Genomic DNA, 55,042 nt, shown 5'->3' with positions numbered 1-55,042 from the left:
GCCAGCTCGACTTCCGACGGCAGGTTTTCCGGGCCCACCACCTCGGGCATCTGGCCCTGGTGCGCGAAGCCTTCCTCGTCGTACTGGAACGAGGCGCTGCAGGTGAAGATCGGGTGGCCCTTCTGGATCGCGGTGACGCGCCGGGTGCTGAAGCTGCCGCCGTCACGCACGCGGTCTACCGAGTAGACCACCGGCATGCTGGCATCGCCCGGACGCAGGAAGTAGCCATGCAGGGAATGCACGTGGCGCGCCTCCTCGACCGTCTGGCTCGCCGCCGAAAGCGACTGGCCGAGTACCTGGCCGCCATAGAGCTGGCGGAAGCCCAGGTCCTGGCTACGACCGCGGAAGAGGTTTTCCTCGATCGCTTCCAGACTCAACAGATCGACCAGATCGTCCAACACATGGCTCATTCGAGATTCTCCAAAGCAAGGCCCAGGCGGCAAATGATACAGGGTTTGTCCGAATATTCGCGGGTTCAGCCGCGCAAGGTGGCCTGCCATTGGGCCCGGTCGATGCGATACAGCACGTGGGGACGCAGCGGGTGGCCGGGTTCGAGTTTAGGGTGCTCAAAGTCGCCGGCGGGGTCTGCCTGCATGCCGATGGCCTGCATGACCTTCTGCGAAGCTAGGTTCTCGCGGGTGGTGAACGACACCACTTCCTCCAGGCCGAGCTGGGCGAAGGCACAGCGCAGGCAGGTCCAGGCCGCCTCGCTGGCGAAGCCCAGGCCCCAATGGCGACGGGCCAGGCGCCAGCCGATCTCCACCGCCGGGGTGAAAGCGGCGTCGAAGCCAACGTTGAGCAGGCCGGTCATGCCGATGAAGGCCCCGGTGTCCTTGCGCTCCAGCGCCCACAAGCCATAGCCGTATTCGGCGAAATGCCCGCGGATCTTGCCGATCAGCGCGGCGCTTTCCAGCCGGCTCAGGGGTGCGGGGAAATAGCGCATCACCTGCGGGTCGGCGCACAGCGCAGCGAATTCCTTAAGGTCGTCGTCCTGCCATTGGCGCAGCACCAGGCGCGCGCTTTCCAGCTCGAGAATCTGCGTCATCGATGGCTCCAGGGTCCATGGCCTCGCAGTCTACAGCGTAGGCAGGCAATGCTGGCTACGCCCGGCCCTCATCGGGCAAGATCACCCGGTACCCATCGCCGGACCCGCCATGCGCCTGCCTCTTGTTTACCACGATGACTACAGTCCGGAATTCCCCGCCGGGCACCGCTTCCCGATGGACAAGTTCCGCCTGCTGCACGACCACCTGATCGCCAGCGGCCTGACGACCGATGCCGAGCTGCATCGCCCGGACATCTGTCCCAACGACATCCTCGCCCTGGCCCATGATCGCGCCTATATCGAGCGCTACATGAACGGCGAACTGTCCCGCGAGGACCAGCGTCGCCTTGGCCTGCCCTGGAGCGAAGCGCTGGCCCGGCGCACCGTGCGCGCGGTGGGCGGTTCGCTGCTGGCCGCCGAACTGGCGCTGCAGCACGGCATCGCCTGCCACCTGGCCGGCGGTACCCACCATGCCCATTACGATCATCCGGCAGGCTTCTGCATCTTCAACGACCTGGCGGTGATCAGCCATTACCTGCTGGAAGCCGGACGGGTGCACCGCGTGCTGATCTTCGATTGCGACGTGCACCAGGGCGACGGCACGGCGCGGATCCTCGAACACACCGCGGACGCGATCACCGTATCCCTGCACTGCGAGCAGAATTTCCCGGTCCGCAAGGCCCGCAGCGACTGGGATATCCCGCTGCACCGGGGCATGGGCGATAGCGAATACCTGAAGATCGTCGATGACGCCCTGAACTACCTGCTGCCGCTGTACCAGCCAGACCTGGTGCTGTACGACGCCGGGGTCGATGTGCACAAGGACGACGCCCTCGGCTATTTGCAACTGACCGATGCCGGCGTCGCTGCCCGTGATACCTGCGTACTGCGTCACTGCCTGGGCCGGGATATCCCGGTGGTCGGGGTGATCGGCGGCGGCTACAGCAAGGACCGCGAGGCCCTGGCCCGACGCCACGGCATCCTCCATCACAGCGCGCAACGGGTGCTGGATTACCCACAATGACTGTGGAACCGCTTGTGGATAACCTGCGGGAAAGCCCTTCCGCCCCCGTGAAACCGGGGCTGCGCGGCGCTTGATCGTTTTTTGTACAGTGCCCTGCCCGCCTCGCCTCGGGTAGAATGCGCGGCCTACTTATCCCCAGCCTGCCGCCACCATGACCGATTCCCGCACCACCGTCCCTGCCCACGTCGCCATTATCGGCGGCGGCCCCGCCGGCCTGATGGCGGCCGAAGTCCTGGCCCTGGCCGGGGTCCGAGTCGATCTGTACGACGCCATGCCTTCGGTGGGGCGCAAGTTCCTTCTGGCCGGGGTGGGCGGGATGAATATCACCCACTCCGAAGCCTACGCGGATTTCGTCTCCCGTTACGCCGAGCGCAGCGGCGAGATCGGCGCGTTGCTGCAGGGCTTCGATGCCGATGCCTTGCGGAAGTGGATTCATGGGTTGGGGATAACGACCTTCGTCGGTACGTCGGGTCGGGTTTTTCCCACCGACATGAAGGCAGCACCGCTATTGCGTGCCTGGCTCAAGCGCCTGCGCGACGCCGGAGTAGTTATCCACACCCGGCACCGCTGGCTCGGATGGAACGACGAAGGCGCGCTGCGGATTGGTTATCCACAGGGTGAGCTGGCGATCCGGCCTGACGCCACGATCCTCGCCCTCGGCGGTGGCAGTTGGGCGCGCCTGGGCTCGGACGGCGCCTGGCTACCCTGGCTGACCGAACGGGGCGTGGACATCGCCCCATTGCAGGCGGCCAACAGCGGCTTCGAAGTCGCGGCCTGGAGCGAGCTGCTCAAGCAGAAATTCGCCGGGGCACCGTTGAAGAACATCGCCTTGAGCCTGCCGGGGCAGGCACCGCGACTGGGCGAGTTCGTCCTGACCGAAGGCGGGGTGGAAGGCAGCCTGGTCTATGCCTGGTCGTCGCAGATTCGCGAAACCATCAACCGTGACGGCCAGGCCACGCTATTGCTGGACCTGCTGCCGAACAAGGCTGTGGACAAGATTGCTGCTGCGTTGAGCAAGCCGCGTGGATCGCGGTCGATGGCGAAACATCTTCACGGGCAACTGGGGCTCGACGGGGTGAAGGCCTCGCTGCTGCGCGAGCTGACCGGCCCGGAGTTATTCGCCGATCCGCAGAAGCTGGCGGCGGCGATCAAGGCCCTGCCCATCGTACTGGTGCGTGCGCGACCGCTGGATGAGGCGATCAGTACCGCTGGCGGGGTGCGCTTCGAGGCGATGGACGAAGGGTTGATGCTCAAGCAGGTGCCCGGTGTGTTCTGTGCCGGGGAGATGCTGGACTGGGAGGCGCCCACCGGGGGATATCTGCTGACGGCCTGTTTTGCCAGTGGCATGAGGGCCGGGTTGGCGGTGCTGGAGTGGCTTGGCAGGGATTGATGGATTGGCTGTACCGGCCTCATCGCGGGTGAACCCGCTCCCACAAGGACGGCGCAGTCAGTGTGGGAGCGGGTTCACCCGCGATGAGGCCCTAAAGCACAGCCACAATCTCAGGGCTTGCGCTTTTTCGGCCCGGTATTGAACGACGGTACCTTGCGCACCGCCTTGGCCGGCGCCACCGGTGCGTCACCGCTGTCCATCCAGCGTCCCAGGCTGCCCTTGGCTCCGCCCGCCTTGGGCTTCTTCGGCTTTTTCGGCTTCTTCAGGATCTGCCCGCTGGCATCGGTCACCGGCACCCGGTGATCCGGCTCGAAGCCCGGCTCGTCATGGCGCGGCAGGGTCTTGCGGGTCAGGGTCTCGATCGCCGAGAGCAACTGCACTTCGTCGGCACATACCAGGGAAATCGCTTCACCGGTATTTCCCGCCCGGCCAGTACGACCGATACGGTGGACATAGTCCTCGGCCACGATCGGCAGGTCGAAGTTCACCACCAGCGGCAAATCATCGATATCCAGCCCCCGCGCCGCCACATCGGTGGCCACCAGGATCTGCACTTCCCGCGCCTTGAAGCTGTCCAGCGCACGCTGGCGGGTCGCCTGCGGACGGTCACCGTGGATGCCGTCGGCATTGATGCCCATGCCCAGCAGACGCTCGACCAGCTGGTCCACGCCGTTGCGGGTCTTGGCGAACACCAGCACCTGGCTCCAGCGCTGCTTGCGCAGCAGATGGCAGAACAGTTCGGCCTTGCGCTTTTTATCCACAGTGACGATCCACTGCTTCACCGTGCTCGCCGTGACGTTGCGCGGGCTGACTTCGACGCTCAGCGGGTTGGCGAGCATCTGCCCGGCCATCAGGCGGATCTCGTCGGAGAAGGTGGCGGAGAACAGCAGGGTCTGGCGCTTGACCGGCAAGGCGGCGTAGATCGAACGCAGTTCCTCGGCAAACCCGAGGTCGAGCATGCGGTCGGCTTCGTCCAGCACCAGGGCCTGGAGCTGATTGAACTTCACCGCGTTCTGGCGGAACAGGTCGAGCAGGCGGCCCGGGGTCGCCACCAGCAGGTCGATACCCTTGCGCAGCTTCATCATCTGCGGGTTGATGCTGACCCCGCCGTACACCGCGTAGGTGCGCAGCGGCAAGTGCTCGGCGTATTCGCGGATATTCGCGTGGACCTGCTCGGCCAGTTCGCGGGTCGGCACCAGCACCAGGGCGCGCACCGAGTTGGCGGCGACCTGGGCGCCTTCCAGGGTCAGGCGCTGCAGCAGCGGCAAGGCGAAACCGGCGGTCTTGCCGGTGCCGGTCTGGGCTGCGGCCATCAGGTCGCGGCCGGCCAGCACGGCCGGGATCGCCTGGGCCTGGACCGGCGTGGGGGTGTTGTAGTTGAGGCCGTCGAGGGCGCGCAGCAGCGGTTCGATCAGGCCGAGTTTGGCGAATGTCATGGAAATACCGTCAGGGGCTTCGTGCAATGGCGCGAAGTCTACCCTGTTCGGCCCCGGATCACCGAGTCCCGGACATCTCGCCCTCGACCACCGGCTCCTGCGGCGTCTTGCGCCACTGCGGAATACCGATCAGCACCACGGCACCGATGATCACCGCCATGGCCAGGCATTCCTCGGCGCCGATCTCTTCACCGGCGAACAGGATTCCCAGCAATACCGCCACCGCCGGGTTGACGTAGGCGTAACTGGTGGCAGCCGCCGGGCGCACATGCTTGAGCAGATACATGTAGGCGCTGAAGGCGATGATCGAACCGAACACCACCAGGTAGGCCAGCGCGCCCCAACCAGCGGCGCTGGGCATATGGGTCAAGCGCTCGCCGCTGAAAAAACTGCCGGCCAGCAGGACCACACCGCCCACCAGCATTTCCGCCGCACTGGCCATCGGCCCCTGGGGCAGCGGCAGGCTCTTGCTCCACACCGAACCGAAGGCCCAGGACGCAGCGGCGAACAGGATCAGCGCCGCGCCCATCGGGCTGGCCTGGAGGTTGGAACCCAGGTTGAGCAAGGCGATGCCGACCAGCCCCAGGAAGATCCCGGCCCATTCCAGACGGGTATTGCGATGGCCCCAGAACAGGCCGAAGAGCAAGGTGAACAGCGGCACGGTGGCCACCGCCAGCGCGGCCACACCCGAGGCGACCCCGGCATGCTCGGCCACCGTCACGCCGCCGTTGCCGCAACTGAGCAGGAGGAAACCGATCGCCCCTGCGGCCTTCCATTGCTGCCAGGTCGGCGCCGGCACCCCGCGCCAGCGCAGGAAGCCGTACATCAATCCGCCGGCAATGATGAAGCGCAATCCCGCCATCAGCATCGGCGGCCAGGACTCCACGCCGATGCGAATGGCCAGGTAGGTGGAGCCCCAGACCAGGTACAGGGCGAGGAAGGCACCGATCAACATCCAGGGAGAACGACGGGAGGCAGGCATGGAAAGCTCGTATTCGAGTAGTTGTGGCGCTATTTTAAAAAGCTTCACTGGCAAAATTAAGTTTCAAAAAACGCTTATCAAGCACCTGGACTTTCGAAAAAACGGATCTACCAGGCCTTTTCCTTCTTTTTCACAAGATGCCCATGGACAAATACGATCGCATGCTCCTCGCCGCCCTTCTCGACAACGGCCGCGCCTCCTTCGCCCAACTGGCGCGCACGGTCAACCTGTCTGCGCCGGCAGTCGCGGAGCGGGTGGCGAAACTCGAGGCCAGCGGGGTGATCACCGGCTACCAGGCGAAAGTAGACATGAGCAAGATCGGCCTGCCGATCCAGTGCGTGATCGAACTGCGCCTGGCCAGCCACGGCAACCAGCAGGCCTATGAAGCGCTGACGCAGATTCCCCAGCTCACCGAATGCCACCGGGTGACCGGTGATCCGTGCGTGATCATGCAGGCGGCGGTGGGCTCGATGCCGGAGCTGGAAGAGCTGATCAACCGGGTGGCGCAGTTCGGCTTCAGCAAGACTTCGATCATCCTCTCCAGCGCCGTGGAGCGGCGGGTGCCCCTGGCGCAGCTGGAGAAGAAGGCCTAGCGGTATTTGACCAGGGTTTCGCGGATCTTCGCGGCGGGGACTTTCTGCAGGCGGCACAGGAAGGCGTGGGACAGCTCCTGGATACCGTGGGTCTGGCGCAGTTCACCGACCAGGTGTTGCAGCAGGTTCGCGGCCATCTCGGCGTCGGCCATGGCCCGGTGCGCGGTGCCAGTGTCCGGCAGGCCGGCCCAGCGGGTCAGGGTGCCGAGCTTGTGGTTCGGTGCCGCCGGCAGCAGGCGCCGTGACAACAGCAAGGAACAGGCGAAGGATTGGCTGCGGTTGCGACCGATGCGGCTCAGTTCGTAGTCCCAGAATTTCTGGTCGAAGGCCGCATTGTGCGCCAGCAACGGGGTATCACCGACGAACTCGGCCACTTCGTTCATCACCCGGTCCACCGGTGGCGCGCTGCGCAGCATGGCGGTGGTGATGCCGGTCAGCCCGGCGACGAAGGCAGGCACCGGCACGCCGGCGTTCATCAGGCTCTGGTAGCGTTCGACGATGCGCCCGCGCTCGAGCATCACCACTGCCACCTCGGTGGCGCGGCAGCCGGCGCCAGGGGTGATGCCGGTGGTTTCAAAGTCGATGACAGCGATACGTTCCACGAAAAAACCTCAGTGTTTAAGCAGCAGCGCGCCTTCGATGGGGACATAGCGGGACGCGGCGCGGATCAGCGAATGGGCGGTCAGGCCGGGGACGCCATAGGCCACCGCCTCGACGCCATGGCGCTGGATCACCCGCTCCAGGAGCAGGTCGAAATCACCGTCGCCGGAAGCCAGCACCACCCGGTCGACCCGGGGCGCGGCGTCCACCACATCGAGGGTGATGCCCACGTCCCAGTCGCCCTTGGCCGAGCCATCGGCACGCTGGATATAGGGCTTGAGCTTCACGGTGAAACCGAGGTTGCGCAGGATCTGCTGGAACTGCTGCTGCTTGGCGTCGCCACGGTCGATGGCGTAGGCAAAGGCCTCGACGATCTCGCCGTCACGGCTCACGTCCTTCCAGAAAGCGGCGTAGTTGAAATGGCAGCCATAGGCCTGGCGCACGGTGTAGTAGAGGTTCTGGACATCGACGAACAACGCGATTTTCTTCACTGAACCCCTCCTTCGAGACCGGGCCTTGGGTGGCAAAGGGGGCCCAGTATGCCAGTGTGGAGGGGGTGAAAGCACACCGCGAACCCTGTGGGAGCGGGTTTACCCGCGATTACGGTGGTGAAGTCACCATTGCAATCGCGGGTGAACCCGCTCCCACAGGAGTTCTCAGTCAGACGTAATCGTCGTCCGAGAAGAACCCGCCACCATCGTCGCCATAGCTGCCGCTGTCATCCGCCACATAGCGCTGGCTGTCATCATTCCAGCCGCCGCCCTGGTCATTGACCTGGGCCGGCTCTTCCTTGATGACCTCGACGATCTCCTCCGGCTGCGAATTGTGATGGAACAGGCTGCTGATACCTTGCGCCAGCATCACGCCACCGGCCACGCCGGCTGCAGTCTGCAAGGCGCCGCCAAGGAAACTGCTGGCGCCACTGCGCGCCGGTGCGGCTTGGGGCGCAGGCGGTGCGCCCCAGTTGGATTGCGGCGCCACACCCGGGCCATCGCGCCAGCCACCACCACTCGACGGCGCAGGCGCAGGAGCCGGTGCAGCCGCCGGGCGCGGGCTGGACGACCCGAACAGGCTCGACAGGAACCCGCCGCCGCCCTGTTGCTGCGGGGCCGGTGCGCTAGCGGCTGCCTTGGCCTGCGCCAGCTCGGCCTGGAGCTGGCGATTCTGCTCGTCCATGCGCTTGAGCGCCGCTTCCTGGACCAGGATCGCCTGGGCCATGTAGTAAGGCGCCGCCGCATGCTGCTGAACCAGACTGGCGATATGCGCCTGGGCCTGGGCATCGCGCGGCGCGCCTTCGGCCTCGGCCTGACGCAGCCTGGCGAACAGGCCTTCGATCAGGGTTTGCTCTTCGTGGTTCATGTGGCGACCTCTCTGTAATACGGGTTGCAGTGAAGATTGGGACAAGCATGGCGCTTTCAACCGCAGCCGCCCATGAAACTTTGTTCAGGTTCGGCCCCTGAGCTAAAGTGACGCCTGCTTTGGACTTCGAAATCGACCCATGAATCCGCTCACTGTTCTGCGCGACTCCCTGTACTTCTTCCGCCGCCACCTGGTCAGCATCGCCGCGCTGTGCCTGCCGCTGGTGATCCTCGAGGCGCTGTGCGTCCAGTTGCTCTACGGCCAACTGGGCAAGGATGCGTCGATGACCTACGGCCTGCTGGTCGGGCTGCTGTTCTACCCGTTGTACAGCGCTGCGCTGATCCTCTACCTCGATGCCCGCAGCGACGGCCACGAGCCGCTCAAGCGCAACTTGCTGGCCCGCGCCCTGCAACTGTGGCCGTCGTTCGCCCTGCTGGTGGCGCTCAGCTCGCTGCTGATCATGTTCGGCATCTCGCTGTTCATCCTCCCGGGCATCTGGGTGATGACCAACCTGGTGTTCGCCGAATACCTGCTGGTGCTGCGCGGCATGGCCCCGGTCGCGGCCATGCGCGAGAGTTTCCAGATGGTCCGTGGCAACTTCTGGCGCATCCTGGTGTGCATGCTCGGCGTGATGGCGCCGCTGTACCTGTTCAACGGCATCACCCTGGGGCTGCTGCCCGAGGAAGTGAACCCGCTCCTGGAACTGATGGTCAGTGTGATCAACAGCTTCCTGCAACTGTTCAGCACCGTGGTCCTGTTCCGCCTGTACATGCTGATCAGCGAGGCACCAGCGGCACGTTCCTGAACCCGGCGACTATGCTCAACCGTCTACCCTGACCCGTGCGAGCCCGATGACCCGACTACTGCGCAACGTCCTGCTGTCCTTGCTGTCGATCACCGTCCTGCTCTGGCTGCTGGCCTTCCAGGCAAGCTGGCGGGCGGAGCCACTGGAAGATCTGCCGGTCGCCTGCACCGCCCCCGGCCAGGCGCTGCTGGCGGGGCAACCGTTGAAGGTGATGACCTGGAACGTGCAGTACCTGGCGGGCAAGCGCTACGTGTTCTGGTACGACGAAGCCCGCGGCGACGATACCCGCCCCACCGGGGAAGACCTCGCCTTCAGCCTCGATGAAGTCGCCCGGGTCATCCGTGCCGAACAGCCGGATATCGTCCTGCTCCAGGAACTGGACAAGGGCGCCAAGGCCAGCGACTACCAGGACCAGCTTGCCCTCCTGCGCGAACGCCTCGCCGATCTGTATCCCTGTGCCGTGCAGGCCTACGACTGGAAGGCCGAATTCGTGCCGGACGTGCACATCGCCGGAAGTGTCGGGCGAACCTTGGCGACCCTGAGCCGTTATCCGATACAGCGCGCGCAGCGGGTGCAATTGCCGATGGCCCAGGACAACCTCCTTAGCCGCCTGCTCAAGCCGCAACCGGCGGTGCTGGTAAGTTACCTGCCGATGGGCGACGGGCAACTGGCGGTGCTCAACACCCGGCTGTCGAAGCACGAAGCCGGCAGCGATGTACAACTGCGCCAGGTTCAGGCGCTGGAGAAGCTGGTCGATCAGTTCGAACGCCAGGGCACGCCGTGGCTGTTGGGCGGGGATTTCAACCTGCTGCCACTGGGGCAGCATCGCCGGCTCAAGCCCGAGCAACAGCCGCTGTATTCCGCTGATAGCGAACTGCACCTGTTGTGGGACAAGTACCCGATGATTCCGGCGAATGCCGAAGCGACGGGGGCGGATCGGGAGCAGTGGCTGACGCATTTCCCCAATGACCCGCGGCTGGAAGGGCCGGACCGGACGCTGGATTACCTGTTCCATAGCCCTAAACTGCGGCGGTTGGAGGCTGGGGTGTTGCAGCAGGATACCCTGGAGATCTCCGATCATTTGCCGGTGAGTGCAAGCTTGTTGTTGCCTGTACCACCAGGATCCTAAGGCGGAATTTGCAGGGTTCTCGAGGGCCTCATCGCCGGCAACGCCGGCTCCCACAGGGTTCGGCGGTGCACGCTATACCTGTGGGAGCCGGCGTTGCCGGCGATAGGGCCCTCAAGAACAACCTCACTATCGGATCAGTACTGCTGCCCCGGCACCCAACTGGTCCCGGCCAGCGGTACCCGGGCCATCGCCGCCGCTTCCACGGTCAGCGCCACCAGGTCTTCAGGATCGAGATTGTGCAGGTGCGACTTGCCACAGGCCCGGGCCATGGTCTGCGCTTCCAGCACCAGCACCCGCAGGTAGTTGGCCAGGCGCCGCCCCGCCTCCACCGGATCGAGACGCTTGGACAGCTCCGGATCCTGGGTGGTGATGCCCGCCGGGTCACGTCCGTTCTGCCAGTCGTCGTAGTAACCCGCCGCCGAACCGATCTTCTTCAATTCCTCGTCCAGGCGCGGATGGTTATCGCCCAGCGCCACCAGTGCCGCCGTACCGATCGCTACCGCATCCGCGCCCAGGGCCATGGCCTTGGCCACGTCCGCACCATTGCGAATACCACCGGAAACGATCAGCTGGACCTTGCGGTGCATGCCCATTTCCTGCAGCGCCTGCACCGCTTGCGGAATGGCCGGCAGGATCGGAATGCCGACATGCTCGATGAACACCTCCTGGGTCGCTGCGGTACCGCCTTGCATGCCATCGAGCACGATCACATCGGCCCCGGCCTTCACCGCCAGCTTGACGTCGTAGTACGGGCGGCTGGCGCCGATCTTGACGTAGATCGGCTTTTCCCAATCGGTGATTTCGCGCAGTTCGGCGATCTTGATCGCCAGGTCGTCCGGGCCGGTCCAGTCCGGGTGACGGCAGGCGCTGCGCTGGTCCACGCCGATCGGCAGGGTGCGCATGCCGGCCACGCGCTCGGTGACCTTCATGCCCAGCAGCATGCCGCCGCCGCCCGGCTTGGCGCCCTGGCCGAGGACGATCTCGATGGCATCGGCCTTGCGCAGGTCATCCGGGTTCATGCCGTAGCGCGACGGCAGGTACTGGTACACCAGATGCTGCGACTGGCCACGCTCTTCCGGGGTCATGCCGCCGTCGCCGGTGGTGGTGCTGGTACCGGCGATGCTGGCGCCACGACCCAGGGCTTCCTTGGCGTTGGCCGACAGCGCGCCGAAGCTCATGCCGGCGATGGTCACCGGGATCTTCAGGTGGATCGGCTTCTTCGCGAAGCGGGTGCCGAGCACCACGTCGGTACCGCACTTCTCGCGATAGCCTTCCAGCGGGTAACGGGACACCGAGGCGCCGAGCAGCAGCAGGTCGTCGAAGTGCGGCAGCTTGCGCTTGGTGCCGCCACCGCGGATGTCATAGATGCCGGTTTCGGCGGCGCGCTGGATTTCCTGGATGGTCAGGCGATCGAAGGTGGCCGATTCGCGCAGCACGGGAGTGTTCTTTTCGCTCATGTGAATGTCCTCGCCGCGGATCAGTACGCGGATGCGTTATCGACTTTGAAGTTGTACAGCTGGCGGGCCGAGCCGTAGCGCTTGAAGCTGGCCGGGTCTTCGGGGAAGCCGGCGCGGTTGAGCAGTTCGGCCAGTTCGGCCAGGTGCTCGGCGCGCATTTCCTTCTCGATGCAGTCCGAGCCCAGCGACTTGACCTCGCCCTTGACGTAGATGCGGGTCTCGTACAGCGAGTCGCCCAGGGCGTCGCCGGCATCGCCGCACACCACAAGGCGCCCGGCCTGGGCCATGAAGCAGCTCATGTGGCCGATGCTGCCACCGACCACGATGTCCACGCCTTTCATGGAAATCCCGCAGCGGGCGCCGGCATCACCTTCGATCACCAGCAGCCCGCCATGGGCGGTGGCGCCGGCAGCCTGGGACGCACTGCCCTTGACCCGCACCGAGCCGGACATCATGTTTTCCGCGACGCCCACGCCAACGTTGCCGTGCACGGTGATACTGGCCTTCTGGTTCATCCCGGCGCAGTAGTAACCGGCATGCCCCTGGATATCGATGCTGACGGCCTGGTTCAGGCCGACCGCCAGGTTGTGCTTGCCGTCCGGGTGGGTCACAACCCACTCGCGGTCCTGCACCTCGCCGTGCAAGGTCTGGTTCAGTTCACGCACCGAGGCGCTGGACAGGTCGATGGTTTTCATATGGATGCTCCTCAGGCACGTTCCCAGATGTACATGGTGGCGGGTTCGGGTTCCCACACTTTGGCTTTGTCGATGCCTGGCAGGCTGGCCAGGGCCTGGTACTCGGAGGCCATGGCGACGTAGTCGTCGGTTTCGGCGAGGATCGCCGGCTTGCAGGCGATCGGGTCGCGGATCACGGCAAAGCCGTTGCGGGTGCCGATGGCGAAGGTGAAGAAGCCGTCGAGGTCTTCGAGGGACTTGTCCAGGGCTTCCTTGAGGCTGTCGCCCTGGCGCAGGCGCCAGGTCAGGTAGCCGGCGGCGACCTCGGTATCGTTGTCGGTTTCGAAGGTGATGCCTTCACGCTTGAGCTCCTGGCGCAGGCGGAAGTGGTTGGAGAGCGAGCCGTTGTGCACCAGGCACAGGTCGGCGCCGGTGGAGAACGGATGGCTGCCTTCCATGGTCACCGCGCTTTCGGTGGCCATGCGGGTGTGACCGATAATGTGGCTGCCCTTCATGCCCGCCAGGCTGAAGCGCTCGGAGATTTCCCGCGGCAGGCCCATGCCCTTGAGGATCTCGATGCTCTGGCCGGCGCTCATGATGCGTACGTCGGGGGCCAGTTCGGCGAGTGCGGCGCGTACCGGCTCCTCGGCGCTGTGGACCTTGAGCACGGCGGCACTGGCATTCTGGAACCAGTCCAGCGAGCAGCCGAGACGGCCTTCCAGTTCACCCATCAGGGCCTTCCAGTCGAAGCTGGTATCAGCGGCCTGCAGGGTCAGTTTGACCCAGCCATCGGCCACTTCATCGCCATAGATGGCGAAGCCGGCGCTGTCCGGACCGCGATCGGTCATGGCTTCGAGCATCGGTTCGAACAGTTTGCCGAGCTGGCCTTCGAGCTCGGGCTTCTTCAGGTACAGACCTACGATTCCGCACATGGCGTTGTCTCCTTGGGGCAGATGAATCGGGAATTCGGTGATCAGAAAAATTCGGTGTAGCGCTGGATCTCCCAATCGGAGACATGCCGGCTGTACTCCACCCATTCCATGCGTTTCTGGCGGATGAACTCGTCGACGATCTCGGCGCCCAGCACCTCGCGGAACAGCGGGTTGGCGGCCAGGGCGTCGGTGGCTTCCTTGAGCGATTGCGGCAGGGTCTTGATGCCGCGGGCAGCGATTTCCTCGAGGCTGAGGGAGTACAGGTTCTCGTTGCAGACGAAGTCCGGCTCAAGCTGGCGCTCGATGCCGTCGAGGCCGGCGGCGATGATCGCGGCGGTCACCAGGTACGGGTTGCAGCCGGCATCGGGCAGGCGGAATTCGAGGCGGCCATAAGGCACGCGGACCATGGCCGAACGGTTATTGGCGCCAAAGGCGACGAAGGCCGGGGCCCAGGTCGAGCCGGACAGCGAGCGGCCGACGACCAGGCGCTTGTAGGAGTTCACGGTCGGCGCGGCGAAGGCACACAGGGCCGGGCCGTGGGCCAGCAGGCCGGCGGCGAAGTGGTAGGCCAGCTTCGACAGGCCCATGCCGCTCGGGTCGCTGGCGTCATGGAACAGGTTCTTGTTGCTGGCGCTGGCGATCGACAGGTGGAAGTGCATGCCGTTGCCGGCGCGCTTGGGGTCGGGCTTGGGCATGAACGAGCAGATCATGCCCATGTCGTTGGCGATCTCGCCGGCGGCCATGCGGAAGAAGGTGAAGCGGTCCGCCGATTCCATGGCGTCGCTGTAGGTGTAGTTGATCTCGAACTGGCCGTTGGCGTCCTCGTGGTCGATCTGGTAGATGTCGAAGCCCACCGGTTGCAGGGCTTCGGTCAGGCGTTCGAGGAATTCGCGGGAACGGGACAGCCCCTTGTAGTCGTAGCAGGGCTTGTCGAGGTTATCGGAGGCGTCCACCAGTTGCAGCTTGCCGCCGGCATCGCGGCGGAACAGGCTGAATTCGGGTTCCAGGCCGGTGTTCAGGGTCCAGCCCTTGGCTTTCAGGCGCTCGACCTGCTGTTGCAGGACATAGCGGGTGTCATACGGCCAGGGCTCGCCGTTGACATGGCCGATGCAGACGATGCGCCCGTAGCCCGGCTGCCAGGGCACCGGAATCAGGGTGGAGAGATCGCCACGGGCCATGAAGTCCGGGCCGTGGGGTTCCATGCCCATGCCGCAGATAGCGAAACCGGCAAAGCCGGCGCCATCCTCGGCGACCGCCTTGAGGCCGGTGACCGGGACGGACTTGGTCTTCGCGGCGCCATGGATATCGACGAACTGGGCCAGCACGTACTTGATGCCGTGCTGTTCGATGATGCGCTGCGTTTCAACTGGCAACATGGGTCTTCACTCCTGAAAAGGGCAAGGCGGTCGAATAAGGCAGGAGAACAAGGTTCGGATGAGGCTGATTCCAACAAGGAAATTTAGTTTCCTGACAGGAATGCAAGGCGCTTGCCAGTTTTCAAGACACAGGAAGAAATGGCCCCGGCGTTGCACCGGCCTGCTGTTTATATGGGAAACTCTCTTTCATCCGAGGAAAGTCCCGACCATGACTCACGCCAGGTCGGGATTTTTTGCACTTTCTCAGTGCGAAATTAATTTTCCTGAACCGAAAACAAGCAGGATCGACCGACCGTGACCACCGAGAACCCACCCCGCCTTCGCCTGGAGCAATACCTGGGCATGCAGATACGTCGCGAGCGCCAGGCGCAGGAACTGAAGCTGGCGGATGTCGCGCGCATCGCCGGGATCAGCCAGGGCATGCTGAGCAAGATCGAGAACGCCCAGGTGTCCACCAGCCTGGATATCCTCAGCCGCCTGTGCGACGTGCTGGGCATGCCCATGTCCAAGCTGTTCAGCCAGTACGACCAGCCCGATGGCAGCGCGATCCTGGTCAAGAGTGGCGAAGGCCTGGAAGTGGTAAGGCGCGGGACCGAGAAGGGCCATACCTATCACCTGCTCAACCATACACGCGGGCCGAAGAAGAACTTCGAGGCCTACATGGTGACCATGGACGATGCGAGCGAGGAGTTCCCCACCTTCGCCCACCCGGGCACCGAGTTCCTGCATCTGCTGGAGGGGGAACTGGTGTACCGGCATGGCAACCAGCTGTACCCCATGCAGGCCGGCGACAGCCTGACCTTCGACGGCGATGTGCCCCACGGGCCGGAGAAACTGGTGCAGGTGCCGATCAGGTTGTTGTCGATCATGAACTACGGTAACGACTGAAATTCTTCACCGCTTTTGATGGCCTCATCGCCGGCAACGCCGGCTCCCACAGGTTCTGCGGCGCACCCGGGACCTTGTGGGAGCCGGCGTTGCCGGCGATGAGGCCCTAAGCCCCACTACAAAAATCCCCGCCCTTTCAGTTTCCTCCCAAGATAAAAATTTTCCCCACAGGCTAGACCTGCACCTTCCTTTCGCCTATAAAAGCGCAAAAGGAATATTTTATTCCCACGAATAAATAATTTTCGCCGATCAAATACCGCTTCACCGCTGAAATTTCCGCCTTGCGACCGCTGCCGCCACTTCATCCGAGGACCCGAAATGCATCACGCCACCAGCCACTACATCCTCAAGATCAGCTGTCCGGCCACCTCCGGCATCGTCGCGGCGGTCACCACCTACCTGGCGGAAAAAGGCTGCTACATCAGCGAGATGTCGCAGTTCGACGACGACACCAGCGGACGCTTCTTCATGCGCGCGGTGTTCCGTTTCAACGACAACTACGAAGGCGACATCGACGAGGTCGAGCAAGGCTTCGATGCCGTGGCCAGGCGCCTGGACATGGAGTGGAGCCTGCACGGCAGCAACCAGCCGATGCGCGTGCTGCTGATGGTGAGCAAATACGATCATTGCCTGGCCGACCTGCTCTACCGCCACCACAAGGGCGAGATGGACATGCAGATCACCGCCATCGTCTCCAACCATCTCGACCTGCGCCCCATGGCCGAGCGCGAAGGCATCCGCTTCATCTACCTGCCGGTGACCAAGGACACCAAGTCCCGCCAGGAATCGGCCCTGCTGCAGATCATCGAGGAAACCGGGACCGAGCTGGTGGTACTGGCTCGCTACATGCAAATCCTCTCCGATGACCTCTGCAAACAGCTTGCCGGCCGCGCCATCAACATCCACCACTCGTTCCTGCCCGGCTTCAAGGGCGCCAAGCCGTACCACCAGGCCTATGCCCGCGGCGTCAAGCTGATCGGCGCCACCGCCCACTACGTCACCTCCGATCTCGACGAAGGGCCGATCATCGAACAGGAAGTGCAACGCGTGGACCACGCCTACCTCGCCGACGACCTGGTGAGTGTCGGCCGCGATACCGAAACAGTGGCCCTGTCCAAGGCGGTGAAATACCACCTCGAGCACCGGGTCTTCCTCAATGGCGACCGTACGGTGATCTTCCGGTGAATACTCCAGTCCCCATCAAGCTGATCGACGGCAAGGCCGCCGCTGCCCGCGTGATCGCGGAAGTGAAGACGCAGGTCGCGGCCATGAAGAACCAGGGCATCGCCCCCGCACTGACGGTGATCCTCGTCGGCCAGGACCCGGCCAGCCAGGTCTACGTGCGCAACAAGGTGCTGCGCGCCGAGGAATGCGGCATTCGCTCCGAGGAGCACCGGCTGCCGGCCGACACCAGCGAGGCCACCCTGCTCGCCCTGATCGGCGAGCTGAATGCCGACGCCAGCGTCCATGGCATCCTTGTGCAACTGCCGCTGCCGGCCCATATCGATGAAACCCGGGTGCTCCAGGCCATCGACCCGCTCAAGGACGTCGATGGCTTCCACGCCGAGAACGTCGGTGGCCTCAGCCAGGGCCGCGACGTGCTCACCCCCTGCACACCCGCCGGCTGCATGCGCCTGCTGGAGGACAGCATGGGCGACCTCAGCGGCAAGCATGCCGTGGTCATCGGCCGCTCCAACATCGTCGGCAAGCCCATGGCCGCCCTGCTGCTCAAGGCCCATTGCACGGTGACCGTGGTGCATTCGCGCAGCGCCAATCTGAAGGAGCTGTGCCGCCAGGCGGATATCGTCGTCGCCGCCGTCGGCCGCCCACGCCTGGTCGATGCCGACTGGCTCAAGCCCGGCGCGGTGGTGATCGATGTCGGCATCAACCGCATCACCGAGGGAGAGCGCTCGCGCTTGGTCGGCGACGTGGACTTCGACAGCGCCCTGCCCAAGGTCGCGGCCATCACCCCGGTACCCGGCGGTGTCGGCCCGATGACCATTGCCTTCCTGATGAAAAACACCCTGACCGCCGCGCGCCTGCAGCAGGAGGCACCATGCCCTTCAATCTCCTGAAATACGGCCTGAGTTCCGAGTACCCGGCGGAGGTCGACCTGCCGCCGCCAACCGAACTGAAGTCCTCCTACGACGTGGTGATCATCGGCGGCGGCGGCCATGGCCTGGCCATCGCCTATTACCTGGCGAAGTACCACGGCATCACCAATGTCGCGGTGCTGGAGAAGTCCTACCTGGGTGGCGGCAACACCGCGCGCAACACGGCGGTGATCCGCTCCAACTACCTGACCAGCGAAGGCGTGCGCTTCTATATCGAGTCGGTGCGGTTGTTCCAGGAGCTGTCCAACGAGTTCGACTTCAACATCATGTATTCCGAGCGCGGCCAGCTGACCCTGGCCCATACCGATGCCACGGTGCGCGCCTTCCGCCAGCGTGCGGAAGTGAACAAGCACTTCGGCGGGCGCACCGAGATGATCGACCGCCAGCAGATCCGCGAACTGGTTCCCACCCTGAACCTCGACCCGGGGCATATCCCGGTGCTCGCCGGCCTCTGGCATATCGACGGCGCCACCGCCCGCCACGACGCCGTGGCCTGGGGTTACGCCAAGCAGGCCGCCAAGCGCGGCGTGGAAATCCACCAGCTCACCGAAGTCCAGGACCTGGTCATCGAGAACGGTCGCATCACCGCCGTGAAGACCAACCGCGGCACGGTGAAATGCGGCTGCGCGGTGCAGGCCATCGCCGGCGCCAGCTCGCTGATGCTGAAGAAAGCCGGGATCCGCGCACCGATCCACACCTACCCGCTGCAGGCCATGGTCACCCAGCCGTTCAAGCCGTTCCTCGATCCGCTGGTCAGCTCTTCCGCCCTGCACTGCTACGTGCAGCAGACCAGCCGTGGCGAGATCGTCTTCGGTGGTGGCTCCGACCCGTACCCGCTGTACAACACCCGCTCGACCCTGGACCTCAAGGAAAGCCTGCTGGCCCACGCCATCGAGATGTTCCCGTTCATGGCCAACGCCAGGCTGATGCGGCAGTGGGCCGGGATCACCGACATGACCCCGGACTACAGTCCGATCATGGGCCTGTCGCCGGTGAAGAATTACTACGTCGACGCCGGCTGGGGCACCTGGGGCTTCAAGTCCACGCCGATCTGCGGCAAGACCATGGCCGAGCTGGTCGCCAGCGGCGGCCGCGTGCCGGAGCTGATCAAGCCGTTCGCCCTGGAGCGCTTCAACACCTTCCAGCAAGTCAACGAAATGGGCGCCACCGCGGCCAGCCACTAAGGGGAATCCCATGAAGATCATGAATTGCCCGCTCAACGGGCCAAGAAACATCAGCGAGTTCACCTACGGCGGCGAATTCAAGGTGATGCCCGACCCGGCCACCTGCAGCGACGCCGAGTGGGCCGACTACGTGTTCAACAGCGACAACGAGGCCGGGGTGGTGCGCGAGTGGTGGATGCACAACGCCTCCAGCTACTGGTTCCTCGCCGAGCGCCACACGGTCACCGACCAGATCATTCGCACCTTCGACGCGAAGGAAGTGTTCAACCAGCGGGTCGAGTTCAAGGCCCATGAGGAGGGCGTCGCATGAGCCGCCTGGCCGCCCCGATGGGCCTGCTGATCGACCGCGATCAGCCCCTGCGTTTCAGTTTCGACGGCACCGACTACCAGGGTTTCGCCGGCGACAGCATCGCCAGTGCGTTGCTTGCCAATGGCCGCTGGCTGCTGTCGCGTTCGTTCAAGTACCACCGCCCGCGCGGCCCGCTGACCATGGCCGGGCAGGATGCCAACACCCTGGTGCAACTGCCGGACGAACCCAATGTGCTGGCCGATGCCCAAGGCCTGGCGGCCGGGATGACCGTCACCGGACAGAACTTCAACGGTTCGCTGGACAGCGACCGCGACGCGTACCTCGGCAAGTTCTCGCGCTTCATGCCGGTGGGCTTCTACTACCGCTCGTTCTTCAAGCCCAAGGGCATGTGGAAGATCTGGGAACCGCTGATCCGCAAGAAGGCGGGGCTCGGCGTGCTGGACTTGAACTTCAAGCCGCAGTACTACGACAAGGCCTATCTCTTCGTTGACGTGGCCGTGGTCGGCGCGGGCCCGGCGGGCCTCAGCGCTGCGCTCACCGCGGCCAACGCCGGCGCCCGGGTACTGCTGATCGAACAGCAGCCGGTGCTCGGCGGCTCGCTGACCTACGCCCGCTTCGACGCCGAAGGCCGACGCGCCGACGCCCTGCGCCACGAACTGCTCGCCGCCGTGCAAGGCCACGCCAATATCCAGGTGCTGACCCAGGCCACCTGCAATGCCTGGTTCACCGACAACTACCTGCCGGTGATCCAGGGCAAGCGCATGTACAAGGTACGGGCGAAGCAATGCATCGTCGCCGCAGGCTCCTTCGACCAACCGGTGGTGTTCCGCAACAACGACCTGCCGGGTGTGATGCTCGCCAGTGCGGCGCAGCGCCTGATGAAGCTGTATGCCGTCAAGCCGGGCAAATGCGCCGTGGTGCTGACGGGCAACGATGACGGTTACCTCGCGGCGCTCGATCTGGCCGACCAGGGTGTACAGGTAGCAGCCCTGGTGGACATGCGGGCGCAGCCAGCCGATGTGGCATTGAAAGTGGCACTGGAGAAACGCGGGATTGCGCTGCACCTGGGCAGCACGGTGTACGAGGCGCTGCACGAGAAAGGCATGCGCCATGTCAGTGGCGTGGAGATCCGCCGCATCACGGCCCAAGGCCAGGTGGCCGGGCAAGGCCTGACGCTCGCCTGCGACCTGCTGTGCATGTCGGCAGGCTACATGCCGGTGTACCAGTTGTTGTGCCAGGCCGGCGGCAAGCTGGCGTACGACGAGCATCGCGCCGAATTCGCCATCACCGGCCTGCCGGATGGCCTCAGCGTCGCCGGCTCGGTGAACGGCCGGCACCAACTGGACAACGTGCTGCTCGATGGCAGCCGGGTCGCGGCTGCCGCCGTGCAGGCACTGGGGCTGGAACCGGGCGCGGGCAGCGCCGAGTTCACCGGCGAGGCGCGGGTCAACTTCGAATGGCCGATCTTCGCTCACCCCAAAGGCAAGGATTTCGTCGACTTCGACGAGGACCTGCAAGTGCGCGATATCGTCAACGCCACGCGCCATGGCTATCGCGACGTGCAGCTGGTCAAGCGCTTCTCCACGGTGGGCATGGGCCCCTCGCAAGGCCGTCACTCGGCGCTGCCGACGGCACGCCTGGTGGCCCAGGCGACCCAGCGCAGCATCAGCGAGACCGGCGTGACCACGGCGCGTCCGCCGTTCGAAGCGGAGAAGCTGGCCCATGTGGCCGGTCGCGCCTTCGATCCGTATCGCCATACGGCCATGCACAGCCGCCATGTGGCCGCCGGTGCCAAGCTGATGCCTGCCGGTATCTGGCAGCGTCCCGCCTACTACGGCAAGGCGGATGAGCGCGAACGCTGCATGCAGGAAGAAGTCCGGCATGTACGGGAGAAGGTCGGCCTGATCGACGTCTCGACCCTGGGCGGCCTGGACGTGCGCGGCCCGGATGCCGCCGAACTGCTGGAGCGCATGTACACCATGCCGTTCACCAAGCAACCGGTCGGCCGGACCCGCTACGGGCTGATGACCAACGAGCATGGCGTGGTGATCGACGATGGTGTGGTTGCACGCCTGTCCGAGCGGCATTTCTACGTGACCGCCACCACCAGCGGCGTCGACCGCATCTACCAGCAGATGCTCAAGTGGAATGCGCAATGGCGCCTGGACGTGGACATCGCCAACGTCACCGCGGCGCTGGCAGCGGTGAACGTGGCCGGGCCGCTGTCGCGCAAGGTGATGGAAAAGATCTGCAGCGATGTGGACCTCTCGGCCGAAGGCTTCCCTTACCTCGGCGTGCGTACCGGCAGCGTTTCGGGAATTCCGGCACGCTTGATGCGGGTCGGCTTCGTCGGTGAACTGGGCTATGAAATCCACGTGCCGGCCCGACATGGCGGCAAGCTCTGGGATGTGCTGATGGAGGCCGGCGCCGAGTTCGGGATCCGTCCGTTCGGCGTGGAAAGCCAGCGCTTGCTGCGCCTGGAGAAGGGACACGTGATCATCAGCCAGGACACCGACGGCATGACCCATCCCGGCGAAATCGACATGCAGTGGGCGATCGGGCGCAAGAAGCCGTTCTTCGTCGGCAAGCGCTCCATCGAGATCCTCGAGCGCCAGCCGCTCAAGCGCAAGCTGGTGGGCTTCACCTTGCCCAAGGGCAGCTCGCAACCGCTCGAGGGGCACCTGGTGCTCAAGGGCGCGGATATCAGCGGCAACGTCACCTCCTGCGAATACTCCAGCACGCTGGGGCAAATCATCGGGCTGGCCTATGCCGGGGCCGACCAGGCCGAGCCGGGGATGCGCATTCCGATCCGTGTGGAAGGTGGCGAAATCGTCCAGGCCACCGTGGTGAAACTGCCGTTCTTCGATCCCGACAACCAGCGCCAGGAGCTCTGAGCCATGACCAGTCTCAATCCTATCGAGCGCTGTGCGCTCATCGACCTGACCGACCTGCCACGGGTGGGTTTCCGTGGCCTGGATGCCGCGCAATGGCTGGCGGCACGCGGCTATTCCTTGCCGGAGGCGCCCAACCGGGCGGTGCTGTGCGGGGATGGAACCCTGGTGGCGCGGCTGTCGCAGACCGAATATTTCCTGCTGGGCAGCCTGGCGGACCGAGGGCAACGGCTTGCCTCGGAAGAAGCGGGCTGGGTGTTGGGCGAGGAACGCAACTACCTGCTGCCACGGCAGGACAGCCATGCCTGGTTGCAGTTGTCCGGAAAGCATGTGGCCGAGGTGATGGCGAAGATCTGCGGCGTGGACCTGCGGGCCGAGGCGTTCCCGGTGGGGAGCGTGGCGCAGACCTCGGTGGCGCGCTTGAATGTCATCGTGATCAACGCCGGAAGCGCGGAATTGGCGAAGTTCCATCTGCTCTGCGACCGGGCTTCGCTGGAGTATTTCCAGGGTGCGGTGCTGGATGCCATGGGGGAGTTTGGTGGGGTGCCGGTGGCTCTGGAGAACTTGCTCAACTGATGTGTTGTTGCTGATGACCTCATCGCTGGCAAGCCAGCTCCCACAGGGTGGGGGCTTGCCAGCGATGAAGCCCGCCCAGTCGCCAAAGGACCCGAATCCATGACCGCCATCGAACCCCTGGACTACCGAGTCCCCGCCCTGCAGCGCGGCCTTACCATCCTCGGCATGTTCAACGCCCGCCAGCGCAGCCTGAGCATGCAGGACATGGCCGAACGCCTTGCAATCAGCCCTTCCGCCGTCTACCGCATCGTGCAGACGCTGGTGGACATGGGCTACCTGCGCAAGGCCGGGCGCAGCGATTTCGAGCTGGGCAGCCGGGTCATCTCCGACGGCTTCGCCTACCTCGCCAGCCGCGATATCGTCGAGGTGGCGATGCCCTATCTCAATGACCTGCGCGACCGCACCTCGCTGTCGTGTCACCTGAGCATTCGCGAACAGACCGACAGCCTCTACGTTTACCGCGCCTTTGCACCGCAGCGGCTGACCGTCAACATCCCCATCGGCACGCGCCTGCCCTGTCACGGCACGGCGTTGGGCCGGGTATTGCTGACCGGGCTGACCGAGGGCGCGCTGAGCCAGCTGTACCAGCATGTACGACTGGATGATTACCCGCCCCCGGCACCACGCACCCTGCCGGAGTTGCAGCAACTGATTGCCGAGGACCGGGCCCGGGGATGGGTGCTGCATCGGTCGGATTACTCGACGGCCATCGCTGCCGGGGTTCGCGATCATAGCGGCGCGATCACCGCAGCGATCAACCTGTCGGGGCCGGATGCAGTGATGGACACGGCGGTGGCGCAGGAGGCATTTCTGAAGGCGCTGCTGGCGGCGAGCCGGGAGATTTCGGCGGCCTTGGGTTATCGGGACTGAGGAGGGGGTCTGATATCCGCCGCAAAACCCTGTGGGAGCTGCGGTTCGGCGCTCCGACTTGCCAGCGATGAGGCCCGAAAGAGCAACGTCACCCCTATTGGCATACCAGCAACCACTCTTTGCGCCACTGCAATGTTCTTTCCCCCCTCACCCCGCTAGCCTAGGCCGCAAACACGGACCCACCGGCAGGTATCGCCACCTCACCCATTCGCGATTCGCGCGTGCAGCCCTATAAAAAATACAAGGGACACTCATGACCAAGCAGCATCACACCTCCACGGCCGGTGGCGACGATCAACTTCGCCGCGTGCTCGGCCTTCCGGCGCTGGTTTTCTTCGGGCTCGTCTACATGGTCCCGCTGACCATCTTCACCACCTACGGCATCGTTACCGAGACCACCGGCGGCCGCACCGCCGCAGCCTACCTGGTGACACTCGCGGCGATGCTGTTCACCGCGGCGTCCTACGGGATCATGGTCAAGCGCTACCCGGTGGCCGGCTCGGCCTATTCCTATACCAACATCGCCTTCGGCGCGAATGTCGGCTTCCTCGCCGGCTGGTCGCTGCTGCTGGATTACCTGTTCATCCCGATGATCAATTACCTGTTGATCGGGCTGTTCCTGAACATCGCCTTCCCCGCCGTGCCGGCCTGGGTGTTCGTGCTGGTTTCGATCGGCCTGGTGACGGTGCTCAACGTGATCGGCATCCGCTCGGTCGCCAAGGCCAGCAACCTGATCGTCGGGGCCCAGGTGATCTTCATCGCGGTGTTCATCGCGCTGTCGTGCAAGTCGCTGGGCGGTGCTGCGGTGGACTGGCTGGCGCCGCTCGCCGGCGATGGCAGCCAGCCGGGCTTCGATCCGTTGATGGCCGGCGCTGCCGTCCTGTGCCTGTCGTTCCTCGGGTTCGACGCGGTGTCCACCCTGGCCGAGGAAACCCGCGACGCTCGCCGTGATGTGCCACGGGCGATCATGCTGACCACCCTGGTCGCCGGCGCCCTGTTCACCCTGCTCGCCTACCTCAGCCAACTGGCGATCCCCGGTAGCCACTTCAACAATACCGACACCGCGGCCAGCGAGGTAATGCTGCAGATCGGCGGCCAGTTCCTCGCCAACTTCTTCACCGCCGCCTTCGTCGCCGGCAGCCTCGGTTCGGCGCTGGCCTCGCAGGCAGCGGTATCGCGGATCATCTACAGCATGGGCCGCGACAGGCTGCTGCCCGAACGACTGTTCGGCACCCTGTCGCCGCGCTTCGGTACCCCGGTCAACGCTACGCTGCTGGTGTCGGTGGTCTCGCTGGTAGCGCTGGTGATCAGCCTGGAAACCTTGGCCTCGCTGATCAGCTTCGGCGCCCTGGTGGCGTTCTCGGCGGTGAACATGGCGGTGCTGCGCACCCATCTGCTGGCCAAGGGGCAAGCGAAGAACCTGCTGCTCCATGGCCTGGTGCCACTGGTCGGCCTGGCCCTGACGCTGTGGCTGTGGACCAGCCTGTCGAGCCTGACCCTGACCATCGGCCTGGCCTGGTTCGGCCTCGGCATCGCCTACCTGCTGGTCCTGACCGGTGGCTTGCGCCGCACGGTGAAGGTTGCCGATTTTTCAGAAGCTGGCTGACCCTCAGGTCCCGCGCGGCTTGGCCCGCGCGGTGGCCTCGGCCACCAGTGGGTCATCCGGCCAGTAATGCTTCGGATAGCGTCCCTTGAGGTCTTTCTTTACCTCGGCGTAGGTACTGCGCCAGAAGTTCGCCAGGTCCTGGGTGACCTGCACCGGCCGCCGTGCCGGGGACAGCAGGTGCAACAGGACTTTCTGCCGGCCTTGGGCGATGCGCGGGGTGTCCGCCAGCCCGAACAGTTCCTGCATGCGCACTGCCAGCACCGGCGGGTGCTCGCTGTAATCGACGCGGATATTCGAACCCGACGGCACGCCGATATGCACCGGCGCCCATTCGTCCAGGCGCTGCGGCAGCGGCCAGGGCAGTTGGTTGCGCAGGATGGAGGAGAGGTCGAGGTTGGCGAAGTGGCTGAGGCGGGTGACCTTGCCCAGGTAGGGCTGCAGCCAGTCCGGCAGGGTCGCCAGCAGCGCGTCGTCGCTCAGGTCGGGCCATTCGCTGTCGCCGCCGTTGGCGAGATCGAGCTGTCGCAACAAGGCGACCCGTGCCTGCCACTGGCGTAGTTCCGGCGTCCACGGCAACAGCGCCAGGCCTTTGCGCCGGACCAGATCGAGCAAGGCGCGGGCACGTGCATCGTCATCCAGCCCGGTCAGCGGTTCACGACCGAGAACCAGCTCGCCGACCTTGCGCTGGCGTTCGGCCCGCAGGACATTTTCCTTTTCATCCCACTCCAGTTGTTCCACCACGCTGACCTGCTCGGCCAGCACGTTTTCGAACAGGCCGGGATCAAGTTCAGCGGCGAGGTAGATCCGCTCCTCGCGTTGCCCCTGGCGACTGCCCAGGTCGGCGACCACCAGCCATGGCTCCTTCATCAGCGCATCGACCTCGCCGAATTGCGCGGCGCGCCCATTGGCCAGGCGGTACTCGGCGCCGCCGGCGCGCCGCTGCTGGGCGACTCGGTCGGGATAGGCCAGCGCCAGCAAGGCGCCGAGCCAGCGCGGATGCTCCGGGTCGGCCACCGCCGCGCCGGGCTTGTCGCGCAGGAAACCACGATATTGCCGTGCCAGTTGCCGGGCCCGCTGCACCCCGCCCTGGCTGCCGCGATCGGCCCGGGTCTCGCCACTGAGCAGGCTCAGGCGGCTGTGCAGATCAGCGCCGGCGCCGCGCAGGATGTCGCGCTCGCCGAGCAAGGCGGCGACATCGCAGGCCATGGCGGTCAGGCCAAGGTCCTGGGCACGCAGCAACAGGTGGGCGATACGGGGATGAGCCGGCAGTTCGGCCATGGCCTGGCCGTGGGCGGTCAGACGCCCTTCGCTCAGCGCGCCCAGTCGACGCAGCAGATCCTGGGCCTGGCTGTAGGCCGCAGCCGGCGGCGTGTCCAGCCAGCTCAACTGCTCGGGCGTCACGCCCCAGCGACTCAGTTGCAGGGCCAACCCGGACAGATCGGCCTGGATGATCTCGGCGCTGCCATAGGCGGAGAGCTGTTCATGCTGGGCCTCGGACCATAGCCGGTAGCACACGCCCGGCTCCAGGCGCCCCGCCCGCCCTGCGCGCTGGGTGGCACTGGCGCGGGAAATGCGCTGGGTGTCGAGACGTGTCATGCCGCTGCCCGGGTCGAAACGCGGCACCCGCGCCAGCCCGGCGTCGATCACCACGCGCACGCCGTCGATGGTCAGGCTGGTCTCGGCGATATTGGTCGCCAGCACCACCTTGCGCTTGCCCGCCGGCGCCGGTTCGATGGCAGCGCGCTGGGCGGACAGCTCCAGCTCGCCATGCAACGGGCAAAGAAGGATATCCGGACGCTCGTCCAAGGCCTCCTGCAGCGATTGATGGACCCGGCGAATCTCCGCTTGCCCGGGCAGGAACACCAGCAGGCTGCCGCTCTGTTCATCCAGTGCCTGCAACACCGTGTCGGTGACCCGCGGCTCGATACGTTCACCTGGCTGGAACGGCCGGCCCCAGTGCATCTGCACCGGGAACATGCGGCCCTCGCTGCTGATCACCGGGGCATCGTCGAGCAGCGCGGACAGGCGCTCGCCTTCGAGCGTGGCGGACATCAACAGGATCTTCAGCGGCGGCTCGTCTCGCAGCAATTCGCGGCCGTTCAGGCTCAGGGCCAGGGCCAGGTCGGCGTCCAGGCTGCGCTCGTGGAATTCATCGAAGATCAGCAGGCCAACGCCTTCCAGCGCCGGATCATCCTGCAGGCGACGGGTGAGGATACCTTCGGTGACCACTTCGATGCGGGTGTGCGGGCCGACCTTGCTGTCCAGGCGGATGCGGTAGCCCACGGTTTCCCCGACCTTTTCCCCCAGCTCGCTGGCCAGGCGCTCGGCGGCGGCGCGGGCGGCAAGGCGGCGGGGTTCGAGCATGAGGATGGTCTGCCCGGCCAGCCACGGCTCGTTCAGCAGCGCCAGCGGCACGCGGGTGGTCTTGCCGGCGCCGGGCGGCGCTTCGAGCACGGCTTCGTGGCGTTCGGCCAGGGCTTTGCGCAACGATGGCAGTACGGCATCAATCGGTAAGGAAATCATGGTAGCCCTCAAACAGAGGGGCGAGTATAACGGCGAACCCGGCCTGCCCTATCATGGTCTTATCCACTGGCACCGGCCTTTTGCCGGTATCGTTGCGGCTATCCTTGCGGAGACTTTCAATGCGTATTCCTTCCCGTGTCACTGGTGGCATCCTGGTCGCGACCCTGCTGACCCAGCTCACGGCTTGCGGCACCCTGTTCTACCCTGATCGCCGCGGCCAGATCGAAGGCAAGGTCGATCCGGTGATCGTCGCCCTCGATGCCGTGGGTATCCTGTTCTACGTCATTCCCGGCCTGATCGCCTTCGGTGTCGACTTCGCCACCGGCGCCATCTACCTGCCTGGCGGCAGCACCGCGCAGGTGTCGCCGGAAAAACTCGACGAAGCCATCGGCGCCGACGGCAAGGTGGACAACGCCCGCCTGCAGGTCATCCTCGAAAGCGAACTGGGCCAGCGCCTGCCGCTGAACGACCCGCGCCTGATCCAGCACAAGGGCAGCCTGGAACAACTGGCCATGTACGGCCTGGTTCCTGCTGCCTGACATGACCGACCACGCCAGCGAACACGCCCGCCTGCTGCGCCTCGCCACCCGCGCCTCGCTGGCGGTGGCGTGCACCCTGATCGTCAGCAAGGCCGTCGCCTGGTGGCTGAGCGGCTCGGTCAGCCTGCTGGCGGGGTTGACCGACTCGCTGCTCGATGGCGCGGCGTCATTGCTCAATCTGCTGGCGGTACGCTATGCCCTGCGCCCGGCGGATGAGGATCATCGCTATGGGCATGGCAAGGCCGAGTCCCTGGCGGGCATGGCACAGGCGCTGTTCATCGGTGTCAGTGCGGTATTGATCGCGTTCCAGGCCTTCGAGCGCTTGCAGGACCCGCAGCCGCTGGGCAACACCGGGCTCGGCGTGGCGGTGATGGTGCTATCGCTGGTACTGACAGTGGCATTGCTGGCAGTGCAAGGGCGGGTGATACGGGCAACCGGGTCAACGGCCGTGCGCGCCGATTCCCTGCATTACCGTTCGGACCTGCTGCTCAATGGCAGCATCCTGGTGGCGCTGCTGCTGGCTGCGTATGGCTGGCCGCAACTGGATGCGTTCTTCGGGCTGGGGATTGCGGTCTACATCTTCTGGAGCGCCCTGACCATCGCCCGGGAGAGCTTTGCCACCTTGATGGACGAAGAGCTGCCGGCGCAGGTCAGCGAGCGGATGCTGGCGCTGGTCTGCGCGGTGCCCGGGGTGGTCGGGGCGCATGACCTGCGTACGCGGGTATCGGGGAATCGCTGGTTCGTGCAGGTCCATCTGGAGTTGCCGGGGGAACTGCCGCTGACACGCGCGCATGCGTTGTGCGAAGAGGCTTCGGCGGCGATCAGCCGGGAGTATCCGCGGGCTGAAGTGCTGGTGCATGCAGATCCGGTTTGAAGGTGTTCCTTCGGGCCTCATCGCCGGCAACGCCGGCTCCCACAGGGTTTCTGATCGATCACAAAACCCAGGTCAGACACTAAACCTGTGGGAGCTGGCGTTGCCAGCGATGAGGCCCTGAAGAGCACAGCAAGTCTTCAGTTGACGCTGTACCCGCGCCCCGCCATGCACGCCCCCATGGCCCGGCGATAGGTGTCGGCCACCTGCGCCGGCGGCGCCTGGTTGGCGTAGGCCGGGTCGAAGCCGCTTTGCTCGACCGCCCAGCGATGGCATTGGTAGCGGTCCTGCTCCACCTGCTGCGGCGGCTGTCCCTGCATCGGATAGGCGATCACGTCATACCCCGCGCCTTGCTGCACCGGTACCGGCTGCTGCACCTGCGGCGGATTGACCACCACGTATTCACGACTGTCCTGCAGATACTGGTACCAGGTGTCCGCTACCAGGAAGAACAGTGCCCCGCCAACCCACATCTCCCGCGCATAGTCCGGCAGGTAGGTCACCCGCACGCCATAAGGCGGCGTCACCACCACATAACCCGCGCCATGCGGCCGGTACCAATAACCACCCGAGTAGAAATAATCCTGCCCGCGATAAGGCACCTTCCAGTAGCGGTCCGGGAAACGGTCGATGCTGTGCCCCGGCCGATACTGCGGCCCTGGCCCCCAGCCGTTGCCATGCCCGCTCGGGCGCCCGGCCCAGTTCGGCTGTTCGCCGCGCGGGCCGTTTTGCCAGTGCGGGTTGCCGTCGTTGCGCCGGGGAATGTCCTCGTAGTAGCCCTGGCGCGGTGGTTGGGTCTGCCAGGCTTCGCCCGGCTTGGATTGCAAGGGCGACTCGCCACGCCGGTCATGCTCGCCCTCGGCCATTACGTTCAGGCTCAGGCACAGCAGGCCGACGGCAGCCAGCGGCCAGATACGCGATGTCATGCTTTGTTCTCTACCGGTGGTAATGATCGTGCGGCCACTCTAGCAGGGGCGATCCGGCTCGGCAGGTGAAATCTTGCCCATAAAAAAGGGCGACCCATGGGTCGCCCTTCGAGAAACTTGTCCTGGCTCGACGCTCGTGACGCCGGCTCACCTCACACCTGTCTTGTGGACCGTGTGTAGCCCGGGGGCCAAGCACAACCCTGTGGGATTGCTGGCCGCGACCCTCCTGATTGGGGAGGTCGCCGTGGACATGTGTCCGGGCAGTGATTCTGGAAACAATATTAGGAAAACCGGGCCGGCAGAGGATTGCGAAGATTGCGGATATAAACACCACTTGCGCAATTTTTTGCCAAATATTAATAATTGTCAGCAATCCGTACAGAAAAGGCCCTTCCCATGAGCAAGCTGGACCGCTACGACCTGAGCATCCTTGCCGAATTGCAGCGTGATGCGCGCATCTCCAACCAGGAACTCGCCGAGCGCATCGGGCTATCGCCGTCGCCTTGCTCGCGGCGGGTCAAGCAGCTGGAGGACGACGGCTTCATTTCCCGCCAGGTCGCCCTGCTCGATCGCAAGAAACTCGGCCTGAGCCTGACCGCCTACGTGCTGATCGGCATGGACCGGCACACCCCCGAGCGCTTCGAGACCTTCGAGGCGGCGATCCGCAACCTGCCCCAGGTGCTGGAGTGCAGCCTGGTCACCGGAATGGACGCCGACTACCAGCTCAAGGTGGTGGTGCCGGACATGGATCATTACCAGAAACTGCTGCTCGGCCACCTGACCCGGATCGAGGGTGTCACAAGCGTGCGCTCGAGTTTTGTCCTGAATCAGGTTTTGGCCTCGACCGAGCTGCCACTGACCCACCTGCGATAGGCGTATAATCCGGCGCCTCACGCTGCCGGAGAGAATCGATGGATCCTGTGTTGTTCGAAGAGTGGATGATGACCATCCTCGTCACCGTCCTGATTGGTTTCATGGGCTTCATCGTCTATGACCTGGCGAAGAAGTCCAAGGCCGGCAAGTTCGGCACCTTCATCCTGTTTTTCGTGCTCGGCCTGGGCATCCTCGCCTTCATCATCAAAAGCGTGGTGATCACCTGGATCGAGTTGCACCAGTAACCGGCATGTCCTTCCACTGGCCCGGCTCCAGGCCTTCCAGTGTCCAGTCGCCGATCCTCACCCGCACCAGGCGCAGGGTCGGCAAGCCAACCGCCGCGGTCATGCGCCGCACCTGACGGTTGCGGCCTTCCTTGATGACCAGTTCCAGCCAGCTGGTCGGCACGCTCTTGCGAAAACGCACCGGCGGATTGCGCGGCCACAGCTGCGGCTCGTCCAGTGGGCGGGCCTGGGCCGGGAGGGTCGGGCCATCGTTCAGCTCGACGCCGTCGCGCAGGCGCTGGATCTGCTCTTCGCTCGGCTCGCCTTCCACCTGTACCCAATAGGTCTTGGGCAGCTTGTGCTTCGGATCGGCGATACGCGCCTGCAACTGGCCGTCGTTGGTCAGCAGCAACAAGCCTTCGCTGTCACGATCAAGGCGTCCGGCGGGATAGACGCCGGGCACCGCGATGAAATCCTTGAGGGTCGCCCGCCCCTCGCCGTCGCTGAACTGGGTCAGCACGTCGAAGGGCTTGTTGAACAGGATCAAGCGCGGCTCGGCCGGCGGCGCCTTGGGCGGGCGTCGCGGACCGGCGGGCTTGGCCGCAGGGCGGCGCGGCGGGTTGCGGGGGGGTAGCGGCATGAAACCTCAGCGGAACGGCGGCTCGTCGAAACTGCGCAGTTTACGCGAGTGCAACGAGTTGAGTTCGGTGCGCAGCAGGTCGAGGGCGGCGATGCCGATCTTCAGGTGCTGGCTGACCGCACGGTTGTAGAAGGCATTGGCCGCCCCCGGCAACTTGATCTCGCTGTGCAGCGGCTTGTCCGAAACGCATAGCAGCGTGCCGTACGGCACCCGCAGGCGATAGCCCTGGGCAGCGATGGTGCCGCTTTCCATGTCCACCGCCACGGCGCGGGACAGGTTGATCAGCGGTCGTTCCTCGGCCCAGCGCAGTTCCCAGTTGCGGTCGTCGTAGGTCAGCACGGTGCCGGTACGCAGGCGTTTCTTCAATTCGTCGCCACGCTCGCCGGTGACCTGTGCCGCCGCTTCCTGCAATGCCAGTTGCACTTCGGCCAGGGCCGGGATCGGGATATTCGGCGGTACCACGCGGTCGAGGATGCCGTCGCGGCGCATGTAGGCGTGGGCCAGCACGTAGTCACCGATGGTCTGCGACTGCCGCAGGCCGCCGCAGTGGCCGATCATCAGCCAGCAATGCGGACGCAGTACCGCCAGATGATCGGTGATGTTCTTGGCGTTGGACGGGCCGACACCGATATTGACCAGGGTGATGCCGTCGCCGTCGGCGGCGATCAGGTGATAGGCCGGCATCTGGTAGCGGTGCCAGACCACCCCGGCCACCAGCGCCTGGGCCTCGCCGTTGTCCATGGACTTTTCGATGATCACGTTGCCCGGCAGGACCATGCGCACGAAGCGCGGATCATCACGCAGTTGCTCGAGGCCATGGCTGATGAACTGGTCGACATAGCGGTGATAGTTGGTCAGCAGGATCCACGGCTGCACATGGCGCCAGTCGCTGCCGGTGTAATGCACGATGCGGCGCAGGGAGAAGTCCACCCGCGCGGCGTCGAACAGCGCCAGCGGCAGGGTTTCGGCGCTGCCCCAGTCGTACAGACCATCGGCGATACCGTCGGTGGCAGCGGATAGGTCGGTGCTAGGGAAAACCCGCGCCAGCGCGGCTGCGGTGATACCGGAGCCGGCCAGTTCGTCGCCCTGCTCGACCACATACGGATAAGGAATGTTCTGCTCGCTGACGCCCACTTCGACCTTGACGGTGAAGTCCTTCATCAACGGGCGCAACTGCTCCAGCAGATAACTGCGGAAAGCCGCCGGGTGGGTCACGGTGACGCTGTAGGTGCCCGGCAGCTGGACCTTGGCGTAGGCCCGCGTGGTCGCGGGTACCTCGCCATGGTAGTGATAGGTCAGGCGCAGTTCGGGATAGCGAAACAGCGAACGCTCCTCGGCGTTCGGCTCGGTGCGGTCCTTCAGGTAGCGCTTGAGCGCCTGGCTCAAGGCGTCGGTGGCGGTCTGGTGCAGGGTCGCCAGACGATCGACGGCTTGCTCGGCGGTTTCTACGACAACGAAGGCTTCATCAAAACGGCTCACGGGTTACTTCCTGTCTGACATGCAGGCTTCCATCTTGCCTACATCCTGTTGCAAAGGCACGCACGTTCACAGCGGCCAGTTCGGCGTCGAGCGCTGCACCAGCGCAGCAACGTCGATCCCCCGTGGCAAGGTGCCGTAGACCCGCCCGCCCTCGCCCAGGCGGCTGGCGATAAAGGCGTCGCTGACCGTGGCGTTGCCGGCTTCCAGCAACAACTTCGCCTGCAGGCCGACGGCGATGTCCTCGGTCAGTTGACGGGCGCGGTACTGGATATCGCTGGTGTCGCCGAAAGCGGCCTTGAGGTTGGCGATGTGCGTGGCCAGGCGGCGGTCACCGTGGCCGTCGCCCAGCTCGATGAACATACTGTCGAGCACGCCCGGCTCCTTGGACAGGGCACGCAGCACATCGAGGCATTGCACGTTGCCCGAGCCCTCCCAGGTGGAGTTGACCGGCGCTTCGCGGTAGAGCCGCGGCAGGATGCTGTCTTCGACATAACCCGCGCCGCCCATGCATTCGGCGGCTTCGTTGATCATCGCCGGGGCGCGCTTGCAGATCCAGTATTTGCCCACCGCCGTCACCAGGCGCGAGAAATGCGCCTGCTGCGGGTCGTCGAGATGATCCAGCGCTTGGCCCATGCGCAGGCTCAGGGCCAGCGCGGCCTCGCTTTCCAGGGCCAGGTCGGCGATGACGTTCTGCATCAGCGGCTGCTCCACCAGCAGCCGGCCACCAACCTGGCGATGGGCACAGTGGTGCGCCGCCTGGGTCAGGGCCTGGCGCATCAACGCACTGGAGCCGACCATGCAGTCGAAGCGGGTCATGGCGACCATCTCGATGATGGTCGGCACGCCGCGTCCTTCTTCGCCGATCATCCAGGCCAGGGCACCGCGGAATTCCACTTCGCTGGAGGCATTGGACCAGTTGCCGAGCTTGTTCTTCAGGCGCTGGATATAGAACTGGTTGCGCTCGTCGTCCGGGCGATGGCGCGGCAGGAGGAAGCAGCTCAGGCCCTTGTCGGTCTGGGCCAGGGTGAGGAAGGCATCGCACATCGGCGCCGAACAGAACCATTTGTGGCCGACCAGTTCATAGGCCTGGCCCGGACCGGGAGCACCCACCGCATACGCCCTGGTGGTGTTGGCGCGCACATCCGTGCCGCCCTGCTTCTCGGTCATGGCCATGCCGATGGTCACCCCGGCCTTGTGCCGGTCGCCGAGATTGCGCGGGTCGTATTCGCGGGAGAGGACCTTGGGCAGCCAGTATTCGGCCAGTTCCGGCTGCAGCTTCAAGGCGGGCACGGCGGCGAAGGTCATGGTCAGCGGGCAACCGCTGCCGGCTTCGGCCTGGCTGTGCAGGTAGGTCATGCAGGCCCGCGCGACATGGGCACCGTCCCGAGGCTCGGCCCAGGGCAGCGACGGCAGCCCATGCTCGATGGCCGTGCGCATCAGTTGGTGATAGGCGGGATGGAATTCCACCAGGTCGATGCGATGGCCGAAACGGTCGTGGCTGGCGAACTGCGGCTTGTTCTGGTTGGCAAGAAAGCCGGCCTCCATCAGCGGCCCACCGGCCAACGCCCCGTAGGCATCGATCCGCGATTCGGCCCAACCGGCTCCGTACCTGCGCCCCCACTCCTGCAACGGCAGGTCCAGGCGGTAAAGATTGGCGCCATCGAGGGATGGCGGCTGGTTGGTGACTTCGTGGGTTTCAGCGTACTGATGCAGGTTCATCGTGGGCTCCTGATAGGACGTGTCCGAAAAACCAGTGAATCACGCCCTGCCCCCGGTACAAAGTGACAAAAACGCCTAACGCGGTGCGATATATCCCCTATCCGGCGGCATTTGCCAACGCCAGCACGATGCTCAGGTCGAAGCTGCTGCCCTGCCCCGGCACCGAGTTGTGGCCCAGGCGCGCGTCCATCAGTTCGGCAAGCTGACGGCAGATCGCCAGGCCGATACCGAGGCCGCCGTATTCGCGGCTCATCGAGCCATCGACCTGGAAAAAGCGCTGGTACAGCAGCGAGTCGTCGAGGGTGATGAAGCCGATGCCACTGTCGCGCACGCTGAAGGTCAAGGCCAGCAGATGCTGGCTGGCCTGGCCGCGCACGTGCAGGCTCACCCCTCCGCGATGGGTGAACTTGATCGCGTTGTCGAGCAGGTAACCCAGGCACAGGGCCAGCTTGTGACGATCGCCCAGCAGGCGGTCGGCAAGGTTGTCGGCTACGTCCAGGTGCAGCAACAGGTCCTTGTCCATAGCCGGTGAGATAAAACGCGTGCGCAGCTCCTGGACCAGCCCGCGCAAGCTGAAGGGCTCGGCCCGGGCCACCAGGCGCCCGGCCTGGAGTTCGCTGAGGATGAGAATGTCGTCGATCATGCGCAGCATGTCATGCGCCGCGATACTGGCGGTGTGCTGGTACTGTCCCAGTTCCGCGCTCATCGGCTGGGTCTGCATCAGTTCCAGCGAGCCGATCACGCCATTCATCGGGGTGCGCAGCTCATGGGTAACGGTGGCGAGGAACTGGTCCTTGAGTTCGTTGCTGTGGGCCAATTGCCGATTGAGCAGTTCCAGTTTCTGTCCGGCTTCGCGCAGGACGGCGGCCCTTTCCTCGCGCATGGCGTTGATCCGGTCGGCCAGCGCCAGCGAGAGCAGGCAGACCTCCAGCGCGGCGCCGATCTGGCTGGCGTACATGGTCAGGAACATATTGGGCAAATGACCAAGCACCATCAGCGTGTTGACCATCCCGCCGACCAGGAAGGCCGACCAGGCGACGATGAAATAGCGCGCCACCCGCAAGCCACGCCACCAGGCGAACCATCCGGCGGCGAAGATGCTCAGGGTGAAGGCCAGGGCCAGCAGCGTAGCAAGGCGCAGGGCCAGGCCGTAGCCACAAGCCAGCGAGATCACCATGACCAGTACCGAACAGGCCGCCAGCCCCTGCAAAAGCACATCGAATGCCCGGCCAATACTGGCCATGCGCAGGAAGCTGCGGGCGAACAGGCACCCGAACAGCCCCGACGCACCGATGAACAGCGGCGTGGACGCGTTCGCCCACCAAGGGCTGTCCGGCCAGAAATAGGCGACGGCGGCGCCATTGACCGAGAGCTGGTACAGGCCGAAGGAGGCGATGTAGAGGATGTACCACAGGTAACTGACGTCGCGGACGCTGATGTAGATGAACAGGTTGTAGACCAGCATGCCCAGCAGCACGCCATAGATCAGCCCGAGCACGTAGATCTTGCCCGGCAGCGCCTCCAGGTAGGCGCGGGGCGCCCACAGGCTCAGCGGTGCCTGCACCGAGCCTTCGCTCTGCAGGCGCAGGTAGGCGGTCAGTTGCTGGTCCGGCTGCATCGGCAATTCGAAAACGTAGTTGGCCTGCTCGATCTGCCGGCTGGCGTAGGGCAAGGCATCCCCCGTGCGCTGGACCAGGCGGTAGCGGCCGTTGGCGTCCGGCAGGTAGAGTTCCAGGTGGTCGAGCGGCGGATAGGCCAGCTCCAGCAGCCAGGTACGCGGAGCGGCCTGGGGCATGGCGAGATAGTGCAGATCGACCTTGAGCCAGAATGCCGAAGTCGAGTACCCGGCATTGAGCACGTTGGCCTGGTGCGGTTTGAAGGAGGCGGCGAAGGCAGGCGAACTGACCTGTTCGATGGAGGCGCTACCGTCAGCGTCCTCGAACACCTGCATGACGCGGCCCAGGGGCAGGGTTCGGGTCGAGTCGTCGAAGTCGACGGCTCCGGCCAGCAAAGGCAGCCAGCCCAGTACAACGATCAGCAGATAGCGCATACAGCCCCAGCGTGGCCTGTACGGTCGCGTCGTAAGCCCCAGTCCTTGTGAGACGACGAGATCCGGCAGAGCCTGATGTCATTTTCGAAGCACTCTAGCACAGCGGTATTTAATCGCTAGCAGGCGGGACAAGGTCGTCCACGGGGGCTCTGGCTCGGTACTTACGGCCGTGCGCAGGGAAATTCCTGTCCGATCGATCAGAAAAGCCCCGTATGACGGACATCCCGGCAAAAGCGTTTGGTGGTAAGCTCGCGCACCTATGAATACCTACAGCTCCCGCCCCGTTGTCCTCTGTCTCTCCGGCCACGACCCCAGTGGCGGCGCCGGCCTGCAGGCAGATATCGAAGCCCTGATCGCCCAGGGCTGTCACGCCGCTCCCGCCGTGACCGCCCTGACCGTGCAGGATACCGTCAACGTCCAGGACTTCCGCGTGCTCGACCGCGAATGGGTACTGGCCCAGGCCAACATCGTCCTGGCCGACTCGCAGGTCGCCGCGGTGAAGCTGGGCATGCTCGGCTCGCTGGAAATGGTCGATACCGTGGTCGAACTGCTCGGTGCCCACCCGCACCTGCCGATGGTCTGCGACCCGGTGCTGCGCGCCGGCGGCGGCGGGCGGCTGGGCAAGGACGAAGTCGGCTACGCCATGCGCGAGCGGCTCCTGCCGCTGGCCACCATCGCCACGCCCAACCTGCCGGAAGCGCGCATTCTCGCCGAACTGCCGGAGGGCACGGCCGACGAGTGCGCGGAAAAGCTGCTGCCGTATGTCGAGCACCTGTTGATCACCGGCGGTCACGGCGACGAGACCGAGATCCACAACCGCCTGTACAGCCGCGATGGCCAGCGCCACACCTGGACCTGCCAGCGCCTGCCGGGCAGCTACCATGGCTCGGGCTGCACCCTGGCCAGCGCCCTGGCCGGTCGCCTGGCGCTTGGCGAGCAACTGCACAGCGCGGGGCGCCCCCCGCTGGACTACACCTGGCGGACCCTGCGCGACGCCGAACAACTGGGCAAGGGCCAATACGTGCCCCGTCGCCTGCCCCTGGATTTCTGCTCCTGAAGCAAGACTCGCTGTGAGGCACCTGTAATGAAGCTCCGCGGTTTGTATGCCATCACCGACAGCCAACTGCTGGCGGGACGCTTTCTTCCCTATGTCGAAGCCGCGCTGGAAGGCGGGGTGACCCTGCTGCAATACCGCGACAAGAGCAACGACCAGGCCCGCCGCCTGCGCGAGGCCGAGACCCTGCGCGACCTGTGCGCACGCTACAGGACGCGCCTGATCATCAACGACGACGCCGAACTGGCCGCGCGCCTGGGCGTCGGCGTACACCTGGGGCAGACCGACGGTCCGCTGACGCCGGCGCGTACCTTGCTCGGCAAGGATGCGATCATCGGCTCCACCTGCCATGCACAACTAGAGCTGGCCGAACAGGCCAGCCGGGAAGGCGCCAGCTATGTCGCCTTCGGACGCTTCTTCAATTCGCTGACCAAACCCGGCGCTCCCGCTGCCGACCTCGCCCTGATCGGCCAGGCCAAGGCGCGGGTCAAGCTGCCGGTGGCGGTGATCGGCGGCATCACCCTGGACAACGCCGCGCCACTGGTCGAGCACGGTGCCGACCTGCTGGCGGTGATCCATGGCCTGTTCGGTGCCGACAGCACGCAGGAAGTGACCCGCCGCGCCCGTGCCTTCAACGCCCTTTTTTCCAGTCTCTGATTTGCGAGGAACTTCCATGTCCCGTTCCGAAAGCCTGTTCGCCAGCGCCCAGAAACACATCCCCGGCGGCGTCAACTCGCCCGTGCGCGCCTTCCGCAGCGTCGGCGGCACGCCGCTGTTCTTCAAGCATGCCGAGGGTGCCTACGTCACCGACGAAGACGACAAGCGCTATGTCGACTATGTCGGCTCCTGGGGCCCGATGATCCTCGGCCACAGCCATCCGGACGTGCTGGAATCGGTGCGCAGGCAACTGGCCCACGGCCTGTCCTATGGCGCTCCGACCGCCATGGAAACCGAGATGGCCGACCTGGTCTGCTCGCTGGTGCCCTCGATGGAAATGGTGCGCATGGTCAGCTCCGGCACCGAGGCCACCATGAGCGCCATCCGCCTGGCGCGCGGCTTCACTGGCCGCGACAGCATCATCAAGTTCGAAGGCTGCTACCACGGCCACTCCGACAGCCTGCTGGTGAAAGCCGGCTCCGGCCTGCTGACCCAGGGCGTGCCCAGCTCGGCCGGCGTGCCGGCGGCCTTTGCCAAGCACACCCTGACCCTGCCGTTCAACGATATCGACGCGGTCGCCGAGATGCTCGGCAAGGTCGGCCAGGACGTGGCGTGCATCATCGTCGAACCGGTGGCGGGCAACATGAACTGCGTACCGCCGGCGCCCGGCTTCCTCGAAGGGCTGCGCAGCCTGTGCGACCAGCACGGCGTGGTGCTGATCTTCGACGAAGTGATGACCGGTTTCCGCGTTGCACTGGGCGGTGCCCAGGCGCATTACGGCGTCACCCCCGACCTGTCGACCTTCGGCAAGATCGTCGGCGGTGGCATGCCGGTGGGCTGCTTCGGCGGCAAGCGCCATATCATGGAACAGATCGCCCCGTTGGGTCCGGTCTACCAGGCTGGCACCCTGTCCGGCAACCCGCTGGCCATGGCCGCCGGCCTGACCACCCTGAAGCTGATCAGCCGTCCGGGCTTCCATGACGAGCTGAGCGCATTCACCAGCAGCCTGCTCGACGGCCTGCAGCAGCGCGCCGATGCGGCGGGCGTGCCGTTCGTCACCACCCAGGCCGGTGGCATGTTCGGCCTGTACTTCACCGGCGCCGACGATATCGTCACCTTCGACGACGTGATGGGCAGCGATGTCGACCGCTTCAAGCGCTTCTTCCATCTGATGCTGGAAGGCGGCGTGTACCTGGCGCCAAGTGCCTTCGAAGCCGGCTTCACCTCGATCGCCCACGGCGAGACCGAGCTGAAGATCACCCTGGATGCCGCCGAACGGGCGTTTGCCGTCCTGAAATAAGGCATCTGCGGTAAAAGACAGGGGCGCCAGGCTTGTAAGCCTTTCGCCCCTGCCTTGTAAGAAAGCCCCACAGCCTTATGACCGAATTGCGCCTTGATGGCAGAAAATCTGGTAAAGACTTTGTAAGGTGGGCGCTGCTTAACCCATAATGTGCCACCAGACACACTTTGGCCGCAGCTTTGCAGAGGTAAGTCGATCACCATGAACCGCGCCGGCCGCGCCCTTGCCCTGGGCTGCCTGTTGCTACTTCAGCCCCTGCTGGCCATCGCGGCAGGCGGTAACTCGTTGCTGATCCCCACCACGGGCCGCTGCACCCTGAATACGTCCCCCGAAGAACTCGCCGACGCCGTGACCCGCTGCAAGCAGGTCGCCCAGTCCGGTGACGCCCAGGCCCAATACGAGCTGGGCGAATTCTATTTCGACGGCAAGAACACCACCCGCGACCTGAACCAGGCGCTGAGCTACTTCGAGCAGGCCTCGCTACAGGGGCACGCCGATGCACAATACAAGCTGGGAATGATGTTCGCCCGCGGCGAAGGCGTTTCGGCCAACAACGTGCAGGCCTACATCCTGCTGAAGATGGCCGCGGTCAACGGTGCCGAGGATGCACTGGACGAGGCCGACGAAGTCTCGGCGCGGATGCCGCGCGACGAACTGGAAAACGCCACCCAGGTGCTGGGCCAGATCTTCCGCAAATACCTGCTGGAGCTGCAGTCCGCCGACGGCCGCACGCCCTTCTCGCCGCTTCCCTGACGCGTCCTATCTTTCCGGCATCGGCATCGGGAACGGCATGACATTGCCGCCGCCCCTGGCCTCGCTGATCTTCGGCGTCCCCAGGCGCTCCACTTCATCGATACGCACGATCGAATGCATTGGCACGAAGCTGCGGGTCACGCCTTCGAACTGCGCCTTGAGCTTCTCTTCGCTCGGATCGACCACTACCTGGGTACGCTCACCGAAGACGAACTCCTCGATCTCCAGGAAACCCCACAGGTCACTCTGGTAGATCTGCTTGGCGTACATCTCGAACACCTGGCCCTGGTTGAGGAAGATCACTTTGTAGATGGGGGCTTCGCGCTTGGTCATGTTCGGCAGGGGAAAAATGGCTGTAAAAAAGGTGGCGAATAATAGCACAGGGGCCTTGTCCGGCAGGTAGGAGCTGGCTTGCCTGCTCCTATACGAACCGCGCCGATCGGCATAACCGAATCGTCAACTTCCGCTGCGACAATGTCCGCGCGGATCGACAGCCCGGACGGCCACGCCCCCATTGATCGTTTCAGCGCTTTCGCCGCCAGGCAGTCGAGGTTATTCTTGAAATCATATTTCTTGCCCAAGGGCGGCTTAAAACAACCTTGAACGCACCCATCGAACCCCATCGTTTCATTCTCGAGCCCTTCGAAGCTCACCGTTTCGCCAACCTGTGCGGCCAGTTCGACGAGCACCTGCGCCTGATCGAACAGCGCCTGGCCATCGAGATCCGCAACCGCGGCAACCAGTTCGAACTGATCGGCGAACCCCGGGTCACCTCCACCGCCGAGCAACTGCTGCGCCGCCTCTATCGCGAGACGAAGGCCACCGAGCTGTCGCCGGAAATGGTCCACCTGTTCCTTCAGGAATCTTCCGTCGAAGCGCTGGAAAACCAAGCGGTCAACGAAGTCAGCGTGTCGCTGCGCACGCGCAAGGGCGCCATTCGCCCGCGCGGCCTCAACCAGCAGCGCTACGTCAAGGAAATCCTCGGCAACGACATCAACTTCGGCATCGGCCCCGCCGGTACCGGCAAGACCTACCTGGCCGTGGCCTGCGCGGTGGATGCGCTGGAACGCGAGCAGGTGCGGCGCATCCTGCTGGTGCGCCCGGCAGTCGAGGCGGGCGAGAAGCTCGGCTTCCTGCCCGGCGACCTGGCGCAGAAGATCGACCCTTACCTGCGCCCGCTGTACGACGCCCTCTATGAAATGCTCGGCTTCGAACACGTGGCCAAGCTGATCGAGCGCCAGGTGATCGAGATCGCTCCGCTGGCCTACATGCGCGGCCGTACCCTGAACAACAGCTTCATCATCCTCGACGAAAGCCAGAACACCACGGTCGAGCAGATGAAGATGTTCCTCACCCGGATCGGTTTCGGCTCCACCGCCGTGATCACCGGCGACATCACCCAGGTCGACCTGCCACGCGGCACCAAATCCGGCCTGGGCCATGTCATCCAGGTGCTCAAGGATGTGCCGGGCATCAGCTTCACCCACTTCCAGCCCAAGGACGTGGTGCGTCATCCATTGGTACAGCGCATCGTCGAAGCCTACGAGCGTTTCGACGACCAGCAGGCCAAGGCCGAAGGCACCCCGCGCAATGCTTGAACTTGACCTGCAGATCGCGACTGAAAAAGCCGCGCCCGCCGAAGCCCTGTTCCGCCGTTGGTGCGAACTGGCCCTGCGCCAGCGCACGGCGGACTCGGAAATGACCATCCGTCTGGTGGATGAAGCCGAGGGCCGCGAGCTGAATCACACCTACCGGCACAAGGACTACGCCACCAACGTCCTGTCCTTCCCGGCCGATGTCCCCGACGACATGCTCGATATCCCGCTGCTGGGCGATCTGGTGATCTGCGTCGAGGTGGTCGAGCGCGAGGCCGCCGAGCAAGGCAAGGCCCTCGAGGCCCACTGGGCGCACCTGGTGATCCATGGCTGCCTGCACCTGCTGGGCTACGACCACATCGAGGACGATGAGGCCGAGGAAATGGAAGCACTGGAACGAACGTTGCTTGCCGAACTGGGTCATCCGGACCCGTACGCCGACGACGAAGACGACACCCCACACACTGAAAACAGCAAGGATCACGAGTAACCGCCATGAGCGAAGATCGATCGAGCAACGGGCAAAAGTCATGGCTTGGCAAGCTGACCCAGGCTTTTGCCCATGAGCCGAAAAACCGCCAGGAGCTCCTCGAGCTGCTGCGCGAAGCCCACCAGAACAAGCTGCTCGACAGCGAGGCCCTGACCATCGTCGAAGGCGCCATCCAGGTCGCCGACCTGCAGGTCCGCGACATCATGGTGCCGCGCTCGCAGATGATCAGCATCAAGGCCTCGCAATCGCCGCGGGAGTTCCTCCCGGCGATCATCGACGCCGCGCACTCGCGCTATCCGGTGGTCGGCGAAAGCCATGACGATGTCCTCGGGGTACTGCTGGCCAAGGACCTGCTGCCGCTGATCCTCAAGGAGAATGGCGACAGCTTCAACATCAAGGACCTGCTGCGCCCGGCCACCTTCGTGCCGGAGTCCAAGCGCCTCAACGTGCTGCTGCGCGAGTTCCGCGCCAACCACAACCACATGGCCATCGTCATCGACGAATACGGCGGCGTGGCTGGCCTGGTGACCATCGAGGACGTGCTGGAGCAGATCGTCGGCGATATCGAGGACGAACACGATGTCGAGGAAGACAGCTACATCAAGCCCCTGCCCAGCGGCGACTTCCTGATCAAGGCGCTGACGCCTATCGAGAACTTCAACGAGTTCTTCGACAGCGAGTTCTCCGACGATGAGTTCGACACCGTTGGCGGCCTGGTCATGAGCGCCTTCGGACACCTGCCCAAGCGCAATGAAACCACTGAAATCGGGCCTTACCGCTTCCGTATCCTCAACGCCGACAGCCGCCGGATACATTTGCTGCGCCTGACCCCTGTAACCCGTTAAGGATAACCATGCGCTGGATCACCCGCCCCGGCTGGCCCGGTAACCTGCTGGCCATGGCGGCCGGCGCCCTGACCACCCCGTCGCTGGCCCCCTTCGATATCTGGCCCCTGGCCCTGGTCGCCCTGGGCCTGTTCTACCTCGGCCTGCGCGAGCTGAGCCCGCGCCAGGCGCTATGGCGCGGCTGGCACTACGGCTTCGGCCTGTTCGCCGCCGGCACCTGGTGGATCTACGTCAGCATCCATGACTACGGCGGCGCCTCGGCGCTGCTGGCCGGCGGGCTGATGCTGGCCTTCTTCGCCGCCATCGCCTGGTTCTTCGCACTGCCCGCGTGGGTCTGGGCACGCTGGTTGCGCCGCAACGAGGCGCCGCTGGCCGATGCCCTTGGCTTCGCGGCGCTGTGGCTGGCCCAGGAAGCGTTCCGCGGCTGGTTCCTCACCGGTTTCCCATGGCTCTATGCCGGCTACAGCCAGCTCGACGGACCGCTGGCCGGCCTCGCGCCGCTGGGCGGCATGTGGCTGATCTCGTTCACCCTGGCCCTGACCGCCGCGCTGCTGTGCAACCTGCACCGCCTGCGCCAGCGCAAGGCGTTCCTGGCGGCAGGCATCGCCTTGCTGATCGGCCCCTGGGCAGTCGGCATCGCCCTCAAGGGCCATGCCTGGACCGTACCCTCCGGCGAGCCGCTGCGGGTAGCGGCGATCCAGGGCAATATCGAGCAAAGCCTCAAGTGGGAACCCAGCGAGCTGCGCCGGCAACTTGAGCTGTACCGCGACATGAGTTTCACCAGCAAGCCGGTGGACCTGATCGTCTGGCCGGAAACCGCAGTGCCGGTGTTCAAGGACAGCGTCCAGGGCTACCTGGACATGATGGCCGGCTTCGCCGGCGACCGTCATTCGGCGCTGATCACCGGGGTTCCGGTGCGCCTGTTCGAACATGGTCAGCGTCGCTATTTCAACGGTATCACCGCCATCGGCGAAGGCGACGGGACCTACCTCAAGCAGAAACTGGTGCCCTTCGGCGAATACGTACCGCTGCAGGACCTGCTGCGTGGCCTGATCGAATTCTTCGACCTGCCGATGTCCGACTTCGCCCGCGGCCCGGCCGACCAGGCATTGCTCCAGGCCAAGGGTTACCAGTTGGCGCCGTTCATCTGCTACGAAGTGGTCTACCCGGAGCTGGCCGCCAGCCTTGCGGCGCGCAGCGACATGCTCCTGACCATCAGCAACGACACCTGGTTCGGCAAGTCCATCGGCCCGCTGCAACACTTGCAGATGGCGCAGATGCGCGCACTGGAAGCCGGGCGCTGGATGATTCGGGCCACCAACAACGGGGTGACCGGGCTGATCGACCCGTTCGGCCGCGTTACGGCGCAGATTCCGCAATTCGAGCGCGGGATTCTCTACGGGGAGGTGGTGCCGATGCGGCAACTGACGCCGTATCTGCAATGGCGCTCGTGGCCGCTGGTCATTCTCTGCACCTTGCTGCTGGGCTGGGCGCTGGTTACCAGCCGGATCGCCAGGACCGTCTGAAGAACGATGCGTACCTTGTGGGAGCGGGTTTACCCGCGATTGCGATGGTGAATTCACTACCGTAATCGCGGGTAAACCCGCTCCCACAGGGTGCGTGTTGCTTTCACGCTTTCCTCAATAAAAAAGCCGATAACCGATCAACCCGGCCACCTCGTTGAACAGCTGCCCGTTCTGCCATACCGCCTTGCTATCCGGCACCCAACCCCCGAACGGCCGCCCACTGTCGATACCCATGAAACCCACCGGGGCCCCCACCACCTCGAAGCCGGCACGCTGGAAACTCCACACCGAACGCTGCATATGCCAGGCCTGGGTTACCACCACCACACGCTTGATGCCCTGCGGCAAGAGGATCGCCGCGCTCAGCTCGGCGTTCTCCCAGGTGGTGCGGCTTTCTTCTTCCAGCCAGCGCACTGGCACACCAAAGTCCCGTTGCAGCGAGTCCGCCATCAGCCGCGCCTCGCTCGGCGGCGCGCCGTAATGCAGGCCACCGGTCGTCAGTAGCGGCAGCCCCGACGCCTTCGCCAGCTGCGCCGCGTAGCGCATGCGTTCGATGGCTACACCAGTCGGCTGGTCCTGTCCGCCCCAGGCCGGATCACCGCGTTCACGCCCGGAGCCCAGGACCACGATGGCCTCAGCCCGGCCAGCCAACCCTGCCCACTCGTTCATCGCCAGCGGCGGAACGGTCTCGATTCGCCCGGCCAGATGCTGCATTACCACCGGCAGGCTCATCAGCCATAAGCCGCCCAGCCCGCCGATAAAGAACAGGCGCGCCGTGCGCGGCCAGGACTTGCGCAGCCACCACGCGGCCAGCAGCAGAAGCAGCAGCACACCAGGCGGCATCAACCATTGTTTGATGAAAAAGCGAAACGGCATCGGGCATCTCCAGGAAAATGCCGCAAGCCTAAAGAAAAACGGCGCCTGCTTGAAGCAGGCGCCGGTCAGAGCAAAGAATTTCGCGTGGCGCACTCCGTCCTGCGCCGTTGATATCCTGAACGGTTATTTGCAGTGCAGCGTTCTGGATTTGAGCGCTGTGGCGGAACGTTTCCGGTCCTTGAGCCAGATGACCCGGCCCGGGGTGGGCGTTTCTACCGGGGGTAATGCCACGGAAATCTTCTGGCCCCGTGCCGGAGCGGCTTCCAGCCAGGCCTTGATGACCTCGAACTCGGCCCGGCTAAGGCCGCGCAACTCCAGTTCGGCGGGCATCTCATCGCGCAATCGCAGCGAGGTGCGGGCCACGTCCAGGGCCAGCCCCAAGCGGTCGATCAGGCGTTCATAGACTTCCGGTTTCGGTGCATGTTGCTGCGACTCTCCCATCCGTTCACCTCATTGAAGATAAAATTCATCTCCCCCACGAATGAGCTTAGCGCCACCCGCGAAACGGGCCGGACGCCGCGACCAACGGCCCTTTGCGCCCTCTTCCGATGCAATCAGGGTTTCCCACGACCGTTGGGGGTCATGTATGCTACGGCGTTCGCTCCAGGGCCTGTCGCCGGGCGAAAAACGGTCAGCGACCAGCCTCGATAAGGTCTCCCATCTCTCAGCGCAAAGTAGCCATGCACGAACACTATCAGCCCCGCGAAATCGAAGCCGCCGCCCAGTCCTACTGGGACGAGCACAAGTCTTTTGAAGTCAGTGAACAGCCAGGCAAGGACACCTACTACTGCCTGTCGATGTTCCCGTACCCGAGCGGCAAGCTACACATGGGCCACGTGCGCAACTACACCATCGGCGACGTGATCGCCCGCTACCAGCGCATGCAGGGCAAGAACGTGCTGCAGCCAATGGGCTGGGACGCCTTCGGCATGCCGGCGGAAAACGCGGCAATGAAGAACAACGTCGCGCCGGCCAAGTGGACCTACGAAAACATCGCCTACATGAAGGCCCAGCTGAAAAGCCTCGGCCTGGCGATCGACTGGTCCCGCGAAGTCACCACCTGCAAACCGGACTACTACCGCTGGGAGCAGTGGCTGTTCACCCGCCTGTTCGAGAAAGGCGTGATCTATCGCAAGAACGGCACCGTCAACTGGGACCCGGCCGACCAGACCGTACTGGCCAACGAGCAGGTCATCGATGGCCGTGGCTGGCGTTCGGGCGCGCTGATCGAGAAGCGCGAGATCCCGATGTACTACTTCAAGATCACCGACTACGCCGACGAGCTGCTGGAAAGCCTCGACGAGCTGCCGGGCTGGCCGGAACAGGTCAAGACCATGCAGCGCAACTGGATCGGCAAGTCCCGCGGCATGGAAGTGCAGTTCCCCTACGACGAGGCCAGCATCGGCCAGTCCGGAACGCTGAAGGTCTTCACCACCCGTCCTGACACCCTGATGGGCGCAACCTACGTTGCCGTTGCCGCCGAGCACCCGCTGGCTACCCTGGCCGCCCAGGGCAATCCGGCGCTGCAGGCCTTCATCGACGAATGCAAGAGCGGCAGCGTCGCCGAAGCCGATATCGCCACCCAGGAGAAGAAAGGCGTCGCCACTTCCCTGCTGGTTCGTCACCCGCTGACCGGCGAGAAGCTGCCGGTATGGGTCGCCAACTACGTGCTGATGCACTACGGCGATGGCGCGGTAATGGCCGTTCCGGCCCACGACGAGCGTGATTTCGAATTCGCCAGCAAGTACCAGCTGCCGATCAAGACCGTGGTCCGCACCAGCGCTGGCGATGAAGTCGGCAGCGAATGGCAGGCCGCCTACGGCGAGCATGGTCAGCTGATCAACTCCGGCGAGTTCGACGGCCTGGACTTCGCCGGCGCCTTCGACGCCATCGAAGCCGCGCTGATCCGCAAGGAACTGGGCAAGTCGCGTACCCAGTTCCGCCTGCGTGACTGGGGCATCAGCCGCCAGCGCTACTGGGGTTGCCCGATCCCGATCATCCACTGCCCGTCCTGCGGCGACGTTCCGGTGCCGGAAGACCAGTTGCCGGTGACCCTGCCGGAGAACGTGGTTCCGGACGGCGCCGGCTCGCCACTGGCGCGCATGCCCGAGTTCTACGAGTGCACCTGCCCGAAATGCGGCACTGCGGCCAAACGCGAAACCGACACCATGGACACCTTCGTCGAGTCCTCCTGGTACTTCGCCCGCTACGCATCGCCGAACTACGAAGGTGGCCTGGTCGACCCGAAAGCGGCCAACCACTGGCTGCCGGTGGACCAGTACATCGGTGGTATCGAACACGCCATCCTGCACCTGCTCTACGCGCGCTTCTTCCACAAGCTGATGCGTGACGAAGGCCTGGTGAGCTCCAACGAACCGTTCAAGAACCTGCTGACCCAGGGCATGGTGGTCGCCGAGACCTACTACCGCGTGGCAGCCAACGGCGGCAAGGACTGGTTCAACCCGGCCGACGTCGAGGTCGAGCGCGACGCCAAGGCCAAGATCATTGGCGCACGCCTGAAGACCGACGGCCTGCCGGTGGAAATCGGCGGCACCGAGAAGATGTCCAAGTCGAAGAACAACGGCGTCGACCCGCAGGCCATGATCGACGCCTACGGCGCCGACACCTGCCGCCTGTTCATGATGTTCGCCTCGCCACCGGACATGAGCCTGGAATGGTCCGACTCCGGTGTCGAAGGGGCAAGCCGCTTCCTGCGTCGCGTCTGGCGCCTGGCCCAGGCCCATGTGGCCCAGGGGCTGCCGGCCAAGGCCGACTTCTCGGCGCTGGACGACGCGCAGAAAGCCGTGCGCCGTGCTACCCACTCGGCGATCCGCCAGGCCAGCATCGATGTCGGCCAGCATCACAAGTTCAACACCGCCATCGCCCAGGTGATGACCCTGATGAACGTGCTGGAAAAGGCTTCGCAAGCCACCGAGCTTGACCGTGCCTTGATCCAGGAAGGTCTGGAAGCGGTCACCCTGATCCTCGCCCCGATCACGCCGCACATCAGTCACGGCCTGTGGCAGAGCCTGGGCCACCAGGGCGCGGCAATCGACGCCGGCTGGCCGAGCGTGGATGAAAGCGCGCTGGTCCAGGACAGCATCCAGCTGGTCATCCAGGTCAACGGCAAGCTGCGTGGCCAGATCGACATGCCGGCCGGTGCCAGCCGCGAAGAGGTCGAGGCCGCCGCGCGCAGCAACGAAAACGTGCTGCGCTTCACCGAAGGCCTGAGCATCCGCAAGGTCATCGTGGTTCCGGGCAAGCTGGTCAACATCGTCGCCAACTGACAGGAACGGGCGCCTCGTCCGCGGGGCGCCCGCATAGAAAAGTCCCCAAGGTTTCCAGGGAGCAACAAGATGATCAAACGCAATCTGCTGGTGATGGGCCTGGCCGCGATGCTGAGCGCCTGCGGCTTCCATCTGCGCGGCACCGGCACTTCCGAACTGGCGATCAAGGAACTCGACCTGAGCGCCCGCAACGCCTACGGCGACACGGTCAACGAACTGCGCGACCTGCTGCGCAGCAGCGGCGTCAATGTCCACAGCGGCGCTCCGTACAAACTGGTGCTGACCAACGAAGCGGAAACCCAGCGCGCCGCCAGCTATGCCGGCTCCGGCCGCTCGGTGGAATACGAGCTGACCACTGCGCTGTCGTATGACATCCAGGGCCGCAACGCAACGCCACTGATCAGCGACAAACTGGAAGTACAGAAGATCTACCTGTACGACGGTAACAACGTGACCGGCTCGGGCCAGGAAGCCGGGCAGATCCGTGGCGAAATGCGCCGCGACCTGGTGCAGAAGATGGTGCTGCGCCTGCAACTGCTGACCCCGGCGCAACTGGACGAACTGCAGGCCAAGGCCGACGAGCGTGCCAAGGCAGAAGCCGCAGCCCTGGAAGCGGCACAACGCGCCCAGGATGCACAACCCCAGCAATCGCCGCTGGAAATCCCGGCGAACTGAGACCGGACGGGGCGCTTCGGCGCCCCGACTTCTTTATGAAACTCACCCCCGCCCAACTCGGCAAACACCTGCAAGGCGCCCTCGCCCCGGTCTACGTGGTCAGCGGAGATGATCCGCTGCTGTGCCAGGAAGCCGCCGACGCCATCCGCCTGGCCGCACGCCAGCAAGGTTTCGATGAGCGCCAGGTGTTCAGTGCCGATGCCAACTTCGACTGGGGCACCCTGCTCCAGGCCGGCGCCAGCCTTTCGCTGTTCGCCCAGAAGCGCGTGCTGGAATTGCGCCTGCCGTCCGGCAAACCGGGTGACAAGGGAGCCGCAGCGCTGATCGAGTATTGCTCGCGGCCCGCCGACGACACCCTGCTGCTGATCAGCCTGCCCAAGCTCGACGGCAGCGCGCAGAAAACCAAATGGGGCAAAGCCCTGGTCGAGGGTGCGCAGGTCCAGTTCATCCAGATCTGGCCGGTGGACACCCAGCAGTTGCCGCAATGGATCAACCAGCGCCTGGCCCAGGCCGGGCTCGCCGCACAACGGGATGCGGTGGAACTGATCGCAGCGCGGGTCGAAGGCAACCTGCTGGCGGCGGCCCAGGAAATCGAAAAGCTCAAGCTGCTCGCCGACGGCAACACCATCACGGTGGAAACCGTACAAGGCGCGGTCGCCGACAGCGCGCGTTTCGATGTCTTCGGCCTGGTGGATGCAGTGCTCAACGGCGAAGCGGCCCATGCCCTGCGCATGCTCGAAGGCTTGCGTGGCGAAGGGGTCGAACCACCGGTGATTCTTTGGGCGCTGGCCCGCGAGCTGCGGGTGCTGGTCGGCCTGGCCCAGCAGTACAGCCAGGGCGTACCGCTGGAAAAAGCCTTCAGCCAGGCCAGGCCGCCGGTGTGGGACAAACGTCGCCCGTTGATGAGCAAGGCCCTGCAGCGCCATTCGGCACAACGCTGGGGCCAGCTGCTGCATGACGCCCAGCGTATCGATGCGCAGATCAAAGGCCAGGCCCAGGGTTCGCCCTGGACCAGCCTGACCCGCCTCTCGCTGCTGATGGCCGGCCAGCGCCTGGCGCTGCCTGCCGAGTAAGGGACCGGCGGTCTTGCAGTGGACACAACGCAGTCCTATAGTGCGCGCGAATCCACCCAGGCAGGATCACCGTCATGCGCAGGAAACCGGCAAAATCCCGGCCCAACAAGGCCAAATCCATCGTCGCCCAGCCACTGTTCCGCTGCCGCCAGGAACGACCGGAAAAGGGCAAGGGCAGCTACCGCCGCGAAGCCTTCCAATCGAGAGATTGGGAGGCTTCTTCCTTTATGGCCGCATGAAAGCAGGAAAACCGCAGGCATGATATGGTCGTCACCTGACCCGTATTACCTGGATTAGTGCATGCCTTTCCGCCTTTCCCGCCGTCGGCAACTCCGCCAGTTGAGCGCTGCTTCCAGCCTTGTCCTGCTGGTTGCCTGCGCCGAACATCCCACCGCCGCCGATGCCCTGCCCATCGCGCCGGTACAACCCGCTCCAGCCCTTACCCAAGCGACGCCGTCCGCCGAGATCGAGATCCTGCCACAGCAGACTTTCGCCCAATGGCAGGCCAGCTTCCGTCAGCAAGCCCTGCAGGCCGGCGTTTCGCCGAGCCTGTTCGACCGTGTCTTCGCCGGGATCACTCCGGACATGGACGTGATCAAGGCCGACCGCAGCCAACCCGAGTTCAGCCGGCCGGTCTGGGAATACCTCGATGGCGCCCTGTCGCCGGTTCGCGTACGCAATGGCAAGGCCTTGCTGCTGCAGAACAACGACCTGCTGGGGCGCATCGAACAGCGTTACGGCGTCGAGCGCAATGTGCTGGTATCGGTATGGGGCATGGAAAGCAATTTCGGCCAGTTCCAGGGCAACAAATCGGTGATCCGCTCCCTCGCGACCCTGGCCTACGAAGGCCGCCGCCCGGCCTTTGCCCAGGACCAGTTGCTGGCCGCGCTGAAAATCCTGCAGAACGGTGATATCGCCCCGGAAGCCATGCGCGGCTCCTGGGCCGGTGCCATGGGTCAGACCCAGTTCATTCCCACCACCTACGACACCCATGCGGTGGACTTCGACGGAGATGGTCGCCGCGATATCTGGAACAGCTCGGCCGACGCCCTTGCGTCCACCGCCCACTACTTGCAAAGCTCGGGCTGGAAACGTGGCGAGCCTTGGGGCTTCGAGGTAACGGTACCGAGTGGCTTCGATTACTGGATGGCCGATGGGGCCCTGCGCAAGCCCGTTGCCGAATGGCTGCGCCTGGGCGTGCAACTGGCACCGGGAACGCGCATTCCGGCCGGCAGCGAGCAGCTCTCCGCCGCGCTGCTGCTGCCTACGGGCTATCGTGGCCCGGCGTTCCTGGTACTGGACAACTTCCGCGCCATCCTCAAGTACAACAACTCATCGGCCTACGCCCTGGCGGTCAGCCTGTTGAGCGAACGTTTCGACGGCTCGGGCTTTATCCGCGGCGCCTGGCCGAAGGATGACCTGCCACTGAGCCGCAGCGAGCGCATCGAATTGCAGGAACTGCTCAACGCCAACGGACATGAAGCCGGCAATGCCGATGGCATCATCGGCGCCAATACCCGCAAGGCGATCCGCACGGCCCAGCAGCAGCGTGGCTGGCCGGCGGATGGCTACGCGACGCACAAGCTGCTGGATAGCCTCAGGGCTCGCTAGGTTAACGCGGCCCCTGTGGGAGCGGGTTCACCCGCGATGCGGTAGTGAATTCACCGACGTCATCGCGGGTGAACCCGCTCCCACAGGGGCCGCATACAACAAGAAAAAGCCCCCGACCTTCACAGGTACGGGGGCTTTTTCATGGCCGGGCGATCAGAGCTTGATCTTGGCCTCGTGCGCCTGCTGGTCGGCATGGTACGAGGAACGTACCAGCGGCCCGGAAGCGACGTTCTTGAAGCCCATCCTGTAGCCTTCCTCGGCGAACCAGGCGAAGGTGTCAGGATGCACGAAACGCTGCACCGGCAAGTGGCTGCGCGAGGGTTGCAGGTACTGGCCAAGGGTGAGCATGTCGATGTTGTGCTCGCGCATGCGCTGCATGACTTCGATCACTTCCTCGTCGGTCTCGCCCAGGCCGAGCATCAGGCCGGACTTGGTCGGTACGTGCGGCACCAGCTCCTTGAACTTCTCCAGCAGGGTCAGCGACCACTGGTAGTCCGAGCCCGGACGCGCGGCCTTGTACAGGCGCGGTACGGTTTCCAGGTTGTGGTTGAATACATCCGGCGGCTCCTGGGCCGTGATCGCCAGCGCCACGTCCATCCGGCCACGGTAGTCCGGGACCAGGGTCTCCAGCTGGACGCCCGGGGACAACGCACGGATTTCCCGGATGCAGTCGGCGAAGTGCTGGGCACCGCCGTCGCGCAGGTCGTCACGGTCCACCGAGGTGATCACCACGTACTTCAGGCGCAGGTCGGCGATGGCGATCGCCAGGTTCTTCGGCTCGTCCACATCCAGCGGCTTCGGCCGGCCGTGGCCGACGTCGCAGAACGGGCAGCGGCGGGTGCAGATGTCGCCCATGATCATGAAGGTCGCGGTACCGCCGGAGAAACACTCGCCCAGGTTCGGGCAGGAGGCCTCTTCGCAGACGCTGTGCAGCTTGTGCTTGCGCAGCAGTTGCTTGATCCGGTCGACTTCCGGGGAAACCGGGATACGCACGCGGATCCAGTCGGGCTTCTTCGGCAGTTCTTCGGTCGGGATGATCTTTACCGGAATACGCGCGACCTTCTCGGCACCACGCAGTTTCACACCGGCTTCAACCTTCGGCCGTGGGGCCGGGGTGGCGGTGCTTTGCACCGGCTCTTGCACAATAGTCATATTCAGTCGATTCCGCCCGCAAGGGTCGTCTGCTCAGCATAATCGAGGTGCTTGACCAGCTGTCCGCGCAGCCTTGCCCTTACCTCGGAGAATTCGATTGGTCCGGCCTGGTCGCGCAGCTGGGTCATGGCCAGCCCCGCATACCCGCAGGGGTTGATTCGGCGAAACGGCGCCAGGTCCATGTCCACATTCAGGGCCAGGCCATGAAAGGAACAACCGTTGCGGATCCGCAGGCCGAGGGAGGCAATCTTTGCCCCATCGACGTAAACGCCCGGCGCATCGGGCTTGGCTGCCGCCTGCACGCCATAACTGGCGAGCAGCTCGATCAGGCAACGCTCCATGCGCGTAACCAGGTCACGCACGCCAAAACCGAGGCGACGCACATCCAGCAGCAGATAGGCGACCAACTGGCCGGGGCCGTGGTAGGTCACCTGGCCGCCGCGGTCAGTCTGCACCACCGGTATATCTCCCGGCACCAGCAGGTGCTCGGCCTTGCCGGCCTGGCCCTGGGTAAATACAGGAGGATGCTCCACCAGCCAGATTTCGTCACCACTGCCGGGCTTGCGTTCGGCGGTGAAGCGACGCATGGCCTCGAGAACCGGTTCGTAAGGCAACAGCCCGAGGTCGCGAAAGCCGAGAACCGAGGGCATCAGATCACCAATTTCACGATACCCGTCGCGCGCAGGGCGCTGTTGATATTGTGCAACTGGTCTTCGCCGGTGGCGATGATATGCAGTTGTACGGTGGTGTACTTGCCTTCCTTGCTCTGGCGCTCTGCCAGCGTACTCAAGTCGACCTTGGCATATTTGCTCAGGATCTCGATGACGGTGTCCTTGAAGCCGACGACGGTATCGCCAATCACCTTGATAGGATAATCCGGGCAGGGGAATTCGATTTTTGGCGGTTTGACATCAGTTTGAGTCATGGCAGTAACGGCCTCGTAAGCCGTGGCAGCAACAACGCCCCTGCGGGATGGCAGGGGCGTGGCAGGTCACGATATCAGTTGAACAACCCGTAGAAGAACAGGCGGATGCTATCCCACACCCGACGGAAGAAACCACCT

55 protein-coding genes (2 of these 55 cut by a window edge) are annotated in these 55,042 nt (G+C 64.7%); 31 read left to right on the top strand and 24 right to left on the bottom strand.

Annotation, left to right across the window (positions count from 1 at the left end; genetic code table 11):
- Positions 1-410, bottom strand: partial view of an acyl-CoA thioesterase II gene (gene tesB / locus ACKLLE_RS14080; protein ID WP_009394882.1) — the start only. It extends 460 nt beyond the left edge of the window; 410 of the gene's 870 nt are visible here — the first part of the coding sequence; the start codon lies at positions 408-410; its stop codon lies beyond the left edge, outside the window.
- Positions 411-475: 65 nt separating this feature from the next.
- Entirely contained in the window at positions 476-1,045 is a 570-nt protein-coding gene (locus ACKLLE_RS14075; protein ID WP_064302016.1) for a GNAT family N-acetyltransferase, read from the bottom strand.
- Positions 1,046-1,154: 109 nt separating this feature from the next.
- On the opposite strand from ACKLLE_RS14075, the gene ACKLLE_RS14070 reads away from it, so the two are divergent.
- Both ACKLLE_RS14070 and ACKLLE_RS14065 read left to right on the top strand, forming a co-directional pair.
- The gene (locus tag ACKLLE_RS14070; RefSeq protein ID WP_009394884.1) at positions 1,155-2,069 is read left to right on the top strand and encodes a histone deacetylase family protein; all 915 of its coding nucleotides are present in this window, start codon (positions 1,155-1,157) and stop codon (positions 2,067-2,069) included.
- Positions 2,070-2,220: 151 nt separating this feature from the next.
- Positions 2,221-3,459, top strand: a complete 1,239-nt coding sequence (locus ACKLLE_RS14065) for a TIGR03862 family flavoprotein (protein WP_420058301.1) — start codon at positions 2,221-2,223, stop codon at positions 3,457-3,459.
- Between the two features lie 110 nt (positions 3,460-3,569).
- On the opposite strand, the gene ACKLLE_RS14060 is transcribed toward ACKLLE_RS14065, so the two are convergent.
- Together ACKLLE_RS14060 and yedA are read right to left on the bottom strand one after the other, a co-directional pair.
- A complete protein-coding gene (locus tag ACKLLE_RS14060) occupies positions 3,570-4,895 on the bottom strand; it encodes an RNA helicase RhlE1 (RefSeq protein ID WP_009394895.1) in 1,326 nt (441 codons plus the stop codon).
- Between the two features lie 58 nt (positions 4,896-4,953).
- A complete protein-coding gene (gene yedA, locus ACKLLE_RS14055; RefSeq protein WP_420058300.1) occupies positions 4,954-5,877 on the bottom strand; it encodes a drug/metabolite exporter YedA in 924 nt (307 codons plus the stop codon).
- A 143-nt stretch (positions 5,878-6,020) separates the two neighbouring features.
- On the opposite strand from yedA, the gene ACKLLE_RS14050 reads away from it, so the two are divergent.
- The gene (locus tag ACKLLE_RS14050; RefSeq protein WP_009394899.1) at positions 6,021-6,470 is read left to right on the top strand and encodes an Lrp/AsnC family transcriptional regulator; all 450 of its coding nucleotides are present in this window, start codon (positions 6,021-6,023) and stop codon (positions 6,468-6,470) included.
- On the opposite strand, the gene ACKLLE_RS14045 is transcribed toward ACKLLE_RS14050, so the two are convergent.
- The 3 genes from ACKLLE_RS14045 to ACKLLE_RS14035 all read right to left on the bottom strand — a co-directional run bounded on the left by ACKLLE_RS14045 (position 6,467) and on the right by ACKLLE_RS14035 (position 8,429).
- Positions 6,467-7,072 (bottom strand): 3'-5' exonuclease, encoded by a 606-nt coding sequence (locus tag ACKLLE_RS14045; RefSeq protein WP_420058299.1) that lies wholly within the window; start codon positions 7,070-7,072, stop codon positions 6,467-6,469. The two genes, ACKLLE_RS14050 and ACKLLE_RS14045, sit on opposite strands and share 4 nt — an antisense overlap.
- 9 nt (positions 7,073-7,081) lie before the next feature.
- Entirely contained in the window at positions 7,082-7,561 is a 480-nt protein-coding gene (locus tag ACKLLE_RS14040; protein ID WP_420058298.1) for a LabA-like NYN domain-containing protein, read from the bottom strand.
- Positions 7,562-7,730: 169 nt separating this feature from the next.
- Positions 7,731-8,429 (bottom strand): DUF2076 domain-containing protein, encoded by a 699-nt coding sequence (locus ACKLLE_RS14035; RefSeq protein ID WP_064302022.1) that lies wholly within the window; start codon positions 8,427-8,429, stop codon positions 7,731-7,733.
- Positions 8,430-8,568: 139 nt separating this feature from the next.
- Between ACKLLE_RS14035 and ACKLLE_RS14030 the strand changes: the two genes are divergently transcribed.
- Both ACKLLE_RS14030 and ACKLLE_RS14025 read left to right on the top strand, forming a co-directional pair.
- Complete coding sequence (locus tag ACKLLE_RS14030) at positions 8,569-9,234, top strand: DUF7847 domain-containing protein (RefSeq protein WP_420058297.1); 666 nt, start codon at positions 8,569-8,571, stop codon at positions 9,232-9,234.
- A 46-nt stretch (positions 9,235-9,280) separates the two neighbouring features.
- A complete protein-coding gene (locus tag ACKLLE_RS14025) occupies positions 9,281-10,363 on the top strand; it encodes an endonuclease/exonuclease/phosphatase family protein (RefSeq protein WP_420058296.1) in 1,083 nt (360 codons plus the stop codon).
- Between the two features lie 134 nt (positions 10,364-10,497).
- Here the strand turns inward: ACKLLE_RS14025 and ACKLLE_RS14020 are convergent, their stop codons facing one another.
- Genes ACKLLE_RS14020 through glnT form a run of 4 tightly spaced genes read right to left on the bottom strand, consistent with a single transcriptional unit; the run spans position 10,498 to position 14,802 of the window.
- Complete coding sequence (locus ACKLLE_RS14020; RefSeq protein ID WP_009394911.1) at positions 10,498-11,820, bottom strand: FMN-binding glutamate synthase family protein; 1,323 nt, start codon at positions 11,818-11,820, stop codon at positions 10,498-10,500.
- Between the two features lie 20 nt (positions 11,821-11,840).
- On the bottom strand, positions 11,841-12,515 hold the full coding sequence (locus ACKLLE_RS14015) for a GltB/FmdC/FwdC-like GXGXG domain-containing protein (protein WP_009394912.1): 675 nt from the start codon (positions 12,513-12,515) through the stop codon (positions 11,841-11,843).
- 11 nt (positions 12,516-12,526) lie between these two features.
- Positions 12,527-13,426, bottom strand: a complete 900-nt coding sequence (locus ACKLLE_RS14010; protein WP_420058295.1) for a class II glutamine amidotransferase — start codon at positions 13,424-13,426, stop codon at positions 12,527-12,529.
- Positions 13,427-13,467: 41 nt separating this feature from the next.
- The gene (gene glnT / locus ACKLLE_RS14005; RefSeq protein WP_009394916.1) at positions 13,468-14,802 is read right to left on the bottom strand and encodes a type III glutamate--ammonia ligase; all 1,335 of its coding nucleotides are present in this window, start codon (positions 14,800-14,802) and stop codon (positions 13,468-13,470) included.
- Positions 14,803-15,096: 294 nt separating this feature from the next.
- Here glnT and ACKLLE_RS14000 point away from each other — a divergent pair, with 294 nt between their 5' ends.
- The 9 genes from ACKLLE_RS14000 to ACKLLE_RS13960 all read left to right on the top strand — a co-directional run bounded on the left by ACKLLE_RS14000 (position 15,097) and on the right by ACKLLE_RS13960 (position 25,241).
- The gene (locus tag ACKLLE_RS14000) at positions 15,097-15,690 is read left to right on the top strand and encodes a helix-turn-helix domain-containing protein (protein ID WP_009394917.1); all 594 of its coding nucleotides are present in this window, start codon (positions 15,097-15,099) and stop codon (positions 15,688-15,690) included.
- Between the two features lie 318 nt (positions 15,691-16,008).
- A complete protein-coding gene (gene purU / locus ACKLLE_RS13995; RefSeq protein ID WP_009394918.1) occupies positions 16,009-16,875 on the top strand; it encodes a formyltetrahydrofolate deformylase in 867 nt (288 codons plus the stop codon).
- Positions 16,872-17,765, top strand: coding sequence for a bifunctional methylenetetrahydrofolate dehydrogenase/methenyltetrahydrofolate cyclohydrolase FolD (gene folD, locus ACKLLE_RS13990; protein WP_420058293.1), 894 nt, complete (start codon positions 16,872-16,874; stop codon positions 17,763-17,765). Before purU ends, folD begins: the two co-directional genes overlap by 4 nt.
- Positions 17,747-18,988, top strand: a complete 1,242-nt coding sequence (locus tag ACKLLE_RS13985; protein ID WP_420058292.1) for an FAD-dependent oxidoreductase — start codon at positions 17,747-17,749, stop codon at positions 18,986-18,988. The genes folD and ACKLLE_RS13985 overlap by 19 nt, the downstream gene beginning before the upstream one ends.
- 10 nt (positions 18,989-18,998) lie before the next feature.
- On the top strand, positions 18,999-19,298 hold the full coding sequence (locus ACKLLE_RS13980) for a sarcosine oxidase subunit delta (protein ID WP_009394921.1): 300 nt from the start codon (positions 18,999-19,001) through the stop codon (positions 19,296-19,298).
- On the top strand, positions 19,295-22,192 hold the full coding sequence (locus ACKLLE_RS13975; protein WP_420058291.1) for an FAD-dependent oxidoreductase: 2,898 nt from the start codon (positions 19,295-19,297) through the stop codon (positions 22,190-22,192). The genes ACKLLE_RS13980 and ACKLLE_RS13975 overlap by 4 nt, the downstream gene beginning before the upstream one ends.
- A 3-nt stretch (positions 22,193-22,195) precedes the next feature.
- A complete protein-coding gene (locus ACKLLE_RS13970) occupies positions 22,196-22,765 on the top strand; it encodes a sarcosine oxidase subunit gamma (RefSeq protein WP_420058290.1) in 570 nt (189 codons plus the stop codon).
- 99 nt (positions 22,766-22,864) lie between these two features.
- Positions 22,865-23,635 carry an IclR family transcriptional regulator gene (locus tag ACKLLE_RS13965; protein WP_420058289.1) on the top strand — a complete coding sequence of 257 codons (771 nt, stop codon included), beginning with the start codon at positions 22,865-22,867 and terminating at the stop codon, positions 23,633-23,635.
- A gap of 253 nt (positions 23,636-23,888) precedes the next feature.
- A complete protein-coding gene (locus tag ACKLLE_RS13960) occupies positions 23,889-25,241 on the top strand; it encodes an APC family permease (protein WP_420058288.1) in 1,353 nt (450 codons plus the stop codon).
- 3 nt (positions 25,242-25,244) lie between these two features.
- Here the strand turns inward: ACKLLE_RS13960 and hrpB are convergent, their stop codons facing one another.
- Positions 25,245-27,764: an ATP-dependent helicase HrpB gene (gene hrpB / locus ACKLLE_RS13955; RefSeq protein WP_420058287.1), complete on the bottom strand. Its 2,520-nt coding sequence runs from the start codon at positions 27,762-27,764 to the stop codon at positions 25,245-25,247.
- A gap of 119 nt (positions 27,765-27,883) precedes the next feature.
- Here hrpB and ACKLLE_RS13950 point away from each other — a divergent pair, with 119 nt between their 5' ends.
- Together ACKLLE_RS13950 and ACKLLE_RS13945 are read left to right on the top strand one after the other, a co-directional pair.
- On the top strand, positions 27,884-28,303 hold the full coding sequence (locus tag ACKLLE_RS13950; protein WP_009394927.1) for a hypothetical protein: 420 nt from the start codon (positions 27,884-27,886) through the stop codon (positions 28,301-28,303).
- 1 nt (position 28,304) lies between these two features.
- Positions 28,305-29,177, top strand: a complete 873-nt coding sequence (locus ACKLLE_RS13945; protein WP_420058286.1) for a cation diffusion facilitator family transporter — start codon at positions 28,305-28,307, stop codon at positions 29,175-29,177.
- Between the two features lie 137 nt (positions 29,178-29,314).
- Here the strand turns inward: ACKLLE_RS13945 and ACKLLE_RS13940 are convergent, their stop codons facing one another.
- Positions 29,315-30,100, bottom strand: coding sequence for a DUF6515 family protein (locus tag ACKLLE_RS13940; protein WP_420058285.1), 786 nt, complete (start codon positions 30,098-30,100; stop codon positions 29,315-29,317).
- A 396-nt stretch (positions 30,101-30,496) separates the two neighbouring features.
- Between ACKLLE_RS13940 and ACKLLE_RS13935 the strand changes: the two genes are divergently transcribed.
- Together ACKLLE_RS13935 and ACKLLE_RS13930 are read left to right on the top strand one after the other, a co-directional pair.
- Positions 30,497-30,973 carry an Lrp/AsnC family transcriptional regulator gene (locus tag ACKLLE_RS13935; RefSeq protein WP_009394930.1) on the top strand — a complete coding sequence of 159 codons (477 nt, stop codon included), beginning with the start codon at positions 30,497-30,499 and terminating at the stop codon, positions 30,971-30,973.
- 38 nt (positions 30,974-31,011) lie between these two features.
- Complete coding sequence (locus ACKLLE_RS13930) at positions 31,012-31,218, top strand: DUF2788 domain-containing protein (protein WP_009394931.1); 207 nt, start codon at positions 31,012-31,014, stop codon at positions 31,216-31,218.
- Here the strand turns inward: ACKLLE_RS13930 and ACKLLE_RS13925 are convergent.
- The 4 genes from ACKLLE_RS13925 to ACKLLE_RS13910 form a co-directional block, all read right to left on the bottom strand.
- The gene (locus tag ACKLLE_RS13925; protein WP_420058284.1) at positions 31,193-31,837 is read right to left on the bottom strand and encodes an rRNA large subunit pseudouridine synthase E; all 645 of its coding nucleotides are present in this window, start codon (positions 31,835-31,837) and stop codon (positions 31,193-31,195) included. The two genes, ACKLLE_RS13930 and ACKLLE_RS13925, sit on opposite strands and share 26 nt — an antisense overlap.
- A gap of 6 nt (positions 31,838-31,843) precedes the next feature.
- Complete coding sequence (gene amn, locus ACKLLE_RS13920; RefSeq protein WP_064302037.1) at positions 31,844-33,316, bottom strand: AMP nucleosidase; 1,473 nt, start codon at positions 33,314-33,316, stop codon at positions 31,844-31,846.
- A gap of 66 nt (positions 33,317-33,382) precedes the next feature.
- Positions 33,383-35,035 carry an acyl-CoA dehydrogenase family protein gene (locus tag ACKLLE_RS13915; protein WP_420058283.1) on the bottom strand — a complete coding sequence of 551 codons (1,653 nt, stop codon included), beginning with the start codon at positions 35,033-35,035 and terminating at the stop codon, positions 33,383-33,385.
- Between the two features lie 97 nt (positions 35,036-35,132).
- On the bottom strand, positions 35,133-37,085 hold the full coding sequence (locus ACKLLE_RS13910) for a sensor histidine kinase (RefSeq protein ID WP_420058282.1): 1,953 nt from the start codon (positions 37,083-37,085) through the stop codon (positions 35,133-35,135).
- Between the two features lie 259 nt (positions 37,086-37,344).
- On the opposite strand from ACKLLE_RS13910, the gene ACKLLE_RS13905 reads away from it, so the two are divergent.
- The 4 genes from ACKLLE_RS13905 (at position 37,345) to ACKLLE_RS13890 (ending at position 40,849) form a co-directional block, all read left to right on the top strand.
- Positions 37,345-38,142: a hydroxymethylpyrimidine/phosphomethylpyrimidine kinase gene (locus ACKLLE_RS13905; RefSeq protein WP_420058281.1), complete on the top strand. Its 798-nt coding sequence runs from the start codon at positions 37,345-37,347 to the stop codon at positions 38,140-38,142.
- A 27-nt stretch (positions 38,143-38,169) separates the two neighbouring features.
- On the top strand, positions 38,170-38,796 hold the full coding sequence (gene thiE / locus ACKLLE_RS13900) for a thiamine phosphate synthase (RefSeq protein WP_009394937.1): 627 nt from the start codon (positions 38,170-38,172) through the stop codon (positions 38,794-38,796).
- A 16-nt stretch (positions 38,797-38,812) separates the two neighbouring features.
- A complete protein-coding gene (gene hemL, locus ACKLLE_RS13895) occupies positions 38,813-40,096 on the top strand; it encodes a glutamate-1-semialdehyde 2,1-aminomutase (RefSeq protein WP_279899455.1) in 1,284 nt (427 codons plus the stop codon).
- Between the two features lie 201 nt (positions 40,097-40,297).
- Entirely contained in the window at positions 40,298-40,849 is a 552-nt protein-coding gene (locus ACKLLE_RS13890) for a tetratricopeptide repeat protein (RefSeq protein ID WP_009394939.1), read from the top strand.
- Positions 40,850-40,855: 6 nt separating this feature from the next.
- Here ACKLLE_RS13890 and ACKLLE_RS13885 read toward each other — a convergent pair whose 3' ends face one another.
- Entirely contained in the window at positions 40,856-41,182 is a 327-nt protein-coding gene (locus ACKLLE_RS13885; protein ID WP_420058280.1) for a DUF1820 family protein, read from the bottom strand.
- A 266-nt stretch (positions 41,183-41,448) separates the two neighbouring features.
- Here ACKLLE_RS13885 and ACKLLE_RS13880 point away from each other — a divergent pair, with 266 nt between their 5' ends.
- From ACKLLE_RS13880 to lnt, 4 genes are read left to right on the top strand one after another with little or no spacing between them, the layout of a single operon-like run.
- Entirely contained in the window at positions 41,449-42,447 is a 999-nt protein-coding gene (locus tag ACKLLE_RS13880) for a PhoH family protein (protein ID WP_064302044.1), read from the top strand.
- Entirely contained in the window at positions 42,440-42,934 is a 495-nt protein-coding gene (gene ybeY / locus ACKLLE_RS13875; protein WP_009394942.1) for an rRNA maturation RNase YbeY, read from the top strand. The genes ACKLLE_RS13880 and ybeY overlap by 8 nt, the downstream gene beginning before the upstream one ends.
- A gap of 5 nt (positions 42,935-42,939) precedes the next feature.
- Positions 42,940-43,779 carry an HlyC/CorC family transporter gene (locus ACKLLE_RS13870; RefSeq protein ID WP_009394945.1) on the top strand — a complete coding sequence of 280 codons (840 nt, stop codon included), beginning with the start codon at positions 42,940-42,942 and terminating at the stop codon, positions 43,777-43,779.
- Between the two features lie 8 nt (positions 43,780-43,787).
- On the top strand, positions 43,788-45,305 hold the full coding sequence (gene lnt / locus ACKLLE_RS13865) for an apolipoprotein N-acyltransferase (RefSeq protein ID WP_420058279.1): 1,518 nt from the start codon (positions 43,788-43,790) through the stop codon (positions 45,303-45,305).
- A gap of 114 nt (positions 45,306-45,419) precedes the next feature.
- Here the strand turns inward: lnt and ACKLLE_RS13860 are convergent, their stop codons facing one another.
- Together ACKLLE_RS13860 and ACKLLE_RS13855 are read right to left on the bottom strand one after the other, a co-directional pair.
- The gene (locus ACKLLE_RS13860) at positions 45,420-46,181 is read right to left on the bottom strand and encodes a YdcF family protein (protein ID WP_420058278.1); all 762 of its coding nucleotides are present in this window, start codon (positions 46,179-46,181) and stop codon (positions 45,420-45,422) included.
- A 123-nt stretch (positions 46,182-46,304) separates the two neighbouring features.
- Complete coding sequence (locus ACKLLE_RS13855; protein ID WP_064302047.1) at positions 46,305-46,622, bottom strand: hypothetical protein; 318 nt, start codon at positions 46,620-46,622, stop codon at positions 46,305-46,307.
- A 239-nt stretch (positions 46,623-46,861) separates the two neighbouring features.
- Here ACKLLE_RS13855 and leuS point away from each other — a divergent pair, with 239 nt between their 5' ends.
- From leuS to ACKLLE_RS13830, 5 genes are all read left to right on the top strand, one after another.
- Complete coding sequence (leuS, locus tag ACKLLE_RS13850; RefSeq protein ID WP_064302048.1) at positions 46,862-49,468, top strand: leucine--tRNA ligase; 2,607 nt, start codon at positions 46,862-46,864, stop codon at positions 49,466-49,468.
- Positions 49,469-49,537: 69 nt separating this feature from the next.
- Complete coding sequence (locus tag ACKLLE_RS13845) at positions 49,538-50,143, top strand: LPS-assembly lipoprotein LptE (RefSeq protein WP_420058277.1); 606 nt, start codon at positions 49,538-49,540, stop codon at positions 50,141-50,143.
- Between the two features lie 35 nt (positions 50,144-50,178).
- Positions 50,179-51,216, top strand: coding sequence for a DNA polymerase III subunit delta (gene holA, locus ACKLLE_RS13840; RefSeq protein WP_420058276.1), 1,038 nt, complete (start codon positions 50,179-50,181; stop codon positions 51,214-51,216).
- Positions 51,217-51,290: 74 nt separating this feature from the next.
- Complete coding sequence (gene arfA, locus ACKLLE_RS13835) at positions 51,291-51,455, top strand: alternative ribosome rescue factor ArfA (RefSeq protein ID WP_420058275.1); 165 nt, start codon at positions 51,291-51,293, stop codon at positions 51,453-51,455.
- 61 nt (positions 51,456-51,516) lie between these two features.
- Positions 51,517-52,827, top strand: coding sequence for a lytic murein transglycosylase (locus ACKLLE_RS13830; protein WP_420058273.1), 1,311 nt, complete (start codon positions 51,517-51,519; stop codon positions 52,825-52,827).
- 153 nt (positions 52,828-52,980) lie between these two features.
- On the opposite strand, the gene lipA is transcribed toward ACKLLE_RS13830, so the two are convergent.
- From lipA to ACKLLE_RS13810, 4 genes are all read right to left on the bottom strand, one after another.
- Positions 52,981-53,979 (bottom strand): lipoyl synthase, encoded by a 999-nt coding sequence (gene lipA, locus ACKLLE_RS13825; RefSeq protein WP_009397945.1) that lies wholly within the window; start codon positions 53,977-53,979, stop codon positions 52,981-52,983.
- Between the two features lie 2 nt (positions 53,980-53,981).
- On the bottom strand, positions 53,982-54,629 hold the full coding sequence (gene lipB / locus ACKLLE_RS13820; RefSeq protein WP_420058272.1) for a lipoyl(octanoyl) transferase LipB: 648 nt from the start codon (positions 54,627-54,629) through the stop codon (positions 53,982-53,984).
- A complete protein-coding gene (locus ACKLLE_RS13815) occupies positions 54,629-54,904 on the bottom strand; it encodes a DUF493 domain-containing protein (protein ID WP_009397939.1) in 276 nt (91 codons plus the stop codon). The genes lipB and ACKLLE_RS13815 overlap by 1 nt, the downstream gene beginning before the upstream one ends.
- A 74-nt stretch (positions 54,905-54,978) precedes the next feature.
- Positions 54,979-55,042: the end of a D-alanyl-D-alanine carboxypeptidase family protein gene (locus ACKLLE_RS13810; protein WP_009397938.1), read on the bottom strand. 1,097 nt of this gene lie beyond the right edge of the window; 64 of the gene's 1,161 nt are visible here — the last part of the coding sequence; the start codon falls outside the window, past its right edge; it ends in the stop codon at positions 54,979-54,981.

The organism is Pseudomonas bharatica, from assembly GCF_048586865.1.
Lineage (GTDB): Bacteria > Pseudomonadota > Gammaproteobacteria > Pseudomonadales > Pseudomonadaceae > Aquipseudomonas > Aquipseudomonas bharatica.
The sequence above is the reverse complement of the archived record's forward strand: the minus strand, read 5'-3'. Positions and strand labels throughout refer to the sequence as shown.

Excerpts from the sequence above, each read along its gene's own strand:
- ACKLLE_RS14060 (WP_009394895.1), bottom strand. The coding sequence starts at position 4,895 with ATGACATTCGCCAAACTCGGCCTGATCGAACCGCTGCTGCGCGCCCTC.
- ACKLLE_RS14010 (WP_420058295.1), bottom strand. The coding sequence starts at position 13,426 with ATGTGCGGAATCGTAGGTCTGTACCTGAAGAAGCCCGAGCTCGAAGGC.
- ACKLLE_RS14020 (WP_009394911.1), bottom strand. The coding sequence starts at position 11,820 with ATGAGCGAAAAGAACACTCCCGTGCTGCGCGAATCGGCCACCTTCGAT.
- lipA (WP_009397945.1), bottom strand. The coding sequence starts at position 53,979 with ATGACTATTGTGCAAGAGCCGGTGCAAAGCACCGCCACCCCGGCCCCA.
- ACKLLE_RS13930 (WP_009394931.1), top strand. The coding sequence starts at position 31,012 with ATGGATCCTGTGTTGTTCGAAGAGTGGATGATGACCATCCTCGTCACC.
- ACKLLE_RS13860 (WP_420058278.1), bottom strand. The coding sequence starts at position 46,181 with ATGCCGTTTCGCTTTTTCATCAAACAATGGTTGATGCCGCCTGGTGTG.
- ACKLLE_RS13815 (WP_009397939.1), bottom strand. The coding sequence starts at position 54,904 with ATGACTCAAACTGATGTCAAACCGCCAAAAATCGAATTCCCCTGCCCG.
- lnt (WP_420058279.1), top strand. The coding sequence starts at position 43,788 with ATGCGCTGGATCACCCGCCCCGGCTGGCCCGGTAACCTGCTGGCCATG.
- ACKLLE_RS13925 (WP_420058284.1), bottom strand. The coding sequence starts at position 31,837 with ATGCCGCTACCCCCCCGCAACCCGCCGCGCCGCCCTGCGGCCAAGCCC.
- purU (WP_009394918.1), top strand. The coding sequence starts at position 16,009 with ATGCATCACGCCACCAGCCACTACATCCTCAAGATCAGCTGTCCGGCC.
- yedA (WP_420058300.1), bottom strand. The coding sequence starts at position 5,877 with ATGCCTGCCTCCCGTCGTTCTCCCTGGATGTTGATCGGTGCCTTCCTC.
- arfA (WP_420058275.1), top strand. The coding sequence starts at position 51,291 with ATGCGCAGGAAACCGGCAAAATCCCGGCCCAACAAGGCCAAATCCATC.
- ACKLLE_RS13980 (WP_009394921.1), top strand. The coding sequence starts at position 18,999 with ATGAAGATCATGAATTGCCCGCTCAACGGGCCAAGAAACATCAGCGAG.
- ACKLLE_RS13935 (WP_009394930.1), top strand. The coding sequence starts at position 30,497 with ATGAGCAAGCTGGACCGCTACGACCTGAGCATCCTTGCCGAATTGCAG.
- lipB (WP_420058272.1), bottom strand. The coding sequence starts at position 54,629 with ATGCCCTCGGTTCTCGGCTTTCGCGACCTCGGGCTGTTGCCTTACGAA.
- ACKLLE_RS13830 (WP_420058273.1), top strand. The coding sequence starts at position 51,517 with ATGCCTTTCCGCCTTTCCCGCCGTCGGCAACTCCGCCAGTTGAGCGCT.
- ACKLLE_RS13940 (WP_420058285.1), bottom strand. The coding sequence starts at position 30,100 with ATGACATCGCGTATCTGGCCGCTGGCTGCCGTCGGCCTGCTGTGCCTG.
- ACKLLE_RS13960 (WP_420058288.1), top strand. The coding sequence starts at position 23,889 with ATGACCAAGCAGCATCACACCTCCACGGCCGGTGGCGACGATCAACTT.
- ACKLLE_RS13950 (WP_009394927.1), top strand. The coding sequence starts at position 27,884 with ATGCGTATTCCTTCCCGTGTCACTGGTGGCATCCTGGTCGCGACCCTG.
- ybeY (WP_009394942.1), top strand. The coding sequence starts at position 42,440 with ATGCTTGAACTTGACCTGCAGATCGCGACTGAAAAAGCCGCGCCCGCC.
- ACKLLE_RS14075 (WP_064302016.1), bottom strand. The coding sequence starts at position 1,045 with ATGACGCAGATTCTCGAGCTGGAAAGCGCGCGCCTGGTGCTGCGCCAA.
- ACKLLE_RS13915 (WP_420058283.1), bottom strand. The coding sequence starts at position 35,035 with ATGAACCTGCATCAGTACGCTGAAACCCACGAAGTCACCAACCAGCCG.
- ACKLLE_RS14030 (WP_420058297.1), top strand. The coding sequence starts at position 8,569 with ATGAATCCGCTCACTGTTCTGCGCGACTCCCTGTACTTCTTCCGCCGC.
- ACKLLE_RS13975 (WP_420058291.1), top strand. The coding sequence starts at position 19,295 with ATGAGCCGCCTGGCCGCCCCGATGGGCCTGCTGATCGACCGCGATCAG.
- ACKLLE_RS13870 (WP_009394945.1), top strand. The coding sequence starts at position 42,940 with ATGAGCGAAGATCGATCGAGCAACGGGCAAAAGTCATGGCTTGGCAAG.
- ACKLLE_RS13885 (WP_420058280.1), bottom strand. The coding sequence starts at position 41,182 with ATGACCAAGCGCGAAGCCCCCATCTACAAAGTGATCTTCCTCAACCAG.
- glnT (WP_009394916.1), bottom strand. The coding sequence starts at position 14,802 with ATGTTGCCAGTTGAAACGCAGCGCATCATCGAACAGCACGGCATCAAG.
- ACKLLE_RS13985 (WP_420058292.1), top strand. The coding sequence starts at position 17,747 with ATGCCCTTCAATCTCCTGAAATACGGCCTGAGTTCCGAGTACCCGGCG.
- ACKLLE_RS13890 (WP_009394939.1), top strand. The coding sequence starts at position 40,298 with ATGAACCGCGCCGGCCGCGCCCTTGCCCTGGGCTGCCTGTTGCTACTT.
- ACKLLE_RS13910 (WP_420058282.1), bottom strand. The coding sequence starts at position 37,085 with ATGCGCTATCTGCTGATCGTTGTACTGGGCTGGCTGCCTTTGCTGGCC.
- leuS (WP_064302048.1), top strand. The coding sequence starts at position 46,862 with ATGCACGAACACTATCAGCCCCGCGAAATCGAAGCCGCCGCCCAGTCC.
- ACKLLE_RS13945 (WP_420058286.1), top strand. The coding sequence starts at position 28,305 with ATGACCGACCACGCCAGCGAACACGCCCGCCTGCTGCGCCTCGCCACC.
- holA (WP_420058276.1), top strand. The coding sequence starts at position 50,179 with ATGAAACTCACCCCCGCCCAACTCGGCAAACACCTGCAAGGCGCCCTC.
- hemL (WP_279899455.1), top strand. The coding sequence starts at position 38,813 with ATGTCCCGTTCCGAAAGCCTGTTCGCCAGCGCCCAGAAACACATCCCC.
- ACKLLE_RS13905 (WP_420058281.1), top strand. The coding sequence starts at position 37,345 with ATGAATACCTACAGCTCCCGCCCCGTTGTCCTCTGTCTCTCCGGCCAC.
- ACKLLE_RS14035 (WP_064302022.1), bottom strand. The coding sequence starts at position 8,429 with ATGAACCACGAAGAGCAAACCCTGATCGAAGGCCTGTTCGCCAGGCTG.
- ACKLLE_RS14070 (WP_009394884.1), top strand. The coding sequence starts at position 1,155 with ATGCGCCTGCCTCTTGTTTACCACGATGACTACAGTCCGGAATTCCCC.
- ACKLLE_RS14050 (WP_009394899.1), top strand. The coding sequence starts at position 6,021 with ATGGACAAATACGATCGCATGCTCCTCGCCGCCCTTCTCGACAACGGC.
- thiE (WP_009394937.1), top strand. The coding sequence starts at position 38,170 with ATGAAGCTCCGCGGTTTGTATGCCATCACCGACAGCCAACTGCTGGCG.
- hrpB (WP_420058287.1), bottom strand. The coding sequence starts at position 27,764 with ATGATTTCCTTACCGATTGATGCCGTACTGCCATCGTTGCGCAAAGCC.
- ACKLLE_RS14025 (WP_420058296.1), top strand. The coding sequence starts at position 9,281 with ATGACCCGACTACTGCGCAACGTCCTGCTGTCCTTGCTGTCGATCACC.
- ACKLLE_RS13970 (WP_420058290.1), top strand. The coding sequence starts at position 22,196 with ATGACCAGTCTCAATCCTATCGAGCGCTGTGCGCTCATCGACCTGACC.
- ACKLLE_RS13855 (WP_064302047.1), bottom strand. The coding sequence starts at position 46,622 with ATGGGAGAGTCGCAGCAACATGCACCGAAACCGGAAGTCTATGAACGC.
- ACKLLE_RS14065 (WP_420058301.1), top strand. The coding sequence starts at position 2,221 with ATGACCGATTCCCGCACCACCGTCCCTGCCCACGTCGCCATTATCGGC.
- ACKLLE_RS13845 (WP_420058277.1), top strand. The coding sequence starts at position 49,538 with ATGATCAAACGCAATCTGCTGGTGATGGGCCTGGCCGCGATGCTGAGC.
- ACKLLE_RS13965 (WP_420058289.1), top strand. The coding sequence starts at position 22,865 with ATGACCGCCATCGAACCCCTGGACTACCGAGTCCCCGCCCTGCAGCGC.
- ACKLLE_RS14015 (WP_009394912.1), bottom strand. The coding sequence starts at position 12,515 with ATGAAAACCATCGACCTGTCCAGCGCCTCGGTGCGTGAACTGAACCAG.